This window comes from Clostridium sp. ATCC 25772, from assembly GCF_001573875.1.
Lineage (GTDB): Bacteria > Bacillota > Clostridia > Clostridiales > Clostridiaceae > Clostridium_J > Clostridium_J senegalense.
The window spans coordinates 1-57,671 of record NZ_LFRG01000008.1; the positions used below are offsets into that span (position 1 = coordinate 1).

A 57,671-nucleotide genomic window follows, 5' to 3' on the forward strand; every position below is an offset into this window, starting at 1 on the left:
TATAACAAGGATTTATCATAAATGTTTTTTATTTTATTCAGTTGTAAAATTATTCAAGTATTTTTGCACTATTATAGTAAATAAAATATAAATAAATTTAAGTATTATTTTATAATAATATAAAAATAAAAATACAAATATTAAATAAAATTTTTATTAAAAAGGTCTCAACATTAAAATATCAAATGTCAAAACCTTTTTAATTTTGAGTGTTTATTTAGTTGGTTATAATGTTGCTTCGTAGAGCTTTTTTATTATATCTGAGTAGAGTATTTTTATCATTATTGTAATTTTTAATATACATTTCTGTACTTATTTTTCCAGAGTTAATTAAATTTTGTTTAGTATCGGAGTCTATATGAAAATCTACAGTTGACACATTAAATGAATCTATAAAAATTGTCCTATCTTTGTCTTGTTGAGTTAGATAGGTATTTTCTTGATTTTCCATAAGAGTTGTAATGAGATTCCATGAGAAATTAAAAAATGAATCGATTTTATAATTTTGGGGTATGGCTGTATCTGTAAATATATCTAAATTTTCTTTATTAATTAATCTGAATCCTAAGGTTTCCTTATTATATACATACATAATAGTTTCATTTTGTTTTTTAAATTTTTTATAATAACTTGGAATTAAATAATGTTGTGCATCATGTACATATTTTATGTTATCAAATAGCCTTATTGGATAATTAGATAGAACTCCTCCATCTATATAGTAATAATGGTCTCTTTTAATGGATTTAAAAATTAGAGGGATTGACATGGAAATACGAATAGCATCTTTAATAGGCATATTTTCACAAAATTTATCTTCAGTAGAGAATGTTTCTACTAAATGGGTCGATAGATTTGTTCCTTGAAAAAACATGTCTTTAAATTCAGGATTACTTTTAATATCTTTAAACGTAGAATTTTTATTGTTAGTTTTTTTATAAATTATTCTTTCTATCCATTTAAGAAAAGCATTACCCTTAAACCATCCATAACCGTTGAAAAATAACCTATAGATGTTTCTAATTGCACCTATATCTGCATCCATAAAATCTTTTAAATTTAACCCTTCTAATTCAATTTCAATTTCATTAACGGTATATCCTAAACCCACTAAAAGGGCAATAATAGCTCCAGCAGACGTTCCACCAACTCGCTTAATATTTTTAAGTATCCCTTCACTTTCTAACACTTCTAAGGCACCTACATATGCAATGCCTTTAACACCACCGCCCTCAAAAACAAGATTTTTAAAGTGATAACCCATAACACCACCTCCTTTAAATTAAAATATAATTTGTAAATTTCATCTAGAAATTAAAAAAATACATATATTTTAAGTTTATGGAATAGGAATACAAAATGTTCATGTATTATAATTAAAGTGTATTTGAATAAGTTATAGAAAATAAGTTAGACCTTATAATAAGGGGGAAAATTGGGCTAGTCCAGTTTCTTTTAAATTTATACATCATTATAAAAGTTATTTAATTTATTATGACACTTATGTTAATATAAATATGGTAAATGATACAAGAAAAATTACAAATTTAGTAAAAGTTAAAATTGGAGAATAGTATGAAAAGAAGTAGAGATTTATTGTTAATAAGGTATATAACGATTTTTATATTAATGTTTCAGTTATTTATAAAGGGAGAAAATAGAAGTATTATATGCCTAGTTTTTATTTTAATGTTTATTATAAATAATCATTTAAGAATGTTTTATTTAGAAAAAGAGTTTAGTGTTATTATTTCAATAATAGTAGAATTATTAGTTATACCTGTTGCTCAAATGAAATTTGGAGGAATTATTGCTTTTTATTTGGTTGGAGTATCTATAGATTTATTTACTTTAAAGAATAAAGTATTTAAATACATTTTAGGCACAATAGTTTTATTAATGGAAATTTTGATAAATGATAATAGAAATATTGAACAGATTATCATATATTTTATTTTGTTTAGTACATTTTTGATACTTTTAAATTATATATCAAAAATTTATAGCACAAAAATAGAAGCTCAACATCTTTATGATAAGCTTAGAGTTTCAGAAGAAAAGCTTATAAAAGCTAATAATGAATTAGAAGCATGTGTATATTCTATTGAAGAACTTACTTTATTAAAAGAAAGAAACAGAATATCAAGAGAAATTCATGATAGTGTTGGACATGCATTATCTACAGCTATGATTCAATTATCTGCAATGGAAGCTGTATCTCAAAAAGAAAATAGTAAAGTTAAAGATATGGCAAAGAATTTAAGATTGTTTATTAATGAAAGTTTTAAAGATGTTAAAAGAGCAGTAAATGAGCTTAAGCCAGATGAATATGATGATTATCAAGGTATTTTAAGAATTAAAGAGGTATGCAATAACTTTGAGAAAATGTCAGGTGTTCAAGTTAAAACATTTATATCAAAAGGGGACTGGAATCTGTCTACAAAACAAGCTAATCATTTATATAGGGTAACTCAAGAGGTGTTATCAAATTCATTAAGGCATGGTAAGGCAAAAATGGTGAAAGTCATCATGAATTTTACTAAGGATGAATTTATAATATCATTTAAGGACAATGGAATAGGAACATCAAAGATTGAAGAAAGTGGAGTTGGTCTTAAAAGTATTAGAGAAAGAGCTGAAGAAATAGAAGGAGTTGTAGATATAAAATCAAGTTATGGAAATGGTTTTTTTGTTAAAATTACAGTTTCAAGAGAAGAGGAGAGGTAAAAATGGACAAAATTAAACTTTTAATTGTGGATGATGAAAAATTAATAAGAGAAGGTTTAAAAGTAATGCTTTCTACATTTGATGATATTGAAGTTGTTGGTATGGCTGAAAACGGTTATAAAGCTTTAGAAATTTGTAAAAACACAGATGTAGACGTTGTCCTTATGGATATAAGGATGAAAGAATGTGATGGCGTTATGGGAACAAGACTTATTAAAGAGCAGTTTACAAAAATAAAGATAATAATTCTTACTACATTTAAAGATAAAGAGTATATTCAAGAAGCATTAAAATATGGTGCTTTTGGATATATGCTTAAGGATAGTTCACATGATGTTATTTATAATGGAATAAAGACAGCATATAAGGGTAATATGGTAGTTCATCCTGACGTAGCAATAGAAATGATAGGAATTAATACAGTAATTAAAAAAGATATACATAAATATAATCTTATAGAAAAAGAGATAAAAATAATTAAAGCAATTGCTGGTGGATTAAGTAATAAAGAAATTGCAGAAGAATTATTTTTATCAGAAGGAACAATAAAAAATAATATTACAAACATACTTTCTAAATTAGATCTTAGAGATAGAACTCAAATTGCTATTTTCGCTTTTAAAAATGGAATAGTGACTTAAGTCATGTGTTTTAGTGACTTTAAGTTATAGTTGTCCCCTTAGTAATGCCTTATTATAGGATTAAGGAATTACTTAAGGGGGTTTTTTTATGAGCATTATAAAAGTAAAAAACGTAACAAAAAGATTTAATGATAAATTAGTTTTAGATAATATCAATTATGAAGTAAAAGAAGGAGAGATATTTGGTTTTATCGGTCCAAATGGTGCAGGAAAGTCAACATTAATAAATATAATGACTGGACTATTAACTCCAGATGGTGGAACTATTGAAGTGTGTGGATATGATATTTTAAAGGAGCCAATTAAGGCTAAAAAGTGTATAGGGTATGTTCCGCAAGAATTAGCTCTAATGGAGGAGCTTAATGCTTTAACCAATTTAGAGTTTTTTGGAGCATTATATGGTCTTAAAGGCAAACTTTTAAAAGAAAGAATAGAAGAAGTTCTTAAAATAACAGGTTTAGAAGAAAAGAAAAAACAAAAAGTAAAAAAATATTCAGGTGGTATGAAAAGGAGATTAAATCTAGCAGTGTCTATTTTACACCATCCTAAGGTTTTAATTTTAGATGAACCTACAGTTGGAGTAGATCCACAATCGAGAAATCATATATTTTCTTTTATAAAAAATATATGTAAGGAATGGGGAACAACTGTAATATATACTTCACACTATATGGAAGAGATTGAGGAGCTTTGCAAGAATGTATTCATAATTGATTTAGGAAAAGAAATAGCGTATGGATGTAAGAATGAGATTAAAGCAGCTGTATTTTCTAATAACAAAGTTATGATTGAGGCAGAAAATGTAAGTGGCGAAATAATTATGAAATTAAACAAAGTAGATGGAGTTATAAAGGTATCTGATAAAGATGGAATTATTACTTTAGTTATTAATTTAGATTTTAAACTTGCAAATGTACTTGCATTATTAGAAAAACAAAATATAAATATAAAGAAAATTAGTTATGAAGAAGTAAAGCTTGAAGATGTATTTTTATCATTAACAGGTAAAACATTAAGGGATTAGAGGTGTTAATTAGATGAAGCTATTTTATTATATAAAAACTACACTAAAAAGTATGATTGCAAATGGCAGTGTAACAATATTATATTTTATATTGTTTCCTATTGTTCTTGCAACTTTTATGGGGTTTGTACAAAATACTGACAATGATAATCCGTTAAAGTTAAAACCTGTAGATGCCCAAATAATTGATAAAGATAATAGTGATATGTCAAAAGGGCTTATAGAATTATTAAATAGCAAGGAAATGAAAGATATTGTAAGTATTGTAGAAACAAAACCAGAGGTTGAAATAATAATAGATAAAGGTTATGAAAATAATATTTTATCTTTAAATAAAGGAAGTATAACTATAAATAAAAAAGTAGAAGAAAAAGGTTTAGTTACAAATACGTTAAAATCTATCCTAGATAAATATCATCAAAATTTATATGTAGAATTATCAGGTAAAGACAAGAAAAGTTTAAATAAGATAATAGATGAATCAATAATAGAAAGCATAATAATAGATACACCTAATGAAAACAATTCCTATAAAAAAATGGCAGCATCTATGATTGGATTTGTAATAATTATGCAGACATATACATTAATCCAAAGTGGGTATGCAGATGTAAGTATTAATTTAGGAAAAAGAATAGGTGCAACACCAATAAGTGAGATAGAATATTTTTTTATTGAATATGTAGCGTCATTAGTATATGTATTTATTATACTTATCATATATGTTATGTTCTTTAGAATATTACGTATAAGTTTTTTAGGGAATTTTGCACATCTTATTATATTAATACTAGTTGGAACTATATTATCAGCATCAATATCTAAATGTATATCAACTTTATTTGGTGCCAAATATGGAAAAATAGTAGGAACAGTGATATTTATGTTACCGATAATTGGAGGAGAATTATTTGGAATAAAAGCAAATAAAGCTGGGATTGTTGCACCAACACACTATTTAAACAATGCATTTTCTTTATATAATTTAAATGGAAATTTGCAAGGATGTGGTAAATGGTTAGCAGTTACATTGATAGGTTCAATTATTATGATTTTAATTGCTATAGTAAAGATAATTTTTCATGGGAGGAAAAAGAGATGCAGTTAATAAGATTAGTATTAATTAATATTAAAAGACAACTTAAAAATCCTTTTATGGTAGTAATGACGGCAATAGCTCCTATTTTTATAATTATGTCTATATATGGGATGGTTTTCACAAATACAGATGATAATGAAGTTAGAGGAAACATAGGAGTTATAGATAAAAGTAATTCAGAGTATTCTAGTAATATTATTGCAAAATTAAATGAAAAATATAGTGTTGATATATTAAATGGAGAAGTGTCAGATAATATTAATTTAATTCGTGATAATAAATTAGGTGGAATTTATGTTATAGAAAAAGATTTTAAAGAGATATTAGAAGGTGGTATCGTTCCTAAAATTAAGTTTTATGTTAAAGAAAAAACTAACGGAACAATAATGTCAGAAAATATTATAACTGATTATATAAATAGTATTTTACAAGAAGATATTAGTAAAGGATTAAGTACCAATGCCATTGAAACCATTATTAAAGAAAATGATATAACGGATAAATCAGAATATAGGATGATTATATCAATGCTATGTTATTTTATGATGATTGGTGGTTCTATTATTACAGAAGAAATTATTAACCTTAAAGATCAAAATGTATTAAAAAGAGCAGTATCAACAGGTAATTCAGATAGAATAATACTTGGAAGTTTATTTTTATCAACATTTATAATTCAAGGTCTGTTAAGTAGTATAGCATTTTCAATATTAATATTTTTATTAAGAATTTCAAACTATAATGTAATTCAAGGAATTTTTGTTATATTCTTAGGCAGTTTAATTACAACATCTATAATATTAGCTGTAACAAGGTGGATTAAAAATAAAACTTTAGCAAGCTTATTTTTAGTCGTTTTTGGATTAATATCATTTGGAATAGGAATCGTTAGTTCACAGATGGAATCTTTAGAAAATGTTCCTATAATGTTAACAAGAATAAGTGCATTTTCTCCATTTACATGGTTAATTAAAATATTAGATACAGGTGAAATTATAATACCAAGCTTTATTATAATTTTAATGGCAGTAGTATTTTTTACAGCAGGTAGTTTTAGATTAAGGGAATTTGTTAAAAATTAGTTTTGATTTATGAAATGTTTATACAAAAACTATAGAATATTTTAAAGTATGAATTAAAGAAACTCCTTTTAGGGGTTTCTTTAGTTTTGACAAATTTAATAACAAAATCTATGATATTATAATATTTGTAAATATTTTATATGGTAAATGTTGATATAATGGTAATGTTATAAAATTGATAATTTTATTTAAAAAATAATATTTATTGAGGTGTTAATATGAGTTTTTTTATTGAATTTACATATGAAGATAATTTGATATTTGAAAGAATTTCAAAGTTAATCAATTATGTAAAGAAGAAAAAGGATTTAAATAAATTAGATTGTGATGATCCAACAATATTAGATTTTTATAATAAGGATGAATTAAATTATTTTTGGTGGTCAACGGAACAGGAAATAAAAGATTTTTGGGAATTGTATTACTCAACTGCAGAAGAAAGTAGATATTTACATCTTATTGATAAACCATGGGATTTTGAATCAGTAATTGATGCAATAACAACAGGAGAATATGAGATTATAGGCTGTGAAATTGGTGAAAACGGAATTGGGAGATTGTGTTTTGAGCCATGGTCATATCCTTATGGAGGTACTGAACCTTTAGAACAGCTAATTAAACCTTTTAATATTAAAATTATTAGAGTGTATAAATAAAATGTGTAAAAAATTAAAGAACAAAAAATCGTTCATAAGATATGAGGGAATTTAGTTCACAATCATAGAATTTTAGGTAATGGTGGTCTACTCCATTGGAGCATCTAAACCTGTTATTAAATGTTATATTAAAAGTTAGTGGGAGATTGGGAGTTTATATATATGAAAAGACTAAAGATAAAATAAGGAGAGTATGATATGAGTATTAATTGTAAAAATTGTAAAGCATCTATTAGTGAAGGTTCTAAGTTTTGTTGTAATTGTGGAGTTAAAATAGAGCAAAATGTTATTTAAAAAAATGTACTACTCTAATTTAAGAAAAGTAAAAAAAAGCCTTGGAAATATTGATTTAGAAACTATAGTGGATGAATATGAAGTTTTAGTGGTAAAAGATAGTGTTGATGAATGGGTACAATTTATTAATGAGCGAATGGCAAATGGTTACTATAAAATTAAGAAGTTTTTAAAAGAAAAAGATGGTAAGGTTCATATTGTTATGATAAATAATAAAAATCAATTTTCAAATGAAGAATTAGAGTGCGCAAATAAGTATACAAATGAAATAGATAGCATAGTAAGTTCTATGCAAGATGATGGATACGAAATAATTGATGTGAAATATCAAGTAATAAAAGGTTCATATGGTCTTTCTGAAAATGATTATTACCGAACTTTAATAATGTATAAGTAAAAAAATATAAATAGATTTATCACGTATATGTACCTGATTTAGTAGAAAATTATAATTCAGATGCATTAAGGTACTTTTTCTTAATAAATTCACATAAAAAAATTAAATATTTATATTATTCAGTTGGAAACCATATAGAGAATGGAAATTTTAAAATAGCAGTTGAAGAAATTTTTAGTTTTATAAGAAGTATCAACAAATATTTTGATGAAAAAACACCATGGATTACTATTAATTCTAATTTAGATGAATGTAAAACAACAATATATAATTGATTATATTCAATAATAAGGCATATGAAAAGAAATAAGCGGTCAAAGATTCGAAGCATGTCTGTCATGAGACAAGGAGATGAAATCCAGTCATAGTAGGGCTATGGCTGGATTTTGTCGACGAAGTATTCATGGCAAATAGGCGAGAATACTGGCTTATTATTTATTTGATTATGCCTAAACATAGCTAACTTACTAAATCCATTTTTACCTGAATCATCGCAAAAGATTAAAAAATGGTTAGATGTTGAAGGAGATAAGTGGCAAAGTATTGAACTTATATCAGGTAAAGAAATTAAAGATTTTCACATATTATTTGAAAGACTTGATAAAAAAATAATAGATAAGGAAAAAGAAAAGTTAATGAAATGATAAACATATTATAAAGTGGTTATGTGAGGATGCTATGATTTATGATGAGAATGAAATAAAATTAATGCTTTAATAGATTTTGAACATAGCTATCCTGATAATTACGAAAATGATTTAGCTAATCTTTATTTTAAGTATTTTATTAAAAATAAGGAATATGAAAAATGTTTTATTGATGGGTATAAATCATATATGAATATAAAAGAAGATTTTTATAAGAATATAAAATATTTCTTAATAGCTATGGTTATCGATCATTGCAGTTGGTCATTTGTTAAAGCAAATGACTATTATACAGAAAATATTGAATTTTTAAAAAAGTTACTTTGAATTTATAAAATTTAGGATTAATATAAAGGTAGGAATATGTGAAAATATAATGTTAAGAAATATATTTTCATAGTTTAAAAGTATTTAAGGTATAAAATTTTATAGGAATATAGGGGGAGTTATGAGTAAAAAAATGTTTAATGATAATTGTGAGAAAAGAATTAAGTTGGCAAAAGAAGTAGCAAGCAAGTGTCCAATAAAATACGGAAAAGAAATAGTTATTGTAGGGTCTGTGTCTAGAAACCTTGCTGATGAGGATTCTGATGTTGAGATAGAATTTTTAACTGATGAAAAGGTAGAAGAAGAAACTATAATAAATTGGATTAAAGAACTTGGAGGAACAGAGTTATATCCCTATGGAATGCCACTTTGGGATGGTTCTACATGGATAATATTTAAATATAAAGGATATTGGATTGAAGCTGGGTGGCAGAAGATAGAAAATATGAAAACAAATTTAGAACTTATACTTGATGGAAAAGTAAATAGTCATGAAAAATTATTACTAGTATCAACATTTAAAAATGCAATTTTTATAAGAGATAATAATAATCTGAAATTTTTACAAGAAAAATTAGAAAATTATCCAATTAAACTTGCAAAAGATATTATATTAGAAACTATAAAACCATGGACAGTAGGATTAGCTATAGAATCTAGAAAAATGTTAGCAAAGCGAGATGATAAAATACCATTTTTGCAAAGAATGATACCAGACATTCAAAGAATTCTAAGGGTGCTGTATGCAGTAAACATGCAGTGGGAACCAGATTGGAAGTGGACAAAACATATAGTGGAAGATTTAAAAATTAAACCGGAAAATTTAGAGAAAAAAATAGATTCAATTATATGTATAAATGAAAGTAAAACTAGTTTGGAAAATTGTTTTAATTTAATTAAAGATACATTAAATCTTATACCAAAAGAATATGAATTAGACGGTGTAATTGATGAAATATTAAAATTAATTTATAGGGTTTAAATCATAGTTTTGTTTCCTTATATGAATAGTAGAAAAATATGTATTTAATAGAATAAGATTAGTTAAGATTATATTCAAAGTATTCAGCCGTAACAAGAAGGACAGGTTCATTTAGGATATACAACCATAAAAAATTTGTACTCAATAAAAAGGCTAGATAAAGTAAATTATCAAGCAAAGAACCAGTACTTCAATTAAATAACAGTCTATCTATCAGGTGCTGGTTCTTTGCTTATTTTATTATGAGAATACGATTTTAAATAGTTAGTAATAACCATTTCAACAATATTGGTCAGTTAAAAATTACGTGACATAATTTATTTAACAAATTAAAGATTTGTTTTTGAATTAAATATATTATTTAAAATATAATGTAAGGAATAGATTTTTTAAAATCTTTGAAAGGGGTGAAACTTATTATGATACACAAATTAAGTAAATACTCGGTGCAGTTGATATAATCTGATAGCAGATTGTGCCGAGAGAATAATATATTTGTTATCAGTTAACTGCACTGCTTTTCTAATTAAATTATTATATATGAAAAGGAGTAGTTAAATGAATAGAAAACAATTAAAAAACTATTTTAAAAATGAGGAAAATCAAGTATTTCAAGGATGGGATTTTTCATATATCAATGGTAGATGGGATGGAGAGAATATACCATGGGATTATGAAAAAATTTTATTATCCTATTTAAAAGAAGAATATAAACTTTTAGATATGGGAACAGGAGGAGGAGAATTCCTACTTACTTTAAATCATCCATTTTGCAATACAGCTATAACGGAGTCATACCAACCTAATGTTGCAATTTGCAAGGAAAAATTACAACCACTTGGAATAACAGTTAAACAGGTGGTTGATGATTGTAAATTGCCATTTGAGGATTCTTCTTTCGATATCATAATTAATAGACATGAATCCTTTGATGTTGGTGAAATTAAACGAATATTAAAGGTAGGTGGATATTTTATTACTCAACAAGTGGGGGCAAAAAATGATGTTGATTTATCAGAAAAAGTGATTAATAATTTTAAACCATTATATCCTAATAACAATTTGAAAAATAATATTAAAGCTTTTGAAAATAAAGGATTTGAGATTATTAAATCAGAAGAATCATTTACACCAATACGTTTTTACGATACAGGTGCATTAGTATATTTTGCAAAGATAATAGAATGGGACTTCCCAAATTTTTCTGTTGATAATTGCTTTGAAAACTTATGTAAGATAGATAAAGAAATAAAGGAAGTTGGATATATAGAAGGAACAGAACATAGATTTCTTCTTGTAGCTAAAAAAATATAAGGTTATAGTAAAAAATTGCTAAAGATATATTTACTTTAACTTTAAAATATTAAGATAGGGTTGCAGAATAAAACTGCAACCTTATTTTTGGTTATAATTATTCAATTTTAAATCTATTTATATAATTATTATTAAAAAATTTATTGCTATTTGACAATATTTATGTATAATAAATAGAAATATTCAAAAAACATGGTGGATATGAAAATAATAAAGGGGGAATGGCGATGAAACATACAGGTACTGTTTTACTAGAAACTGATAGACTTATTTTAAGAAAATTTGAATATAGGGATTCAATTGATATGTTCAAAAATTGGGGAAGTGATGATAAGGTAACAAAGTATTTATCTTGGCAAACTCACAGAGATATTAAAGATTCAGAAGAAATTGTTAATTTATGGATACCTAAATATGAAGATATAAGTGATTATAATTGGGTAATAGAACTGAAGGACATTAAGGAAGCAATTGGAAATATATCAATTGTTAAATTAGAAGATGCCAATGAGGCTTGTGAAATTGGTTATTGTATTTCAAGTCAATATTGGAATAAAGGTATTACAACAGAAGCCTTTAAAGCAATAATAAAATATCTATTTGAAGAAGTTGGAATGAATAGAATTTGTGCCAAACATGATATAGATAATGTGGCATCAGGAAAAGTAATGCAAAAATGTGGAATGACTTATGAGGGAACATTAAGAGAAGTTCAAATTAGAAATAATAGATATTCTAGTTTAGCTGTTTATTCGATTTTAAAAAGAGAGTGGAAAAATTAATTAAAAATAAAGCTAAGTTAGTAAAAATACCGTTATAACTTCTAATTATTTAACGGTATTTTTAGTGTTTTTATGGCTTTAAAGTATATAAAAATATTTTTAAAAGGTTATTGAATAATTTTTAAAGGTAGGCTTGTTTACCTATATGTTTAATGATATAATTTTATTTTTATTACTCCTTTTTATGTAAAAGGAGCTTTGTTTTTTTTATAATTATATTATACATAAGATAAAAAGATAATTTAGAAATTAATTTCTATTATCTGAGAGGAGAAAGATAGTTAATGAGCAGATCAACTATTACAGCTATTAGTGTAGGAATATTTTCAGGCTTATGGGCATGGATAAGCGATTCTATGGGGCTAATAGGTTGGATTGGGTTTATAGGATGTACAAGCTATTTTGCATCTGGTGGAAATTTTAATGGATTTAAAAAATCTATTTTTGCAAATCTTAGTGGAGTACTTTGGGCAATGGCAATTATGATATGTTCATCTTATTTTGTTAGTTCATATTGGGGATATTTCTTTACTGGATTCTTTTCTTTTGTAATGTGTATACAAGCAAAATCTAAAAAATTAGAGTTTATACCAGGAGCCTTTTGTGGATGTTGTTGTACTTTTGCTACATCGGGAAATTGGAAGGCTGTAATACCAGCTTTATTATGTGGAGCAGTACTAGGGTATGTTTCAGATATGGTTGGATTTTATATACATAATTTACTAGCAAAACAACAGGGGAATATTTAATACATATAAATTTATATTAATTTTAAAAGTCATAATTTATTTATGGCTTTTTGTTTTGGAAATAATAGAGTAATTAAAAATTAACTATAGGGTTCCAAGTTGACTTTTAAAATTATCCATTCCATAACTTGGATACCCCAAATAGTGAGACATGCTCTGAATCACTTGAAACTCAACACTATATCTTATATAAAAATATTTTAAAGTTATTGAATAAATTTAAATTTGAGCTTGTTTCCCTATAATTATGGATAACATACTTTAAAAATGATATTATTAAATCAGGAAATATTTTACTTAGGAGGCATAAGATGAAATATAAAACAGCGGTTATAATACAATGTATTATTTCTATTTTTTCAATATTAGTAGGAATTGTATATTTTACAAGAGATATTAAAGTACCAGGTCTAATACCAGGATTAATGAGTGTCTTGATGTTAAGTTTAATATATACATCAAAACAACAATTAAATAGTGGAAAAATAAATAAAAAATACTGGATATTAATACTTTGCACATGCTCATTAGCAGCTATATTTAATATTGTAGTATGTATTGAACAAATTATTAATTTTATAAAGTAAGATAATATTAGTATCTAAATGTAGCACCGTAACAAATGGGACAGGCACGACCAATGTAGCTCCATAAAATAAAGATAAACTCTTAAAATTTAGTTGTCATAAGTAAGAGAAAGTTAGCCAGTCCCTAAGATAGTTAATAGTTAACAGTTAAAAACTGAGGAATAAACTGGAAATAAATTTCTTTGAAATAAAGCAGTTTTACTGAGTAGTTGTTCGGGACTGGCTTTGATTTATTAGTTAAAAAATATAAAACTAGGAGAGCATCAAGTATTAGCTAAGAAAATAAACTTATCGTGCCTGTCCCATTTGTAATGGCGACAAATTTTGATTAATTGCTTATTTAGGTGTTTTACTTTTGTAGATTTAAAAATGTTTATATAAATTAAATTTCAAAGTTAAAGACATAAAACCAAATTAAAGTTAAATTCAAAGTTCATAGCCGTAACAAGAAGGACAGGCGTATCGAAGGATATTTTCCGCAAGTTATTTTTTAAGTGAAATTGAAAGATTATCAATAAAATCTAAAGAAATCAAAGCCGGTCCTAAAATAGCAGCTTTGCTGCGTAGGTATTTGGGACCGACTTTGAGTAATATTGGAGAAAAACTAAAATTAACAAAAGCATCTAGACAAAAGTATAGTAAAGTAGATAATTATGTGTCTGTCCCTCTTGTGATGGAGGTAGAATTTTAAATAGTTGCTTGTTTAGAAGTTTTAGATAGTTGAAGGTAACAACTAAAGGTTATTTATAAAATTGGATTAAGTCCAGTTTCTTTAAAATTTAATATGATAAAATCTAAGTTTTTAATATAAAATATTAAACTAATAAACTATCTTAGGAGGTAAAATTATTGGAACAATCATTATACATATTAACAACATTATTCATGACATTGTTCATTATGGGGGTTTTTGATGAAAAGAAAAAGGATAAGAAGAAATAATATCTTTGTATTTTTCTTACTTTAAGTTAAAAGAGTAAACTGGACAAGTAAAGTTGTTTATCCAGCTTTATATTAGACTTAATTAAACATTAGTTTAAAATAGAGCCAACGTTTAAAATCAGGATATAAAGCTAAGTAAACGTATGCCACCGTAACAAATGGGACAGGCACGACCAATGTAGCTCCATAAAATAAAAAGAAGCTCTTAAAAATTGGTTGTCATAAGTAACGCACATTAGCCAGTCCCTCAGATAGTTAATAGTTAACAGTTAAGAGTTGAGGAGGAAATTGGAAATCAGTTTCTTTGAAATAAAGCAGCTTTACTGCGTAGTTGTTCGGGATTGGCTTTGATTTATTAGTTAAAAAATATAAAACTAGGAGAGCATAAAGTATTAGCGAAGAAAATAAATTTATCGTGCCTGTCCCATTTGTAATGGAGTTGGAACTTTAGATAATTGCTTACTTAGATTTTATTAGTAAAACTAGGTTTAAAGATACGTTTAGCATTACTAGGAATGAAGTGAGTAGTAATAACCATAAACTTAGACAGGGGATAATTAAAATGAAAAGTAAAGTTATTAGTGTAATACAATGGATTATTTATATTGTTACAATATTTACAGTTGTAGCTTATTTTTTAAAGAAAGTTATAATACCAGGTTTAATTCCTTTTTTAATAAGTATTTTAATGTTAAGTTTAATATACACATCAAGAAAACGTTTTAATAATGGAGAAATAAGTAAAAACAATTATATAGGTACAATTTCAGTAGAAATAATAGCATTTATTACATATATGATTATTTGTATTTCAGAAATCATTAGTGTTTTAAACTAAAAGTCAAATATTATATTTAGAGAATACAACGGTAAAATAAAGAAGATAACAATATTCTAAGATAAAACATAGAGGTGATAGTATGAAGTTTGTATTAGCTCCAGATTCTTTTAAGGAAAGTATGACAGCAAAAGAAGTATGCATAGCTATGGAAAAGGAATAAAAAAAGTATTTAAAGATGCAGAGTGTATTCATGTTCCTATGGCAGATGGTGGAGAAGGTACATTACAATCTTTAGTAGATTCAACTAAAGGACAAGTATATGTAAAAGAAGTAACAGGCCCTCTTGGAAACAATGTTAATGCAAAGTTTGGTGTTTTAAATGATGGCAAAACAGCAATCATAGAGATTGCAGAGGCTAGTGGATTAACTTTGGTTCCAAGAGAAAAGAGAAATCCATTAATCACAACAACCTTTGGTATAGGAGAGCTTATAAAAGAAGTGTTAGATAAAGGATGCAACAAAATTCTTATAGGGCTAGGCGGAAGTTCTACTAATGATGGTGGAGTAGGAATGCTTCAAGCTTTAGGTGCAAAGTTTTTAGATATAAATAACAATGACATAGGTTTTGGCGGTGGAAATTTAAAAAAATTATCTAGAATAGATTTATCAGAATTTGACAAGAGAATCGCAAATATAAATATAGAAGTTGCCTGTGATGTAAAGAATCCTTTAACTGGTAATAAAGGAGCAAGTTTTGTTTTTGGACCACAAAAAGGTGCAACTAAAAATATGGTTATAGTATTAGATGAAGGTTTAAAGCATTTTTCTAATATTGTAAAGCATCAGTTTAATAAAGAAATTGATAAATTAGAAGGTGCAGGTGCAGCAGGAGGATTAGGTGCAGCACTAATTGGATTTTGCAATGGAAAATTAGTAAGTGGGATAGATTTTGTAATAAACTATTCAAGATTAGAGGATAAGTTGCAAGATGCTGATTTTGTATTTACAGGTGAAGGGAGTATAGATATTCAGACAACTTTTGGTAAAACACTTATTGGGGTTTCTATGTTGGCGAAGAAATATAATATACCTGTAATAGCATTAGGTGGCAGAGTTGATTCTAATATAGAAAAACTATATGATTTAGGGATAAACTCGGTATTTGGAATCTTACCAGGAGTTGAAACATTAGACCAAGCTTTAAAAAATGGAAAAGAAAATGTAGAAAGAACAACAGAAAATATTTGTAGAGTTCTTAAAATAAATAATAAATTTTAAAAGTTTCTGATATCTTTTAAGTCTTGAGAATTCAAGGCTTTTTTTATTACAAAAGTGTAATAAAGTTGAAAGCTTAACAAATGGTTCATAGTCATCTCTTTAAGTAAAATTAGAGTATCAAAAATATTTTATACGTAAGGAGAAATGATTTATATGAGTATATTAAAAGTAAAAGAAATTGAAAAAATTTATGATGGTAAAATAAAATACAAGGCTTTAAATGGTGTAAGTTTTGATATAGATAAAGGAGAGTTCGTTGCAATAATGGGACCTTCAGGGAGTGGAAAAACTACTTTACTTAATTGTATCTCTACAATTGATAATTTTACTGGTGGAGAGATTATAATAAATGATAAAAAACCTCATGAATTAGATGATGATAATCTTTCAAAATTTAGAAGACAAGAGCTAGGTTTTGTTTTTCAGGATTTTAACTTAGTAAATACTTTAACTGTAGAAGAAAATATAATTCTTCCTCTTACATTGGATAATGTTAAAGAATCAATTATGGCAGAAAGATTAAGTCGTGCAGCAAAATTATTAGGTATAGAAGCATTATTAAAAAAGCGTACTTTTGAAATTTCAGGAGGACAAGCTCAAAGGGTAGCTATTGCTAGAGCAATAATTAATGAACCAGCATTACTTTTAGCAGATGAGCCTACTGGTAACTTAGATTCAAAAGCCGTAAAAGATGTAATGGAGCTTTTTGTTTCCATAAATAAAAATTTAAATACAACTATTTTAATGGTTACTCATGATCCATATGTAGCTAGCTTTTGTAGTAGAGTAATTTTTATTAAAGACGGTAATTTATACAATGAAATCCATTCACAAAATAATCAAAATGAGTTTTATGGAAAAATCATGGACACTTTAAGTTTCTTAGGAGGTGGAAGAAATGAATTTAAATAAATTAGCAATTAACAATGTATTAAGAGATAAGCTAACATATTTGGCTTATTTTTTAAGCAGTGTATTTTCAGTTTTTATATTCTTTTCTTTCTCAATTTCTATGTTTCACCCTGATTTAGGTGTTATTTCAGATGGAGCTACACTTTCACTTGTAATGGAAGCAGGAAATATTATAGTATATATTTTCTCATTTATTTTTATTGCATATTCTATTAAATCATTTATGCATTCTAGAAAGAAAACTTTAGGAACTTTTATAATTATGGGTGCATCAAAAAAGCAACTTAATAACATTATATTTAAAGAAAATATGTTTATAGGAATTGCTTCAATAATAACAGCTATTATACTTGGACTAATATGTTCACCATTTTTCTTAATGATTTCTCGAAATATAATGGGTGTTAATGAATTTAAAATATATTTTCCTATTAAAGCAATAGGGTTAACATTTGTTATGTTTTTTATTCTATTTCTAATAATAGCATTTATAACACCAAAATTTATTCGTAAAGATAAAGTTATAAAATTATTAAAATCAGATAAAATTTCTGAAAAAGAAAGTAAAACATCACCATTATTAATGACTATAGGTGTATTTATAGCTTCTATTTTAATTCTTTTAATTGCATTTTATAAGAAATATGAAGGAATAAGAGAATTTGTAAATAGTCAAATAGGAACTACATTAATGTTTGTAGGGGCTTTAGCTGTATTGTATATTTTATATTCTCAAGTGTCTATTTTCTTAATATCAAACTTGAAAAGTAAAAAATTCTATCTTAGAAAGACAAATATGATAACAATATCAGATATTAAATCAAAACTTAATTCTAATACAAAAATGATGTATCTTGTTACAGTTTTATTTATAGGTGCGTTTTTAGCTATTGATATTTTATATGCTTCAAGTGCAGATATAGAAAAGTATACAATAAATGCTCAACCTTATAGTTATACATATATGTCTCTTGGAAATAATGACAATGAGCAAGAACATATAGAGTTAATAGGGAATTCTTTAAAAGATAAAGTTGGGTATAAAAAATTTAAAGCTGAGATACTATATAAAGACAAAGATTTCAGAAATGGATTAATAAGTGAAAGTGATTACAATAATCTTATAGAAGGTGTTGGTGGAGAAAAAGTTTCACTTAAAGATAATGAAGTTTATTTGGCAAAAGTAAGTTCAGAGGTAATTACAGAAGATAATTCGTCTAAAGAAAGTATGTCTCTTTTAGGAGGAAATAATTATACTATAGTAGGTTTGGGAGAAAAAAATATATTTCCAGAGGGCTATTTTAATACAGTTATAGTTGTAAATGATGAAACATTAAATACTCTTAATGAAAGAGAGAATTTTAATATTATCAAAGATTATTCTTATAATATTAATAATTGGCAGAATGAATCAGTACTTTCAAAAGAACTTAAAAGCAAACTAGTAATGGGTGATGTTTATAAATTTGGATTCTTTAGTGCTAATGATATTTTAAATGTAGAAAAGATGGTTAAAAATCTTACACTTTATATAGGATTTTTTATAAGCATAATTTTTGTTATTGCAGCATTAAGTATAATTTATTTTAGACTTATTACAGATATTGAAAGAGAGCGAATTAAGTTTAAAGGTATAATTAAGCTTGGTCTTTCTAAAAAGGAACTTTCTAAAATAATATCCACACAAAATTTCATACTAATGTTTGTACCGTTTATAATTTCAACAATTATAACTTTTATTGTAATGTTAATTTTATCTGCTAATTTTAGTGGATCATATATTAAAGCTGGAGTTGGATGTTCTATAATTTTCTTAGTAATTGAAATTATAGGTTACATCATAGTAAATACAAAATATAAGAACTCAATACTTGAAAAAAACTGTTAAACAAATAAAGTAACCTATTATTAGGTTGCTTTATTTATTTTTACAAACATATTAAAATCATGTAAAATAAGTTAAACAATTATGGTTAATATAAAAAACAGGCTGGCATTTGAATTTATTCAATAATTTTAAAATGTTTTTATGTAAAATGTAGTGTTGAACTTTAAGTAATTTGGAGCATGTCTTACTATTTTGGATATCTAAGTTTAAGAATGGATAATTTTAAAAGTCAGCTTGAAAACTTATAGTTATTAAAGAAGGGAGTTTTATTTATGATAAGAGAGATAAATCATAATGAGATAGATAAAGTTATGAAAATATGGCAGGAAAGTACTATTAAAGCCCATAACTTTATAGAAGAGAGTTATTGGAAAGATAATTATAATAAAGTTAAAGATGTATATATTCCTATGGCAGAAACGTTTGTATATGATGATGGTATAGGTATAAGAGGATTTATTAGTGTAATAGACAATAATTTTATAGGTGCACTGTTTGTTGACACTAATTTTCAGAACTTAGGAATAGGAAGTAAATTGATAGATTTTGCAGTTGAAAGGTATAAACTTTTAAGTTTAGCAGTTTATAAAGAAAACGAAGGTGCAGTGAATTTTTATATAAGTAAAAATTTAAAAATTATAAAAGAGCAAACAAATGAAGATTCAGGGTTTTTAGAATATATAATGTCAAGTTGTAATTAATGTTATGCTGTAGAAAATAAATTTAATATAATAAAACATAAAAATCAAAAGATATCATTATTATAATTAAGTATAAAAAATTAAAGAACTTGAAGAAAAGATAAAAACCTCAAAGAACATTTAGCTGTTCTTTGAGGTAAATCATATAAAAAGTTTAGAAATAATATATTTTAAATTATAAAATTAATAATTATAACTTTTAATTCTATGCAATACCAAATTCAAGTTTAAGTTTTTCATACCTGTTTTTTTCATGTGATTTGATTTCAAACATAGGATTGTATAAACAATGTTGAAAAACATCTGCATCTTTTAAGATTTCATCAAATTGAGAATGTATCATTTCTTTCTCACTATGATTATAAACAGCATCACAAATAATTTTAGTTTCATTATCATTTGTGATACGCAATGTTTGTAATATTTCTCTTGCTAAAATAGAACCTTTATGTGCATGTTCTTTTGCATCCATTTTAGCATAGGAGTAAATATCATGAAGCATGCCTGCCATAGTTGCAAGTTCAGCATTTTCTCCACGCTTTAATGCAATTAATGTACAAGATTGAGCAACCCCATATAAATGCATATAAGCACATCTTCGTTCTTCAACATCTGTCATATTTAAGATTATTTCATCAATATATTTTCTTAAAACTTCAATTCTGTTCATATTTAATCCTCCTCAAAGTGCAAATAATTTACGTAATATTTTATATATGTTATCTAATTATAAAATCAATTTTAATATGATATAAATTATTTATTTTCATAAAAGACTATGATTTTTTCTGCTTTTTCTGTTTTAGAAGCCATTGAAAAAGTTCTGGTTCTTCATATGCTGTAGTGCAGACTTCATGCCCTCTACCTTCATAAACTTTAAAGATGATGTTAGAGTTGTATTTTTTTAAGCAGTCAACAATTCGTTTAGACTCCTCGAAGTTCACAGCAGTGTCATTATCTCCATGTGCAACCCAAATAGGGAGGTTTTTTAAACAAAGAGCTTTTTTAGGTGATATCGCTCCGCCACTTATTGGAACTATTGCAGTAAATCTTTCGGGATTAAGTATGGCAAAGTTCCATGTACCATATCCACCAAGACTATATCCAGTCAAATATATTCTTTCAGCATCAATGTTATAATCATTTTCAATCTTATCCAATAAATCTTTTAAAGCATTAAACTGCATTTCCCATATCTCACCATTAGGACATTGAGGAGAGACTACAATAAAAGGGAAATTATCGTTTAATCTTAATATCTTATGGATACCCCATTTTTTTACATCCTCTATATTCTTTCCACATTCACCTGAACCGTGCAAAGAAAGAATTAATGGCATTTTTACATTTGTGTTATAACTTTGTGGCAAATAAACAAGATAACTCAGTGTTGACTTAATATCTCTTTGAAGTTTAAAACTTTCATAACTCATTTAAAGCACCTCACTTAATTCTGTTAAAATATAATTTTTATAAAATTTCAGGTTGAATTTAAAAATTACTTGTTTTAGAACTTGCATATTTAAAATAGTGAAATATACTGTAAAAAATTTAAAATTATTGAATAAATTTAAATTGAAAATTCTTTACATATATATCCTTATATCTATTTTTTACAAGTTATAGTTATTTGGAAAATAATAAAATAGAACTATGATAATTATAACATTTATACCAATATATATAATAAAATGAATATAGATTTTCTTCTTTCAAATAAGCTATTATATATAAGTATAGGTTGCATTGCCATAATATGAACCTATAGCTTATTAAAAAAATGTATCAAATTTGAACGTTGAGTTAAAATATAGTAAAGAAATAAATTTAGACTTTACAGAAGAAATTTATGGATGTATAATAGGTTTAAATTATTTATAAGTTAAAATAAAATTGAAATACAAACAAGAAAAGTAACAAAAAAAGTAAAATGTTTAGAAAAATAATTTATATTATATATAAAATTTTAGGAGGAAAATTATGAGTACACTTAATAGAAACAAAGTATATTTTATGCATCATCATCACTAGAGACTTGATCTGCTTAATTGTAGATACAAGTCTATTGCCGTAGGCTTGTATCTCTAGGTGATGATAAATTAAGTGTAAACATAATTTATTTAAACCGTGTAGGTATATGCCTACACGGTTTTTTGTCGTATAAGGAATGTGAAAAGAAATAAATTTAAATTAAGGAGAGAATAAAAATGAAAAAAGAAATAATCAAACCGAGTATATTACCAGGATTTATGGAACTATTACCAAATGAGCAAGAAAAATTCAATGACATAGTAAATAAAATTTTAAATGTATATGAAAAGAACGGTTGTTTAGCTATAGACACTCCTATAATAGAAAAAGCTAATGTGCTTCTTGCAAAAACCGGTGGTGAAACGGAAAAGCAAGTTTATAGTTTTACAAAAGGAAAGAATGATTTAACACTAAGATTTGATTTAACAGTGCCTTTTGCTAGATATGTAGCCCAACACTATAATGAATTAACTTTTCCATTTAGAAGATATCAATTAGGAAAAGTGTATAGAGGTGAGAGAAATCAAAAGGGTAGATATAGAGAATTTTACCAATGTGATATAGATGTTATAGGCAAAGATAAATTAGCTATAGAAAATGATGCTTGGGTTATAAGTTTAGCGTCAAAAGCATTTAAGGAAATAAAACTTAAGGATTACAAATTTCAAATTAGTAATAGAAAAATATTAAAAGGAGTCTTAAAGGGTCTAAAAATAGAAAACTCAAATGAAGTTATGATGTTGATAGATAAGTACGACAAAATTGGCAAAGGAAAGTTTATTGAAGAACTTACATTTTTAATAGGAAATGAAAAAACTTTATATTTAAGCGATATTTTAGATATTAAGGGAAGTAATAAAGAGATATTAGACTCTCTTGAAAGACTAAATATTAAAGAAGATTATTTTATAGAAGGAGTAAATGAGCTTAAGAAAGTAAATGAAATTCTAAAAGTTTTAGGTGTTGAGGAGAATGAATTTGAAATTAATTTGAAAATTATTAGGGGGTTAGATTATTATACAGGAACAGTTTTTGAAACTTTACTAATAGGAAATGAAACTTATGGTTCAATATGTTCAGGGGGAAGATATGATAATTTGGCAGAAAATTATACAGATAAGATATTACCAGGTGTAGGAATTTCTATAGGTATGACAAGGTTATTTTTTGTTTTAAAAGAAATAGGATTTATAGAAAACTATAATGTGAAAGGAAAGTTAAATTATTTAATAATACCAATAGGTGATACATTAGAATATTGTGGAACTGTTATGAAAAGTCTAGAGAAAAAGGGTTATGGAGTTACTATATATTTTGAAGAAGATTCTTTAAAAAAGAAAATGAATTATGCCAATAAATTAGGTATAGAAAATGTAATTTTAATTGGTGAAGAAGAGAAAATAAAAAATGAAGTAAAGGTAAAAAACATGATTCTAGGAAAGGAATTTGTAACAGATTATAACAATTTATAGAAAACTAATGTGAAATTTAAGTTTATAAAATAAATTTAAATGAGAGATTGTTTCACTATAAAAATAGATAAGTAGAAACTAAAAATTAATAAGGAAACTGGTATATTCCAGTTTCCTAAAATTAAAGGAGAAGCATATTATGAGTTTATTTAATCCTGTTATCATATCTATTACAGTAATGATAGTTTTATGTCTTTTAAAATTAAATGTAATACTATCATTGTTAATTTCAGCTATAGTTGCTGGAATTACAGCAAATCTAAGTGTGGGACAAACTATGTCCTTATTAATAGACGGAATGGGTGGAAATTCTGAAACAGCCCTTAGTTATTTATTGTTAGGAGCTTTGGCTGTAACAGTAAATAAAACAGGTCTTTCAATTATACTAGCTAAAAAAATATCTAAGGTAGTTAAAGAAAACAAATTTACTTTTATATTAATAATAGCAGTTATAGCTTGTTTTTCTCAAAATCTTATTCCAGTACATATAGCCTTTATACCAATCTTAATTCCAGCACTTATACCTATTATGAATAAATTGAAAATTGATAGGAGAGCTGTTGCCTGCGCCTTAACATTTGGATTGAAGGCTCCATATATAGCTATACCAGTAGGATTTGGACTTATATTTCAAAATATTATAAGAGATCAAATGATAGCTAACAATATAGAAGTTACAAATAACATGGTAAGTAAAGTAATGTGGATACCAGGAGTGGCTATGATTATTGGACTTTTAGTAGCTATATTTTTTAGCTATAGAAAACCTAGAGAGTATAAAAATGTAAATTTAGAAGAGTTTTCAAATGATAATGAAGATATAAAAATGACAAAGATTCACTGGACTGTATTAATGTCTGCTATAGTAGCTTTTGTGGTTCAAATTTTGACAGGGTCGCTACCATTAGGTGGGTTATGTGCAATTATAGTTTTAATTGTAACAAGAACTATTAAATTTAATGAAATTGATAATTTGATGAATGGTGGAATTAAAATCATGGGTTTTATAGCCTTTGTAATGCTTGTAGCTGCTGGATATGGAAATGTATTAAGAGAAACAGGCGCTATAGAATCTTTTGTTAATTCTATAGTTGTATTAGTAGGACAAAGTCAATTTCTTGGAGCATTACTAATGCTTTTAGTAGGACTTCTTATAACTATGGGAATAGGAAGTTCTTTTGGAACTATTCCTATATTAGCAACTATATACTGTCCATTAGGACTTAAATTAGGTTTTAGTCCTTTATCTGTAATTATATTAATTGGAGTTGCAGGAGCATTAGGAGATGCAGGGTCGCCAGCATCAGATAGCACTCTTGGACCAACATCTGGACTTAATATAGATTCCCAACATGACCATATTTGGGATACCTGCGTGCCAACATTCCTGCACTATAACATACCACTATTTATATTTGGATTAGTAGCTGCTTTGATTTTTTAATATAAGAACAGAGGGATAAGTTGAAAATTTAATCCGATTTTATAAATAAGGTTTAACCTTTAACTATCTAAAAATTATAAACAACCAACTATTTAAAGGTCTACATCCATTACAAGAGGGACAGACGCGTTAAGGTCTATTTTACCATACTTTAGGATAGATACTTTTGATGATTCTAGTTTCTCTTCAACACTACTCAAAGTCGGTCCCCGATATCATAGTTTTGTCAAAACTTCTAAACAAGCAAATTACCTAAATTTTTACGCCGTAACAAAAGGTACTCTTCTAGTTAACAGTTAATAGTGAGCAGTTAAAAGTTACGGTTATTACTACTCATTCTATTCCTAGTAATACTGAACGTAGTTTTATCTAAAAATTTAAATAATCAATATTATATAGTTTTTCTTCCATCACAAATGGGACAGGCACGATAAGTTTATTTTCTTCGTTGCGATTTGATGCTCTAATAATTTTACATTACTAACATAATAGTTCAAAGCCAGTCCCTAACAACTACGCTACTTTGTAGCTCAAGTACTGGTTCTTTACTTGATATTTTACTTTATCTAGCCTATTTTATTGAGTATTAAAATTTTTTATGGTTGTACAACTAAATGAACCTGTCCTTCTTGTTATGGCTAAGTATTTTGAATACAATTGTATCTAACTTTATATCCTAAATTTATATTTTACTCTATTAAATTAAAAAGAAACTGGATTTAATCCAGTTTCAAACTCAACTCTTAACTCCCTTAGGGACTGGCTAACGCTTCTTACTTACGGCAGTTAAATTCAAAGAGTTTATCTTTATTTTATGGAACTACATTTGTCGTGCCTGTCCCATTTGTTACGGTGTTATACTTAGGTATTAATCTTTACTTTATGTTTATTACTAACTTAAGTTTTATCTAATTCAACAAACTACTTAAAGATAAAAAAATCATTATTATTTACCGAAAACTATTAAATCATCAATTATTTTAAAATCATTTTTCTCATAAAACTTTTGTGCTGGATAACCTTTTTCTGTGTTTAATATCATTCCGTTCATTCCCTGATTTTTAATATTTTTTTCTATTTCTTTCATGAACCAACTTCCAATACCTTTTCCCTGCATTTCATAACCAACACAAAATTGGTCAATATAATATTCCATACCTTCTATCCATGGCTTTTTCATACCAACACTTAATGCTACAATTTTGTCATCTAACATAGCTACATAACCTAGAAAGTAGTTATTATTAAAGTGATTATTGAAGAAATTAACTACTGGATCTCTTGAGTCGTAAACATCATTCCATGGTTCTTTAGAGAATGTGTTTATAAATAAATCAACACATTGATCAAGCATATGTTTTTTCATTTCTAATATAACTAAATTTTTCATTTTATTCTTACCCTCTGTTTCTTAATAAATATTTAAAATATTATAACATAAGTTTGTAAACGCAACAATTTTTACAAATAAAATAAATTTGAAATTAATATTCTACTGTTAGTTAACAGCTTATTTTAAGTAATATAGGGTTCCAAGTTGACTCTTAAAGTTATTCATTCCAAAACTTGGATACCTAAAATAGTGAGACATGCTCCGAATCACTTAGAATTCAACACTACATCTTGTGTAAAAATATTTTAAGGTTGTTGAATAAATTTAAATTGGAGCTTGTTTCCCTATAGTATTTATATGTTTAAATTAAATGTGAAATAGTGTAATGTATATTTATGTTAATATAAGGAAGTTTAAAGTAATACATTTAATGTTTATATTATTGATAGGAGATTAAAATGAAATTTAAAGAATTTGGAAATAGGGAATTACCTACGATAATATTTTTACACGGTGGAGGATTATCTTGGTGGTCTATGAAAAATTTTTAGCAGTACCAACTTACAAAATGTTTTATGGTTTAATAAGGAAAAAATGGTTTTCAAAATTACAAGCAAAAATACTGAATGTTCCTGAAGAAATGTTTGAACGTTATTATAAGGATAGTTTAAATATAACAAAAGAATCTTTAGTTAATATTACACTAAGTAATGGAAATTATATATTGAAAAACACAATTAAAAATACAAAAGCTAAGGTTCTAATTATTGTAGGAGAAAGAGTTAAAGATTATGAAAAAATCAGCAGAAAAACTGCATAACAGTATTTTAAATAGTCATTTGTATATAGCTAAAAAAATGGGACATGGGGAACTTAGCTTAGTTAATCATGAGGAGTATGTTAGCCTCATTAGAAATTTTTTATGAAACAAATGTAGTATTTTTTTATCGCAATAGCCTCAATTGGAATTGTATATATAAATAAACAAGTATTTACAATATAGTTTTGTAGAGGTATAATGAATTTAACTTAATAGAGATTTACTAGGGGAGCCAATAGTGGCTGAGAGGAATTTTAAGTTTCGACCCTTTGAACCTGATATGGTTAACACCAACGTAGGGAAGTAATTTTGGAAAATATTTAAATTTGAAATAAAATTATAACATATATTTTCATAAGAGCTTACCAGTTGGTAAGCTCTTTTTTATATGCAAAAAACATAGCAAAACCCCATAGTAGCTTTATTAAGATGATTTTAGAGAGGAGGGATAGCATGATTGTAAACGGTAAAAAAAAGAATTATGAAGGCTTTTCAGTTAGTGAAATGATAAAAGACTTAGACCTTGATGCAGATAAAATTGTTGTTGAACTGAATTTAGAAATATTACCTAAGGATGAATACGATAAAACAATATTAAAAGAAGATGACAAAATAGAAATAGTTGCTTTTGTTGGAGGGGGATAAATGCTTATTAAGGTGAATGGAAGAAGCTTTGAAATAAGTGAAAATGTATCTATAAATAATATAAAAGAAAAAATGTATTCTAATTCAGATATGGTAATTATAAACGGGTTTCCAATAAAAGAAGATAAGATTTTAAAAGATAAAGATGAATTGACTTTTATAAAAAAGGGTGAAAAACCAAAAAAAGAAGAACTAGAAACACTAATGGTTTCTAGACATACAAAAGGTGTATTTGAAAAACTAAAGAAGTCAGTAGTAGGTGTTGCGGGTTTAGGTGGACTTGGTTCTAATATAGCAATATTTTTAGCAAGAATAGGAGTCGGAAAGTTAGTATTAGTAGATTTTGATGTAGTAGAGCCAAGTAATTTAAATAGACAACAATATTATATAAGGCATATAGGGATGAAAAAAACTGATGCAATTAAAGAAATTATTAAAGAAATTAATCCCTATATTTTAGTAGAAGTTGTAGATAGATATTTAGATAAAGACAATGCTATCTATACCTTTAAAGAATGTGATGTTGTTATAGAAGCTTTTGATAATGCAAAGTGTAAAGCAGAGCTTGTAAATGCTATTTTACTTGATACAAATAAATATATTATCAGTGGAAATGGAATGGCAGGCAGTTTTTCATCTAATTCTATAATTACTAAAAAGATTAATAGTAGATTTTATGTTTGTGGAGATGGAGAAAATGAGGCAAAAGAAGGTTCAGGTCTTATGGCTCCAAGAGTAAGTATAGCTGCAGGTCATATGGCAAATATGGCAGTGAGAATATTACTAGGTGATGATGAAGTGTAGAGGGGGAAATGTTGTGAATGATAAATTTATAATTGGCGGAAAAGAGTTAAATTCTAGATTGTTTATTGGAACAGGTAAGTATGCATCAAATTCTATTATTCCTGAAATAGTTAAAAGTTCAGAAGCTCAAGTAATTACTATGGCAGTAAGGCGAATAAATTTTGATGATAAAGAAGAAAATGTAATAAACCATATACCTAAAGATATGGTATTGCTACCAAATACATCAGGGGCAAGAAATGCAGAAGAAGCAGTGAGGATTGCTAGACTTGCAAAAGCTATGGGATGTGGAAACTGGATTAAAATAGAAGTAATAAACGATTCAAAGTATCTTTTGCCAGATAATTTAGAAACTTTAAAAGCTACAGAAATATTAGCTAAAGAAGGTTTTGTAGTTTTACCGTATATGAATCCTGACTTAGCAATGGCAAAACGAATGATAGAAGCAGGTGCGGAAGCTGTTATGCCATTAGGGGCGCCTATCGGAACCAATAGAGGCTTAAAAACAAAAGAATTGATAGAAATAATGATAGATGAATTAAATAAACCAGTGATTGTAGATGCAGGTATTGGGTTACCTTCTCATGCTTGTGAAGCAATGGAGTTGGGAGCTAGTGCGGTTCTTTTAAATACTGCAATATCATCAAGTAATAACCCTATTCTTATGGCAAGCGCTTTTAAAAAAGCTGTAGAAGCTGGAAGGGAAGCATATTTGGCTAAAGCTGGAGTTGTATCTAAATTTGGAAACGCATCATCACCTTTAACTGGATTTTTAGAGTAATGTCATTTTTAAAGGTTATAGAAAAATACGAAAAATTTAATTTTGAAGATTATTTTAATAGGGTTACAGAGGAAGATATAAAAAGGTCTATATACAAAAACAAATTAAATGAAGAGGATTTTTTAAATATAATATCGCCCAAAGGTGAAAAATATCTAGAAGAAATGGCTCAAAAAGCTCATGAAATATCTAATAGGTATTTTGGAAAAACCGTTCTTTTATATACACCATTATATATTGCTAATATGTGTGTTAACAGATGTGTTTATTGTTCTTACAATCATGATAACAATATTTTAAGAGCAAAGTTAACTATGGAAGAAATAGAAAAAGAAGCGAAGGCTATAGCTAAAGAAGGGTTTAAACATATAATTCTTTTAACTGGTGAAAGTCCTAAAGATACACCAATAGAATATTTAGTAGATGCAATAAAAGTACTTAAGGATTATTTTCCTTCAATTACATTAGAAGTACAACCATTAAGTGAAGAAGATTATAAAAAAGCTATAGAGGCAGGTGCTGATGGATTAACAGTTTACCAAGAAGTATATGATAGAGAAATATACAAGAAAGTACATTTAGGTGGTCCAAAAAGAAATTATAATTTTAGGCTTGATGCACCAGAAAGAGGTGCAAAAGCGGGTATGAGAAATATAAGTGTAAGTGCACTGTTAGGATTAAATGATTTTAGAAAAGAAGTGTTTTTAACAGCATTACATGGGAAATATATTAAAGATAATTACCCAGGAGTAGATGTAGCTTTTTCGGCACCAAGAATACGTCCTCATGCTGGAACTTTTCATGATATATATCCAGTAAGTGATAAAAACTTAGTTCAGTGTATTTTGGCATTAAGATTATTTCATAATAACTCAGTTATAAATATATCTACAAGAGAATCAGCAAGTTTTAGAGAAAAATTGATTCCACTAGGAGTTAATAAAATGTCAGCTGGTGTATTAACAGAAGTGGGAGGACACTGTAAAGACACAAAGGGCAAAGGGGAATCACAATTTTTAATAAGTGACCAAAGTAGTACAGAAGATGTGAAAAAAATGATAAAGGGATTAGGGTATCAACCAATTTTTAAAGATTGGGAAAGAATTTAGGGGGAATAAAAATGAATTATACAACACAAATGGATGCAGCTAAAAAAGGCATAATTACAAAAGAAATGGAAATAGTAGCAAAAAAAGAACAGATAGATGTACAAGCTCTAAGAGATTTAATTGCTAAAGGACAAGTAGTAATTCCAGCTAATAAAAATCATAAATCTTTAAGTCCTGAGGGTATAGGAAAAGGAATGAAAACAAAAATAAATGTTAATCTGGGAATATCAAAAGATTGTTACTTTATAGAAAAAGAAATGGAAAAGGTAAAAAAAGCAATAGAGATGAAGGCAGAGTCTATAATGGATCTTTCTAACTATGGGAAAACTGCTGAATTTAGAAGAAATCTTGTAGAGTATTCACCAGCTATTATAGGAACAGTGCCAATTTATGATGCTATTGGTTTTTATGATAAGGAATTAGATGAAATAACAGCGAAAGAATTTTTAGATGTTGTTGAGAAACATGCAAAAGATGGTGCAGATTTTGTTACAATCCACGCTGGATTAAATAAAGAAGCAGCTGATACATTTAAAAGAAATAAAAGATTAACTAATATTGTTTCAAGAGGTGGCTCATTATTATTTGCATGGATGGAAGTTAATAATAAAGAAAATCCATTTTATGAATACTATGATAGATTATTAGACATTTGTGAAGAGTATGATGTTACTTTAAGTCTTGGAGATGGATGCCGACCAGGATGTAATGCAGATTCTACTGATGCAGTTCAAATTAAGGAATTAATAACATTAGGAGAACTTACACTAAGAGCATGGGAAAGAAATGTACAAGTTATAATTGAAGGTCCTGGACACATGACATTAGATGAAATTAAAACAAATGTGCTTTTAGAGAAAAAACTTTGTCATGATGCTCCATTTTATGTTTTAGGACCACTAGTAACAGATATAGCACCAGGTTATGACCATATTACTTCAGCAATTGGTGGAGCTATAGCAGCAGCGGCAGGAGCAGATTTTTTATGTTATGTTACACCAGCAGAACATTTAAGATTACCAAATATAGAAGATATGAAAGAAGGTATAATTTCAACTAAAATAGCAGCTCATGCAGGAGATTTAGCTAAGGGTATTAATGGAGCTAGAGAATTGGATGACGCTATGAGCAAGGCAAGAGCAGATTTAGATTGGGATATGATGTTTAAATTAGCTTTAGATAGCGAAAAACCTAAAAGATACAGAGAAGAATCTATGCCTGAACATTCAGATACCTGCACAATGTGTGGTAAAATGTGTGCCGTTAGGAATATGAATAAGGTATTGAAGGAAAAAGAAATTGATATATTTAATAACAAATAGACAGCTTGTACAAAGTGATGAAGAGTATTTTCAAAAGATAGAAGCTGCTGTAAAATATGGCATTTGTAGAATAATATTGCGTGAAAAAAATGTTTCTGATGATGTCTTATTAAAATACGCAAAGACTATTACAAAAATAATAGAAAATACTAACTGTAAATTAATAATAAATTCTAATGAATTTGTATATAAAAAAGTGAAACCTTATGGAATACACTTACCTTTTGAAATGTTTTTAGGGTATGAAAAGAAAAAGGATGAAATAGTAGGAGTGTCAATTCATTCTTCAGAAGAAGCAATAAAAGCAGATAAACTTGGAGCCACATATATTTTAGCATCTAATATATATGAAACAAAATGTAAGGAAGGTTTAAAAGGAAAAGGTGTAAAATTCATAGAAGAGATAAAAAAATATGTCTCTTGCAAAGTAATTGCATTAGGTGGAATAAAACAAGACAACATGAAAGAAGTTTACAACTCAGGAGCTGATGGAGTTGCCATGATGAGTGCTTTTATGAACTAACTTTATTATAAGATTTTGTTTCAAATTTTATAATTATTATAACTAAAGTGGACAAGTTTATCTTTGTCCACTTTACTATTTAATTCCTATAGCATTTCGAGTTAACTCCTATAAAGTTTTCCAATACCTTCTTGTAAGTATTTTTTGTCCATCTATAAGGTTCTGTACTTTATCTTGAAGTACCATATCATTATTTTCCATTATTTTAGCAGAAGCATAATTATCATCATCACAAGTGATTAGAATTCTTGAAATATCCATCTCCTTTGCTTTTTCTAACGCCAGTTTAAGCATAAAAGTTCCATAGCCTTTATTCCATTCAGAATAGCGAATGCCATACCCTATATGACCACCATATTGTAGTAGTGCATCGGTGAGAGTATGCCTAATGCTAATTTCCCCTATAAACAAGTCTTTCTCATCGTCAACAAGCCAAAAATAACTTGCCCCAACCCTATTGGGCTTTAAATTACGCTCATTTTTATAATTATCATATTTCACAAATATATCATAGGATCTTGCATCATTAAACGCATATGTTGCGACATGGTTATCCTCATATTCGTCATATGCTTCAATATATGATTTCAAATACTTTTTATTTGGTTCTATAAGTTTAATCATAAATATCCCTCCTAATTTGTATAATTTAAACTATCTAAATAATTATTTGTGAAATTTAGATTTTAGCTTCATTTCAATAAATGGTATAGGCATAATTAAAGCAACTAATCCTATTCCTACATTTATAAGACTTAAATATTGTGATTCTATAGGAATAATTAATTTTAATAGAACGATAAGTATAAACAATATAATGCCTATTTTAAACCAAAGCTTACCACATAAAGTATTAGCATAGTCCCAAGCCTCTTTTGATTCCATAGAACGGGTTGTTCTATAACCACAAACATTATTAATTTCTTTAGGTGGTTTATTACCAATTATTTTACCTAGAATTATCATTGTAACAGGAAGTAATAAATCTATAAACCAGAAAAAAATCTCCATAATTCCTCCTTAATAATACATTATTTTAAATATATATAAGTATTATATTACATTTTATACCACTGGATAATAAATTCAATACTTAAACTATACACTTATACATTAAAACCAAAGTATTAGGTACTGGTTCTTTGTCTATTAGATGATGGGAATACAGCATTTGTGGAATCTATATTTAAAACAAAGAAACTAGCCCAAAATGAACCTGTCCCTCTTGTTACGGCGCAAAAGTTTAGGTGAGTTGCTTGTTTAGGTGTTTTGACAAAACTATGATATCAGGGACCGACTTTGAGCAATTTAGAAGAGAATGTAAAATCAACAAAAGTATCAAGTCTAAAGTATAGTAAAGTAGCCAATTACGCGTCTGTCCCTCTTGTTATGGATTAAAAATTTTGGTTAATTGCTTGTTTGGGAGTCTTAGATAGCTTTTTAGAAATTAACAAAGGACAAAGGACAATCAATTAGGAATTGACATTTGACAATTATGGAGGAAACTGGACTACCAGTTTCTTTGAATTTAAGGGAGTAAAATTTATATTTGGGATATAAAACAAACTAAAGCTATATTTAGGGTTTATACCCGTAACAAATGGGACAGGCACGAATAGTGTAGTTCCATAAAATAAAAAGCAGCTCTTATAATTTAAGTATGGTAAATAAAAAAGTTAGCCAGTCCCTGAAATAGTTAAAAGTTAATAAGCAATAGTTAAAGGTTGAGGTGGAAACGGAGCTTTAGTTTCTCTAAATTAAAGAGAGTAAAATTTCTGTACTTAATAAAACAGGCTAGATAAAGTAAAATATCGAGCAAAGAACCAGTACTTGAGCTACAAAGTAGCGTATTTGTTAGGGACTGGCTTTGAACTATTATGTTAGTAATGTAAAATTAGGAGAGTATCAAATGGTAGCAAAGAAAATAAAACTTATCGTGCCTGTCCCATTTGTGATGGAAGAAAAACTATAATTTATTGCTTGCTAAAGAGCTTAGATAAAACTATGATAGGGACTGACTTTGAGTGGTGTTTAAGAAAGGTAAAATCAATAGAAGTATCAAGTCTAAAGTTTATAAATAATGTTGAAAAAGATAAAGTTTTGTAGAACAAAAAACATTACTCTACAATATAATATGTAATGATTAGAATTATATATTATATAAAAATAGCTTTAAAAGTTAATTTATTAACAAGTTAATATAATAAATTAAAAACTTCATTATTTTTTATAATAATATCATTATTAAAAAAATATTATAAAAAACTATTGACGTTGACGTTACGTCATGAGTTAATATATAATTGTATAATGTTACTAAATATAAATTATTATCTTGTATTAAAAAGAGAAATTGAAAGGATTTATGCTAAATGAAAGATAATTTAAAAGAACAATTTACTGTAGGTGAGTTTGCTAAAAAAGCAGGTGTAACTTTAAGAACTTTAAGGTATTATGATAAAATTGATCTTTTAAAACCTTCTTCATACAATGAAGCTGGTCATAGATTATATAGCAAAGAAGATTTTCCTAAGTTACAAAAGATATTAACTTTAAAGTTTATTGGATTATCATTAGATGAGATAAAAGATATTATGACAGAAGATTTAAAGGATAATGATTTTAAGAAATCTCTAAAAATACAAAAGAAAATAATTAAAGAAAAGATAAACCACGAGTTTAATGTAATTCAAGCAATTGATGAAACATTAAATATGATAGAAGAAGATAAAAATTTAAATTGGAACAAGTTTATAAACATAATAAGCTTAATAAATAAGGATAATAAGTGGATGAAGCAATATAAAGATGCTTCAAACTTAAAAGCTAGAATAAACATCCATGAAAAATTTAGTATTAACGAAGAAGGTTGGATGGAATGGTTCTTTAAAGAACTACCATTAAAGGAAAACTGTAAGGTTCTAGAACTTGGCTGTGGTGATGGTAGCTTATGGGCTAAAAATTATAATAAAATACCTAAAGGTTGGGAAATTTATATAACGGATTTTTCAGAAGGTATGCTTAAAGATGCTAAGTCCAATTTAAAAGGAAAACTTAAAAGATTTCATTTTAATGTTGAAGATGCTGAGAATATTTCCTATGAAGATAAAACTTTTGATATAGTTATAGCAAACCATATGTTATATCATTTAAATGATATAGAAAAGGCTTTAGGGGAAATAAAAAGAGTTCTTAAAAAAGATGGATATATATTTGCATCTACTGTCGGAAAAAGTCATATGATGGAAATGAGAGATTTTCTATCAAAAGTTGATGAAGAAATATTAGAAGTTGAAAGTTTTAATTTGACTAATAAATTTCAAATTGAAAATGGATATGATATTCTATCAAAGGTTTTTAAAGATGTAGAAAGCAAAAGATATATGGATAATCTTAAGATAACAGAAGAAAAGGCACTAATTGATTATATAATTTCTATGGAAAGTGATATAGTCAAAAGACTTAATGAAAATAAGCTTATAGAATTAGAAAAAATACTTGAAAAAGAAAAAGAAGAAAAAGGATATATTTATATAACTAAAGATACAGGATATTTTAAAGGAAGAAAATAAAGATTTTAAATAGTATTAAAAACTTTTTAAATAGATAAAATAATAAATAAAAGGAGCGATTTTAAAATGAGTAAAAAAATACCATTTTCACCACCAGATATTACAGAAAAAGAAATAGAAAATGTAGTTGAGGTTTTAAAATCAGGATGGATTACATCTGGTCCTAAAGTTTTAGAATTTGAAGAAAAAATGAGAACTTATTGTGAATCTGAAAATGCAGTAGCATTAGGTAGTGCAACTGCTGGTATGGAGCTTATACTAAAAGTTTTTGATATAAAAGAAGGCGATGAAGTAATAACAACTCCATATACTTACACAGCAAGTGCAAGTGTTATTCTACATAGAGGAATAAAACCAAAATTTGTAGATGTTGCAAAAGACAGTTTTATAATGGATTTAGATAAATTAGAAAAAGCTATAACTGAAAAAACAAAGGCGATAATAACTGTAGATTTTGCAGGAGTTCCTGTAGATTATGATAAAGTAAGAGCTATACTTAAAAAATTAAATAGAGAAGATATATTACTTATAGCAGATTCTGCCCATTCTTTTGGTGCTTCATATAAAGGAAAAAAAGTTGGAACACAATATGATTTTCACGTATTTTCATTCCATGCAGTTAAAAATTTAACTACATCTGAAGGTGGTGGAGTAACTTTCAATAACAACCACTTACATGGAAAAGAAGATATATTCCGTGAGTTAAAATATACTTCATTACACGGACAAACAAAAGATGCATTATCTAAAATGAAAGCTGGAGCTTGGAAATATGATATAGTAACTGATGGATTTAAGTGCAATATGTCTGATTTACATGCTGCAATAGGTGTTGTTCAATTAGATAGATATGAAGGCATGTTAGAAAAGAGAAGACAAATATTTGATATTTATAATAAAGCTTTAGAAGGCAAAGACTGGGCTATAATTCCATTTTCTAAAAATGAAGAAATGGAAACATCATATCATTTATATCCTTTAAGATTAAAAGGATTTGAAGAGGATGATAGAAATAAAGTGATAGAAGAGTTAGCTAAAAAAGACATAGCAACTAATGTTCACTTTACACCACTTCCAATGTTTACACTATATAAGCAATTAGGATATAAAATAGAAGATTATCCAAATGCATATAATCAATATAAAAATGAAATAACACTTCCAGTGTATTCAACACTAGATTTGGAAGATGCAAAATATGTAGTAGAAGAACTTATCAAGGCAGTAGAATCAGTAAAATAAAATAAATATTTTTATAAAAAAGGAGAGATATTAGTGAAAGTAGGATTTTATACTTCAAAAAGAGAATATGATGAAAAGATGGAAGAATTTAATGAAGCTATACTAAATTCAATAAGAAACGGAGTTCAAACTCTAGGTGATGATGTAAAAGCTTTTGAAAAAGAAATACAAGAATATACAGCTGCACAGCATGCTATTGGGGTAGCTTCAGGAACAGATGCATTAGTTATGGCATCAGATATATTAAATTATAAAGATGGAAATGAAATAATAACTTCACCATTTACTTTCTTAGCATCAACATCATGCTTAGCAAAACACAAAGGAAAACCAGTATTTGTAGATATAGATGAAGAAACATTTAATATAGATACTACAAAAATTGAAGAAGCAATAACTGATAAAACAGTTGGAATTCTTCCAATTCACTTATTCTGCCAAATGGCTAATATGGATGATATAATGGATATAGCTAAAAAACACAATTTATCTGTATTAGAAGATGCAGCAGAAGCTTTCGGAATGCAATGGAAAGGAAAAGGAGACACTTATAGACATGCAGGAACTATAGGTGATATGGGAATATATTCTTTCTTCCCTACAAAAACATTAGGAGCTTATGGTGATGGTGGATTAATCACTACAAATAATGATGAACTTGCTGATTTAACAAAAATGCTTAGAGTACACGGTGCAAAAGAGAAATATCATTATGAGTATATAGGATATAACTCAAGACTTGATAACATTCAAGCAGCTGTACTACGTATAAAATTAAAATATATCAATGATTCAATTGAAAAGAGAAACAAAATACACGATTTATATGTTGAAAGATTAAAAGATATACCTGAAATAACTTTACCAAAAGTTAAAGGTGATCAAAAACCTGTTTATTATGTATTTAATGTAACATGTGATAAGAGAGATGAATTAAATCAATATTTAAAAGATAATGGAATAGGAACAAGTATATACTATCCAATACCATTACACCTTCAAAACTGCTTTAGCTATTTAGGATACAAAAAAGGAGATTTCCCAGTAGCTGAAAGAGTATCAGAAAGAATACTAGCACTTCCAATCTATCCAGAATTAAAAGAAGAAGAAGTAGAGTATGTTTGTGAAAAAATAAGAGAATTCTATAGAAAATAATAATTTTAAAATTAAGAAATAAAACTGCCTCAAAATAGACTATGAATCTATTTTGGGGCAGTTTTTTATGGGTTTAGACCTTCTGCTTTATTAATGTTAATAAGTAATCATAATTAAGTTATAAATAATTATAGGGAAACAAGCTCCAATTTAAATTTATTCAATAACCTTAAAATATTTTTATACAAGATGCAGTGTTGAATTCTAAGTAATTCGGAGCATGTCTCACTATTTTAGGTATCCAAGTTTTGAAATGGATAATTTTAAGAGTCAACTTGGAACCCTATATTAAGAGTTATTGCTAAATCTAAAAATTATTTTTTCATCTCCATCTGTTGTTTTATTAATGAATTCAGTGTAATTATTGTTAGTATAATCTTTTAATAAATTTCTCCAAAAGTTTTGTGTTGGGATATTATTCTCTGCAGGGCTTGTATGTAATTCCCATTTTCCAATAAACATATCAAAAATGTTTTTTACCGCAGCGTAACCAACCCCTTTCCTTCTAACTGGTTCAACTACAAATAATGCATTAATAAAATAATCACTTTTTTCAAAGGAATTTGGTTTAACTTTCGATACCAAAGCATACCCAACAGGTCTATCAAAGGCATAAATAATAAATGGAAATAACTCATTAGGTTTTTTAGTCCAAGATTCTCTTTTATCACATAATTCTTGTAATGTTTTACAATTATCGTAGGAAAATACACCATATTTATTGGGAAGTTCATTGTATACTTTCGCTACATATTGTCTAAAAAGTGGAATAAAGTTTTTAATTATAAAAAAATCATTTTTATCTGCTAATTTAATAGTAATGTTCATTTTGACACCTTTTAACTTTCTTTTGAAGTATTTAACTATTATTCAATAGTTTGTATTTATATTATACATAACTTTTAAATTAAAATTCTAGAAAAAGTATAAAATAAATCAAACTTCCTTGGTTACTTGTACAATCTATTTTTAAATAAATTATATTTATTAAACTTAGTTTTAAAAGAATATATTGTTGACAAGGAAACAAAAATAATATAATATTATTTCCAAGGAAACAAAAATAAAAATCTTGTTTTAAAAATCAGTAAAGAGGTGATTAAAATGAATGATATAATTATAAATAAATTTAAAGAGATATATGAGAAAGAAGAATTATTAGGTAAGCTAGTTTTTAAAGGAGAATATGAAAACTACGGAATTTCAGAAATACACTGCATAGATTTAATAGGTAAAATAGAAAATCCTAATGTTACTAAAATAGCTAAAGGTATGAATATGACAAGAGGGGCAATAAGCAAGATTAGCAAAAAGCTTATAAATGCTAAGCTGATAGAAACATATAAAAAACCTAATAATGATAAGGAAATATATTTTAAATTAACAGACTTAGGTAAAAAATTATATAAACATCATGAGACAAAGCATAAAGAATGGGAAGAACGAAATGATGTGTTTTTTAAAAATGTATCAGAAAAAGAACAAGAAGTTGTAGCTAATTTCTTAATAAAGTTTAATAACTATTTAGAAGAAATAATAAAATCAAAGGGAGATATATAATATGAATTTACATTTAAAAGAATTTAATATTCCAGATAAAATACTAAAATGGGGTGATTCACAACCAGCACATCAAAGACAGCATATAGGAACACATATAGATTGCTATAATCTAACAAATATAGAATTGCCATCAGAAATAGAGACGCAAATAATAGATGTTAGAAATATAGAAGTTATAGATATTAACGTAATAGATAGTATATCTATTAAAGAAAACTCTTTTATAATTTTCAGAACAGGATATTTAGAAAAGTATGGATACGGAAGTGAAGAATATTTTAATTCCAATACAAGGCCATATTTAACTAATAAGATTGTAGATAAATTATTAGATTATAATGTAAAATTAATAGGAATTGATTTAGGTGGAATACAACATGGAAAGGAACATGTTGTAATAGATAAATATGTTGAAAATAATGGTGCTTATGTTGTTGAAAATATATGTAATTTAGATAAGGTTGGTTTAGAATTTAAAGCAAATTTAAATTGGATTCAACTTGAAGGGGCTACAGCAATACAGGTTGAAATAGAAACTATATAAGCTAATTACTTATAAAATCTATACCTATTTCTGAAGATACTAGTGTTGTTTTATATAGATAGTTAAGTGAAGAAGTTAATAAAATAAAATCTTAAATAAGATTGAATAGTAAAATAGGGGATAAGTATTATTATTATCGGCTATTTAAATTTAAGAATACCTATATCTGTTGGATATAGGTATTTTTAATATGTTTAAAATTCAATTTATATAAAAATAATTTGTCATAGTTAAAGGTATTAAAGTTAGATGATTAATTTAAAAATAGATTATAAAAAAATAAAAATGATTTTAAAACATATTTATTAAAAACTTGATTACAATCACATTTTTATTTTTTTGTTTTATATATAATTTAGTCATAAACACAGAGTAAAAGTTTTGAATTTAGTTTTAAAAGATTCTATAATAAAAATTAAAAATTTTGAAATATAGTGGAGGAAATTAATATGATAAAAAATATAAATGAAAATAAAAAAATAAATAAAAATTTAAGTTTAGGTGAATGTGTTATCATTTATCCAGGAATTGTAGAGAAATTTAATAATATGCAATTAGATTATTGTTGTGGTGGAAATAAAAATTTAGAGGTTGCATTAAATGAAAAAGGAATTGATGTAGATAAGTTTATTAAAAATGTAAATATAGAATTTGATAAATTTGTAGCTAATAATTCTTCATATGTAAACTGGAATGAAAAATCTTCAGAAGAATTAATCAATCATATAATAAATGTTCATCACATTAAAACCTTTGAATTATTAAATGATATTAGTCCTTTATTATTAAAAGTATTTAAAGTTCATTATAATCATTTACCAGAAGTTTTAAAAAGAGTTAATAAACTTTTTGGAACACTAAAATTTGAATTGGAAGAACATTTAATAAAGGAAGAAAAAGAGTTGTTTCCAAAAATAATTGAACTTGGAAAAATAATTAATAAGAATGAAAGAAAGCAGCTAATAGAAGAAATACAAAGTTTTATAGAAGAACATGAAGTAGCTGGAGATATAATCAAAGAACTAGATACTATTACAGATGGTTATGCTGCTCCAGAATGGGCGTGTACAAGTTTTGAATTATTATATTCAAAATTGCATGAACTTGAAAAAGATTTATTTATTCATATTCATAAAGAGAATAATATTTTATTTAAAAGATATAAATAAGGGGTGGTTAAATTGAAAAACAACACAATTATATTAAATATAGGAGCAAGCAAAACTGCTAATGAAGAAAAAATAAAGGAATTGACTATTGTTTTAAAAGAGTTAAATAAATATGGAATAACAGAAGATTTAAAAGAAAAGGGATTAAATTTAGTTAAGTCAATAACACCTCTAGAACTTTCTATAGCAGAACAAAGTTTAATAGAAGAGGGGATGAATCCCAGTGAGTTAAGGCATCTATGCGAAATTCATATGATGGTTTTGAAAGATGAACTTGAAAATTTACAAAGTAATATATCAAAAGGACATGTTTTATATACATTAATAGAAGAGCATGAATTGATTTTAAGTTTTTTAAGAGAACTAGATGAAGTAACAAAAATAATACTAGATATGGGAAATTTTGATGAAAATAGAGTAGAATTTGAAAAGGTAACTAAATTAATTGATAATATATTAGATGCTGAACTACATCATAAAAGAGAGGAAGATGTCTTATTTCCAGAACTTGAAGTAAGAGAAGTTACCGGACCAACTAGAATAATGAGACTTGAACATGAAGAGTTAAGAAAAAAGAAAAAGGAATTAAAAAAGTTAAGTGAATCAGTTTATGATATGGATTTCAATGAATATAAAATGAAGCTGAAAAAACTTTCAAATGATATTTGTTTTGAATTAAAGGACCATATCTTTAAAGAAAATTACATATTATATCCTACAGCTTTAGAAAGTATTAAAAGTGAAACTAAGTGGGATGAAATGAAAATAAAATGTGATAACATAGGATATTGTAGTTTTACTCCTGAGGATTGCAAGTAATAAAATATATTCTATTAGTTTATAATAAAAAGTATTAATATGTTTATAAATATATTAATACTTTTTGTATTTTGAAATATGAATTAAGTGTGCAATTTTTATTAGGAGGTGTTTATTTTGGATTGTGATTTTTGCTGTGAAAAGTGTGCAAGTAAATTATATGCAAAGGAAATACCTATATTTGAATCTCTTTCTAAAGAAGAATTAGATAGAATAATAGATATAAGAAAGCATATGAGCTTAGAAAAAGGAGAAAGCTTATTTTTAGAAGGGGATAAAGTTTCAAAATTATTTATTATAAGTGAAGGAATGGTTAAATTAAGTAAAAATACTGCTTCTGGAAAAGAACAAATATTAAACATATTAAGTGTTGGAGATTTTCTTGGAGAGAGCAATATATTGGGAGAAACTTCTGAAAGTAATGTATCTGCAATTGCTATTAAAAATACTGAATTATGTACAATTTCAAGAAATGACTTAAAAGAAATATTATTTTCAAATCCTTCAATTTGTTTAAAACTTCTTTCTGAACTAAACAAAAGATTAATAGAAGTAGAAAATTTATCAAAAAATCTATCAAATAACAGTCCAGAAGCAAGAATATGCTGTATGCTCTTAGAGTTTTCAGCGAAATATGGAAAGAAAACTAATATGAATATAGAAATAAATTTGCCACTTAATAGAGAGGGAATGGCTAATTACTGTGGAATAGCAAGAGAAACATTGAGCAGAAAATTAGCCTTATTAGAAAATGAAAATATAATAAAGCTTATAGGTACTAAAAAAATAATAATAAATGACTTAGAACTACTGGAAACAAAAATATTTTAGATAAAATAAAGAGTAGTTGTTAGGGACTGGCTTTGAACTATTATGTTAGTAATGTAAAATTAGGGGAGCATCAAAAGGTAGCAAAGAAAATAAAACTTATCGTGCCTGTCCCATTTGTGATGGAAGAAAAACTATATAATATTGATTATTTAGATTTTTAGATAAAATAACCACAACTATTAACTGCTCCCTATTAATTTTTAACTGAAAAAGTTTCATTCATGATGGAGCAATACTGAGAACAATTACCTATTTAGATTATTCACTAAAACCAAAGTATCAGGTACTGGTTCTTTGCTTATTAGGTGATGGGAATACAACATTTGTGGAATCTACAGCTAAAACAAAGAAACTATCCGAAAATGAACCTGTCCCTCTTGTTACGGTGCAAAAATTTAAATAGTTGCTTGATTAGGAGTTTTAGATAGCTTTTTAGAAATTAACAATGGACAAAGGGCAATTAATTAGGAATTGACATTTGACAATGGAGAATTGACAATTATGGAGGAAACTGGACTACCAGTTTCTTTGAATTTAAGGGAGTAAAGTTTCAGTTTAAGATATAAAACTAAACAAAAGCTATATTCAAAGTCTACAGCCGTAACAAGAAGGACAGGCGTACCAAAGCATGTTTTCCATAAGTTATTTTTTTAGTGAAATTGAAAGATTATCAATAAAACCTAAATTAATCAAAGCCAGTCCTAAAATAGCAGCTTTGCTGTGTATATGTTCGGGACCGACTTCGAGTAATATTGGAGAGAAACTAAAATCAACAAAAGTATCAAGCCTAAAGTATAGCAAATTAGCCTTAAACGTGTCTGTCCCTCTTGTTATGGAGGTAGAATTTTAAATAGTTGCTTGCTTAGGAGTTTTAGATAGCTTTTTAGAAATTAACAATGGACAAAGGACAATTAATTAGGAATTGACATTTGACAATGGAGAATTGACAATTATGGAGGAAACTGGACTACCAGTTTCTTTGAATTTAAGGGAGTAAAATTTCAGTTTAAGATATAAAACTAAACAAAAGCTATATTCAAAGTCTACAGCCGTAACAAGAAGGACAGGCGTACCAAAGCATGTTTTCCATAAGTTATTTTTTAGTGAAATCGAAAGATTATCAATAAAACCTAAATTAATCAAAGCCAGTCCTAAAATAGCAGCTTTGCTGTGTAGATGTTCGGGACCGACTTTGAGTAGCATTGAAGAAACCTTAAATTAAAAAGTTATTGACTCTGCCCCATAGGCAGGCTTTATACTTTTATTGGAGGCGGTTTAATGAATACTAACGAAGTCTGTAATTTAATTAATATATCTTCAAAAAGTTTAAGGGTATACGAAGATTATGGAATAGTTATACCTAAGAGAGAAAAAAATAATTATAGAAACTATAGTAAAGATGATTTATTAAAATTAAGAACTGTCAAATTATTAAAAGAGCTTGGATTTTCTTTAAGAGATATAAAAGTTCTTATAGATAATAATAACTGTTCAAGTACACAGTTTATAAGAAGTTTATACCTTCAATCGAAAGCTATTGAAAGAAAAATTTATGAATTAAAAAATATAAAAAGTACATTAACTAAAAGTATTGATAAAATTTTAGTTAGTAAAAAAGATGATATAGAAAATAATTATTTTATAAATGATATAGACACAATATTAAAAGAAAACAAATCAAATAGAAAGCAATGGGTTGATATGTGGGGATTTGATAATAAAGCAGTTAAATTTGATAAAATGGTAAGAGATAGATCAAATGATGAATTAGGTCTTTTTGAAAAGTATGATGATATTTTAATAAAGGTAAGAAATGAAATAATCAAATATGGTGCAAAAAAGGTTATTGATATTGGGTGTGGAACAGGAAATTTATGTGGAGAATTAAGTGGTTCAATAGAAGTATTAGGAATAGATCAAAGCTTAGAAATGATTTTACAGGCTAAAAATAAATATAGTAACATGAATTTAAAATTAGGTAATTTCTTAGATAAACCATTTCAAAAAAATTATTTTGATATTGTAGTAACTACTTATGCTTTCCATAGTTTGAATCATGAAGAAAAGAAAAAAGCAATTAATAATATGCTAGAATACTTGAATGATGATGGAAAAATTATTATTATAGATTTTATGTTTGTAAACAATAAAGAAAAAGATAAATGTAGAGAAAAACTACTTAGCGAAAATAAGAATCAGCTATGGGATGTAATTAATAATAAATACTATACAATTTTAGATGAATTTAAAAATCATATTACAATGTTAGGATATAAAATTAGAACTGACCATATTATAAATTTTACTTGGCTAGTAGAAATAGAAAAATAGTTTAATATTTAATGTACGTAGTCTTATAAAACTTTTAGTATTATAAGACTAATTTTTGATGCTCAAATTAAAAGGTTAAATATATATTTTATGATGATAGGAAATGGAAAATATAAAATTTTAATTAAAAATATTAATAAAATTTAAAAATAAAATAAAAAAATAGTACAATAATCTAAAATAGTTAAAAAATAGTTGCTTATTGTAAAAAAATTTAGTATTATGAAATAGTATTAAAGAAAATTTATAAAAATATGAATTAAATAATATTTAGGGGGACAGTAAATGGGAGTATTTGATGGATTAATAGGTAACGCTTCAGAAGTTAGTATAAATGAAGTGGAAAAGGATTACAGCAACATATTATCAAAAAATGAAAGTGTAGAAAAAGCTTATAAGTTAATTCGTGATATGTTTATTTTTACAGATAAAAGATTGATTTTAGTAGATAAACAAGGTTTAACAGCTAAGAAAATAGAATATCATTCTATTCCGTACAAATCTATAACTCATTTTAGCATAGAAACTGCAGGACATTTTGATTTAGACGCAGAACTTAAAATATGGATTTCTGGAACGAGCTCAGTTATAGAAAAGAAATTTAATAAAAGTTTAAATATATATGAGCTTCAAAGTGTGTTAGCAGAGTATGTTTTAAGATAATAGATAGAAAGATTATTACTTAAATTACATAAAGGCTGTATTATTTCTTATATATAGTTTAAAAAAAAGCATTAAAACATATATACTTAATTTTATTTTAGGTTTTGTTTTAAATCAATGCTTATATATTAATATAATCAAAGTGGATAAGTTAACTTGTCCACTTTGCTATTTAGTTCTTACAAATTTAAGATTATTTATTTAATTTATAGGATGAATTGGAATTCACGTATTTTTTCATTATATAATTCGATAGTTGTACACCATTTCTCTCAACAAATTGTTTTTTTATTACTTTATATCCTCTTTTCTCAAAAAATGGTTTTGCAGTTATAGATGAATGAGTTATGATATGTCTTACAGAGTAGTGATTTTCTAATCTATCGCAAAGGACGGTAGCGACGCCAAGGTTCTGATAATCTTTATGTACATACAACCTATCCAAGTACCCTTCATTATTAATATCACCAAAGCCAATTATCATATTATTTTCTTCTGCAACTACTGTATAGTTATTTAAAAAAGATTTATTCCATTGAACAATATCAATGTTTCCTGTAGCCCATACATTTAATTGCTTTTGTGTATAGTCTTTTGCATTAATCAAATGAACCGTATTATAAAACAGATTTGCGATTTGATCACAATCACTTGATTTATATTCTCGTATATCCATTTTAAATTTTCTCCTAAATTTCTATTTATTTTGCTCGTATTATAGAATCCCAAGTTGATTTTTTAAATTATCTACTTCTAAAATTGTAAATTGTTTTCCTATACAAGTGTTTGTCTTTACGTCTTCTTCCTTAGGTTTATTAGGCATTATAATAAGTGATATTATTAATAATGCAGTAAATCCTAGTATTAAATTTCTCTTCTTTTTATCTTTTTCATATATAACAATTGTAGGAGTAAAAAGATATGTGATGATAGCTCCAAAACTCCCAATTAAATATAAAATGACTGCAAGTGATTCCATAGTTTTTCTCCTTTGTATATGTTTAGTTCTTTTCTTCTTCTGTTTTGAGGTATATAATTTACAAATTAGTTATCAAACTGTAAATATTATTATAGTTTAAAATCATTTCTTAAATCTATTTCCAGTATTTAAATATACTACAGAAAATATAATTGAAACTAATAATAGTGTAAAGCCTAATGCTTTCATTATGAAAGTATCACTTAAAAGCAAAAAAAACATACAAAAAGAAATCATAAACATAAGTTTACCCATAAATTTGCATAATGAGATAACATCATATTTTTGCTGCTGTTCTTTAGGCATTGTATTAAAGCCTGCAATAAGAAAAATACCTTTTCCCATGGATAAAATAATACCTAATATAATAAATGGGATAATGACTAATATTTTAACAATCATAATAATTCTCCAATTCAATATGATTAATTGATATTACAATTATATCATTAAATTGTAAATTATGTATAAATAATAAATTAATATAAATCATGTAATCTAAGATAATTAAGATTTGTATAATTGTAATTTATATTTTTGTTGAAATATAATGAATATATTATGTATAATGAAAATAAAACTAATAAACAATTGTGTTATAATTGTTTATTATACAAATTAGAATTCGAAGTAGAGATTATTTATATAATAGGAGGTATTGACTTGAAAAATAATAAAGATAATGACCATTCCAACTATCTTGTAATTGGAATGATAATTGGCTTGCTTGTAGGTGTTATTTTTTCAATAATTATGCGCGATAACATTTTCTTTGCAATAAGTGGTACAGGTTTTGGTATATCATTTGGTTTGTTAATTGCAGATATTATATGGTGCATAAAAAATCAGCAAAACAAGTATAATAAAATTAAATAATATGTCCACTTTTATTATGCTCATATATTAACATTCATTTAAAAAGGATTCTAAAAGTAAACCTTATACTGACACAAAATTAAAGGATTTTAGAAACATAAAATCAATATATTTCTAATCATGAAATTGTAGTGTATATATCCAAATGCAAACATAAATTTTTTATATAATGAGAAGTTGAAATATGGCAATAAAAAAGTGTATAAAAGAGTAATTTTCGGTCATAGGTAAAAAAGCTTCTACAAAATGATGGCAGGGGTTTTATTCAAAAATTATGGGCTTATGCTAATTCTACAGAAGTGGTATTATTAGCGAAGAAAAATAATAAATCTTAGAGACAGTGTGGGTAGAAGTTTAAGTAGTATAACAAAATTATGAATTTAAATATAGCTAAAAAGTATATTTTCGGGTTTAAACAAATTGTTTTATAAGATAAAAATAAAAGATATTAAAAGTACTCACATATTAAACTAAAGTAAGTTTATATGTGAGTGTTAAGTTATACTAAAGTACTTTCAATTAAAGTAGTAAATGTGAAGTCATCACTATTACTAAATGAATGTGATAACTTACACCTATGGTAGCTTGTCTTATAAATCTAGCAAAACGGTGATTATGCCTTTTATCAAATTCCTTAGCAAGGCTTTATTAACCTTAAAGATTTATGAGGATAGACTAATTTGAATAACAATTATCATATTCATCTTTTTTACAATGGTTGCAGCAGTTAGGTGGTCTATAATAATCAGGATATTTAGGTGGTCTATAATAATCTGGATGACACTTGTTACAACTATTTTTAAAATTATTACATGGACAACTCATGAATATTCCCCCCTAAAATATATATAGTATATGATATGACATTACTCCATATTAGGTATTCAAATTATGGCAGTTAATTAAGATGATTAAAAAAAGAACATTTATTAGCAGTTTTAAAATTTACTTAAAATGTTGTGTATTTAGAGGATTAATCATGAACTTAATATTGTAATCTATCAAATTAAGAAATAATCAAACAGTGTTAATGTAATAGTTAACTTGTAACCCTATAGTACTGAAATGTATTAATATTTTTATATAAAAAACAATTCAGAAATGTTTAGGGTATATAAAAATGCATATTAGGCGAGCTATAATTAATGTAATATAGAAAAATATGATTGAGTTTAAATTTATTTAATAGCTTAAAAATATTTTTATACGAAATAGAGTGTTTAATTTAGCTAATTAGAGGAATAGATTACTATTTTCAGTATTCAAGCTTTAAAATGAATAATTTTAAAGTTCATCTTAAAACTTTAGGGTTAGGAGGAATGGTCATGAATTTACAAAAACAAATTAATGAATTAATTTCTGATAGGGTTAATAAAAATCAATTTTCAGGTGCTGTATTAATAAAGAAAGGAAATGAAGAAATTTTCTCAGGAGCATATGGATATGCAAATAGAACTTGGAGAGTGAATAATAGTTTGCAAACTCGCTTTAGGATTGCATCAATCTCCAAAATGTTTACAGCAGTATCTATTCTTCAACTAATTGAATTGGAGAAGGTATCCTTTAGTACTAAAGTTGTTGAATACTTAAACCTTGAAAATAGTAAAATTTCTAATGATGTAACAATTGAAAGTTTGCTAACACATACTTCTGGTATTGCAGATTATTTTGATGAAGAACAGGATGATGATGAATGGGAAAAACTTTGGTATGATATACCAATTTACAAAATGCGTAGATTGGAAGATTATTTGGAATTATTTATTCATAAAGAACCAGTTAGTAAAATTAATGAGAAATATCATTATAATGGTGCAGGATATATATTATTAGGTCTTATAATAGAAAAAGCATCAGGTTTATCTTATTTTGATTATATTAGACAAAACATTTTTTCGAAAATAAATATGAAAAATTCTGATTTTATTTCACTAGATGATGTTGATGATTTAGTTGCTGAAGGTTATGAAGCTATTTCAGATAGTAATAAAAAAATTATAGGATGGAAAAAAAATATATATACAACAACACCTAATGCTGCTTCCGATGGTGGAGCTACCTCAACTGCAGATGATCTAATAAAATTTATAGAAGCCTTAAGGAATAATAAATTACTTAGTGAAAAAATGTCAATGGAAATGTTTATACCAAAGGTTCTTGAATATGATGATACGTCAAGAAATTATATATGGATGTATGGATACGCAAATGAATTTATACTAGATGAAGAAAGTAAAGAGATAGTTAGGTGTGGACACACCGGGGAAGAGTATGGAGTTAGCTGTAGATTATATTACTATCCTAGTACTAATGTAATTGTAGTGATATTAGCTAATCAGGGATGGTGTGCAGGTTCATTAGGTTGGGATATACATGATGTATTAATGAATGTAAATTCTTAGTTATTTATGTGGAATTTGGTATAAAAATATTTTTAAAAATAATAAATCAATAGATGAATCATTAATGAAATATATCTTGTATGTAATTGATAAATGTTAATGGTAACACTAATATATATAATAAATATAATGATATCAGAAATAATTGTTATATTAAGGAAGGTTGAATATGTTATCTAATAATGAATTTATACGACAGTCCCTAGAGTTACATCTTTTTTTTGCAAGAATTATGAAAGAACATTCATTTTTTCTAGAAATAGGTTTTACGCAAAAAGACTTAGGTTTCGCACGTAAAGCAGATTCTCTTAGAATGCAATTTGATAAGCTTTTAGCAGATGTTATATCTATTTCTAATGGTGTTGTAAGTAATAATATATTACAATCTGGTGAAGTGTTCACACCATATACGTTAAAAGCTGAAATGGCTTCATCATATTTTACAGGAGTAGAAATTCCAATTAATTTGACAAAAGCAGAGTCAGGGCTTATGGGGTACGATTCTATGGGAAGTAGTGCACTACTTCAAGAAAGGGTATCAATAATTAATAATAGAGCAATGGAATTGGTTCTAAAATTGGTGCAATTTAAGTCAGATATATTATCAGGAGTTATACATTGTAATATGTTTACCAATAATTATCCTTTACTTATAGACCATATTTTAAGAGAAGCAACATTTTATTATCGATTAATTGAAAGGCTTCAAGATAATGAAGACATTAACTTAGAGAAAGAGGCTTATGATCAAGAAGCTTTCTGGAATAGAATTATGGCTGAACACTCCAAATTTATTCGTGGGCTTTTGGATCCAACAGAAAATGAGCTTATAGATACAGCCAATAACTTTGGAAATGAATTTGATAAACTTACTGAAGAGGCAATAAAAGCCATGAATATGACACTGCCAATTTCAGAAATTACAGATGACAGTCTAAAAGCAACTATAAAAATTAAAGAATTTAAAAAACAAGGTACACAGGGATTATTAGATTGTAAAATTAAATCTATAATAATACCATTATTAGGTGACCACACTTTACGTGAGGCAAATCACTATTTACGATTATTAAAAGTATTTAAAACAGTAGAAGTACAATAAGTATTGATAAGGATTATTTCAATAAAAGGTCATAAGTTTAAGTAGTATAACAAAACTAAGAATTTAAATATAGCTAAAAAGTATATTTTTAGGTTTAAACAAGTTGTTTTATAAGATAAAAATATACATTAAATAAATGATATTAAAAACACTCACATATAAAACTAAAATAGTTTTATATGTGAGTGTTGTATATTAAGACTTATAACTATACTATATAACTTTAAATTAAGGTAGAAAATATAAAATTATATTTGTTATTGTTTGAAAAACTGTAGTGTTTATCACTAAAATATATTGTTACAATCGTCTCTATCATGTCTATTATCTGTACAAATAGCCCTACAAACAGCTCTACAAAAATCTCTATTACATCCAGAGTTTCTACAAATCTCTCTACAGAAATCCCTACAAATATTTCTATCATCTCTATCATTATTACAATTATTTCTACGATTATTACATGACATAAATATACCTCCTAAATATAAACAAATATAATGGATATATATAAATATATCTATATATTATAATATGGATATATGCAATGATTGATATTCAGATTATGGTAACTAATTAAATTATAGATAGAAAAAATGAATAAATTTGTAGGTTCCTTATATAATAATTATTATATAAAATATATTATTATTTTTATAAAAAATATGCATATGAAGTTATTTATATTATGTAGATATAATATACAATATAAAAAGTTTACAGTATAGAAACTAAATTGAATTACATTTAAGAGATCTAGTGAATAAAAACTTTAAAATTATATAGTGAATTTATATAATTATCGAATAAAAAATATTAAAAGTACTCATATAATTAAACTAAAATAAGTTTATATATGAGTACTTGATTTTTATAATAAAATATTATCGATTAAAGTAATAAACAATAAGTCATGTCTATTATTAAATAAACATGATAACTTCCGCCTATGATAGCTTGTCTTATAAATCTAGCAAAACGGTGATTATGCCTTTTATCAAATTCCTTAGCAAGGCTTTATTAACCTTAAAGATTTATGAAGATAGGCTAATTTGAATAACAATTATCATATTCATCTTTTTTACAATGGTTGCAGCAGTTAGGTGGTCTATAATAATCAGGATATTTAGGTGGTTTATAATAATCTGGATGACACTTGTTACAACTATTTTTAAAATCATTACATGGACAACTCATAAATATTCCCCCTAAAATATATATAGTATATAATATGATATTATTCCATATTAGGTATTCAAATTATGGCAATTAATTAAGGCGATTAGGAAAGAATATATATTAATAGTTTTAAAATTTACTTAAAGTGTTATGTATTTAGATGATTAATCATGAACTTAATATTGTAATCTATTAAATTAAGAAATAATCAAACAGTGTTAATGTAATTAATATAAATAAAACTATAACATTTAATATGAAAAAAAGTGTATTTAAAAGTAGTAATATTTTTTTTGCTTTATTTAAATTGTTAATTTTTAGCAATATAGGAAACAATATAAATTTACTATTATAAGAAATATATTTACTGCAAATACTATAATAGTAGCCTTATAATTATGGATATAAATCACCTCCTCTACAGAATTCTTAATATGCATTGTAAACATTTACAAAATACTTCAAATCTTAAAAAAGTACATTTATAATAATACAGTAAAATAATTCTTAATTCAATTAACTTGCAACCCTATAGTACTGAAATGTATTAATATTTTTTATATAAAAAACAATTCAGAAGTGTTTAGGGTATATAAAAGCGTAAATTATATAAGTTATAATTAATTAAAGAGATAATTTCAAAATAGAAGAAATTAAATTATTTAAGAAAGAATAGTTAGTAGGATAGGTGAAAAGCCATTCTATTTTTAACGTTTAGCAAATTATATAAGTTCATTACCTTTAATAGGTTAGATAGGCCTAAGTAGACTATCCACTTTTGTTATAATAATTGTAGGACAAAAGAAAGCTTAAAAAGTCGGGATATCAATCTTTGATGATGATAAGATTAGATTAACGAATTGTGATGGGGGTAAAAATTATGGAATGGATTGAAAGTATTAGAGAAGCTATTTCTTATATTGAAGATAATATTACCAATGATTTATCCATAAAAGAAATTGCAGATAGGGTAAATATTTCTCCTTTTTATTTTCAAAAAGGATTTGGAATGTTATGTGGATATTCCTTAAGTGAGTATATTAAGGGAAGAAGACTTGCACTTGCCGGCAGTGAGGTTTTATCTACTAATGGAAAAATAATAGATATTGCAATAAAGTATGGATATGATTCTCCAGACAGCTTTACTAAAGCTTTTACAAGATTTCATGGAGTTACACCGTCTGCGGTTCGTAAAGAGGGTGCAATGATAAAGTCCTTTGTTGCCCTTAAAATTAAGTTTTCATTGGAAGGTGGTTATATTATGGATTATAAAATAATAGATAAGGATGAATTTAAGGTTGTAGGAGCCTATAAGAAATTTAAATATGATTCAGCGTTTATGGAGGTGCCTTCATTCTGGAATGAGCATATTTCACAAGGAAAGTTAAAGGATATATGCGGAATGTATGGTATTAACATTGATGAAGAAATGGGTGGTAATGAATTTGAATACCTTATTGCAGAGGACTATTCCAAAGAGAAAGACGGTATGGAGGGATATATAGTTAAAACAATTCCTAAGTTTACTTGGGCTGTTTTTCCTTGTTATGGACCAGGTCCAGCATCAATTCAAGAAACTAATAAGAAAATATTTTCAGAGTGGTTACCAAACTGTAGAGATTATGAAATTGCTGCAGGTTATAATATAGAAATGTATAGTGATCCAAATGAGTATGAAAAGGGGATTTTAGATAAAAATTACTATAGCGAAATTTGGATTCCAGTAAAGAAAAAATAGGGAGTAATTAAGATATTAGGATATGGAAACTCTTTCTGGATAGGACGAAAGAGGATGGAGGCAATATTTCAATATCATTTAGTTAACTAAATGATATTGGGTTTAGCCTAAAAAATAAAATATGAGGATACTGAAAAAGTTTAAGTTTTCAGTACCCTCGTTTTAAACAGTTTTTTCAACAAACTGTTATTTAAAAAAATATATATAATTAAAAGTTGAGATTAAAATATTATTAATTATATTGTATATTTGGAAAACTAGATTTTTTCATTTACGGTGCAGTGAACCATATCACAAATAAATGAGGTTTTTAGTCTTAGACAAGTAGTATCAAAGTCTAAGACTATTTTTATAGTTAAAAATGCCGTATCATAAGTAATAGTATATTAGCAAAATGTGTTGTAAGGAAATTACAATTGATTATTAGTAAAAAACATAAGGAAAATGTATAGTTATCCAAAATAATGTAAATATGTTATAATAATATAAAAATAATATGGGGGTTACATATGGAGGATATTGAATTTCTTAAACTTGGACTTGGAGATGAAGAGAGTGAAATATTACATTCTAATGTTATAGGTTATAAAAAGGAAATTAATAAAGTTCTGTCAGAAGCACGTAAAGCTTCTAAATCAGAAAAATGTATTTATTGTGGTGAAGAAACAACTAGTTTTTGTAACTCACATTCTATTCCAGCATTTTGTTTGAGGAATATAGCAACAAATGGTGAATTACTACATTCTAATAAATTAGTAAACTTTCCTTTAATGGATTTTGAAAAAGGTATTAATAAAGCTGGAACATTTCAAGTTATATGCAGAGAATGTGATAGCAAAATTTTTCAGGAATATGAAGAACCTAATAATTATCAAAATGAAGTAACGCCAAAAATGATTGCTCAAATTGCAATGAAGAATTATCTAAAAGCTATTAGTAAAAGGGTAAATGAGCATGCTATATTTGATATATTAAAAGAGGGAGCTTCTGAATTCACAGAATTTACAGATTATATGCAATGTATTCAAGATGTAGATTTAAATGAATATAAACAAGGATTTGAAAAGGCAAAAAGACTTAGTAAAAAAAATTGGCCTGGAGAATATCATGTATTTTATTATGAAAAATTAAATTATGTTGTGCCAATAGCTTTTCAAAGCACTCTATCTCTTGTTGTAGATTTAGATGGACAAATAGTTAATGATATATATTATGAGAATCCTAAATATAAATTAGAAGATTTTCATATTTGTATATTTCCTTTAAAAGATATTAGTGTAGTTATGATGTTTGTAGATTCATCATATAAAAGATATCGTAATTTTTATAAAAAATTTAAAAAATTATCACACGAAGAAAAGTTATCTATAGTTAATTATATTATTTTTCTATATTCTGAAGATATATTTTTCTCTAAAGAAATACCAAGTGATATTTTACAAAATAAAGACTTAGTAGATGTTTCTAAGCAATCTTCGATGGCAATATCAAGTAATCCTTTTACAAAAACAATTGAAGAGGCAAAAGATATATATGATTTAAGTAAACATAATAATATACCTAATTTATTAAGTGAAAAGTATAAATTAAGATAATACCCATATAAATACATCATTCAAAGAGTTATCTAAAAAGGAAATTGTAATGATAAATAGCAGCTACGATATATTTGTAGCTGTTATTTATACTATTTATCAATTTTTTTAGTTAAATTTATGTTATAAGTGGAATCTCTATTTCCAGTAAGTAATTTTTTTCGTTTGATGCTACTTTCCAAATACCATCTTTATGTGAACCGCTCCCATCTCCACTACCAATATCATAAGATATAAATTTTCTTTTATGTTTACCAGAATTAATTTTAAAAATAGCTTGCTTACTTCTTGGATTCATTTTAGTACAGTTAGAAAATAGATAATCAGCTAGAGTTTTTTGTTCTTGAGTATTTAAAAGATGCCCTTTAGCCCAATATTTTTCGAGTTGAAGAATTACTTAATTTCTACCAGTTTCTAATTCTGATTTTTTTAGGTTTAATTGTTTTATATTCATAAACTTGTATCTCCTTTGTGAATTTGATACAAATCCATTACCTTTAGAAATTTTCTATTTACACATTTTCTAAAGAAATCTTCTTGCATCAAAATATTTATTTAGAAAGGTGATAAAAAATGCTGAAATTTTTAAGTTGTAAATAGATTGTTAAGTATAAAAAACCACCAATAAAATGTAAGCCATTTTTATTAGTGGTTTTCATAAATACTACAAGATATAATTTTTTATAAGAAACCTCACTTTCAATGGTTACGGTGAAGCGTACCACAAGTAAGGGAGGTTTATAGCCTTAGATATTAAGTTTACTTTGTAACTGCAATTACTTTCGGTAACCTTTATATATTTTGAGTATTTGTGCACACATTTTAGTGAGTTTTTCATTAGAAGGTGTGCATTTTTATGCAAAATAGTTTTGAAATTATTTATGTTAGAGTATAATTGTAGTGTGTAAAGTCAGAAGATAAATTGTAGATTCATATGACTAAGATTGTTTAGACAAAGAAATTAGAAAGGTTGGATTAATTATGATAAGACCAGTTGTAAAGGATATATTATTCTTAAGACAAAAATCAGAGCCTGCAACTAAAGATGATGTAGCAGTTATAGATGATTTAGTAGATACATTAAGAGCAAATTTAGAGTATTGTGTTGGCATGGCAGCTAATATGATAGGGGTTAAAAAACGCATACTAGTATTTAGTGTAGGTGATATTATAGTTCCTATGGTAAACCCAATTATATTAAAGAAAAAAGACAGTTATGAGGCAGAGGAAAGCTGTTTATCATTAACTGGTTTTAGAAAAACAATGAGATATGAAACTATTGATGTAGAATATTTTGATAGAAACTTTAAAAAGCATAAACAAACATTTACTGGATTTACTGCACAGATTATTCAGCATGAAGTTGATCATTTTGAAGGCATCATAATTTAGGGTAGCTTCAAAAAATAAATAAGTTAGAATTCTCGTCTATTTTGTGGTATACTGCGTAAACAGAACCCTTAGATAGGCTACTATCTGCGGAACCTGTTTCCTTATCTAACTCAAAATATACTTCCCATATTTGACTTATTATTTAGTTGAAAAATATGCTTAAAAAAGGAGATATTATGGCTAAATTACGAAAAATGCTTGGAAAAGCAGATTCACCATATATTGTTTCTCTTATGAGTTTAATAGAAACACAAAGTAAAAATACAATTGTAAAATGGTGTAATGAATAAGCAAGAGAGTACATCCTACCTATTTATGAAAAAGATTATCCTAAGGATTTTCGTTTACGAAACGCATTAAATGCATCTAATGAATGGCTAGAAGGAAATATGAAGTTAATAGATGCAAAGAAAATTATTAAGGAA

General features: G+C 26.4%; 58 protein-coding genes and 1 riboswitch (1 of these 59 running past the window's edge). Of the genes, 44 read left to right on the plus strand and 14 right to left on the minus strand.

Translation table 11 applies throughout. The annotated features are described in order from the left end of the window. Nucleotides 1–217 precede the first annotated feature (217 nt). Complete coding sequence (locus AZI32_RS03740) at nt 218–1,264, minus strand: patatin-like phospholipase family protein (RefSeq protein ID WP_061994564.1); 1,047 nt, start codon at nt 1,262–1,264, stop codon at nt 218–220. Nucleotides 1,265–1,575: 311 nt separating this feature from the next. Between AZI32_RS03740 and AZI32_RS03745 the strand changes: the two genes are divergently transcribed. From AZI32_RS03745 to AZI32_RS03825, 17 genes are all read left to right on the plus strand, one after another. Continuing rightward, on the plus strand, nt 1,576–2,727 hold the full coding sequence (locus AZI32_RS03745) for a sensor histidine kinase (protein ID WP_061994565.1): 1,152 nt from the start codon (nt 1,576–1,578) through the stop codon (nt 2,725–2,727). Nucleotides 2,728–2,729: 2 nt separating this feature from the next. Beyond that, nucleotides 2,730–3,368, plus strand: coding sequence for a response regulator transcription factor (locus AZI32_RS03750; protein WP_061994566.1), 639 nt, complete (start codon nt 2,730–2,732; stop codon nt 3,366–3,368). Nucleotides 3,369–3,456: 88 nt separating this feature from the next. Then, on the plus strand, nt 3,457–4,392 hold the full coding sequence (locus AZI32_RS03755) for an ABC transporter ATP-binding protein (protein ID WP_061994567.1): 936 nt from the start codon (nt 3,457–3,459) through the stop codon (nt 4,390–4,392). Between the two features lie 13 nt (nt 4,393–4,405). Beyond that, nucleotides 4,406–5,500: an ABC transporter permease gene (locus tag AZI32_RS03760; RefSeq protein WP_061994568.1), complete on the plus strand. Its 1,095-nt coding sequence runs from the start codon at nt 4,406–4,408 to the stop codon at nt 5,498–5,500. Continuing rightward, nucleotides 5,491–6,573 carry an ABC transporter permease gene (locus AZI32_RS03765; RefSeq protein ID WP_061994569.1) on the plus strand — a complete coding sequence of 361 codons (1,083 nt, stop codon included), beginning with the start codon at nt 5,491–5,493 and terminating at the stop codon, nt 6,571–6,573. The genes AZI32_RS03760 and AZI32_RS03765 overlap by 10 nt, the downstream gene beginning before the upstream one ends. Before the next feature lie 218 nt (nt 6,574–6,791). After that, nucleotides 6,792–7,229: a hypothetical protein gene (locus AZI32_RS18805; RefSeq protein WP_206406624.1), complete on the plus strand. Its 438-nt coding sequence runs from the start codon at nt 6,792–6,794 to the stop codon at nt 7,227–7,229. Between the two features lie 283 nt (nt 7,230–7,512). After that, nucleotides 7,513–7,920 carry a hypothetical protein gene (locus AZI32_RS03775; protein WP_061994570.1) on the plus strand — a complete coding sequence of 136 codons (408 nt, stop codon included), beginning with the start codon at nt 7,513–7,515 and terminating at the stop codon, nt 7,918–7,920. Between the two features lie 1,095 nt (nt 7,921–9,015). Beyond that, on the plus strand, nt 9,016–9,876 hold the full coding sequence (locus tag AZI32_RS03780) for a nucleotidyltransferase domain-containing protein (protein WP_061994571.1): 861 nt from the start codon (nt 9,016–9,018) through the stop codon (nt 9,874–9,876). A gap of 558 nt (nt 9,877–10,434) precedes the next feature. Continuing rightward, nucleotides 10,435–11,190, plus strand: a complete 756-nt coding sequence (locus tag AZI32_RS03785; RefSeq protein ID WP_061994572.1) for a class I SAM-dependent methyltransferase — start codon at nt 10,435–10,437, stop codon at nt 11,188–11,190. A gap of 227 nt (nt 11,191–11,417) precedes the next feature. Beyond that, nucleotides 11,418–11,972 carry a GNAT family protein gene (locus AZI32_RS03790; protein ID WP_061994573.1) on the plus strand — a complete coding sequence of 185 codons (555 nt, stop codon included), beginning with the start codon at nt 11,418–11,420 and terminating at the stop codon, nt 11,970–11,972. A gap of 284 nt (nt 11,973–12,256) precedes the next feature. Further along, entirely contained in the window at nt 12,257–12,721 is a 465-nt protein-coding gene (locus tag AZI32_RS03795) for a DUF1097 domain-containing protein (protein ID WP_061994574.1), read from the plus strand. A 311-nt stretch (nt 12,722–13,032) separates the two neighbouring features. Beyond that, entirely contained in the window at nt 13,033–13,308 is a 276-nt protein-coding gene (locus AZI32_RS03800) for a hypothetical protein (protein WP_061994575.1), read from the plus strand. 1,504 nt (nt 13,309–14,812) lie between these two features. Then, on the plus strand, nt 14,813–15,088 hold the full coding sequence (locus AZI32_RS03805; protein WP_061994576.1) for a hypothetical protein: 276 nt from the start codon (nt 14,813–14,815) through the stop codon (nt 15,086–15,088). 138 nt (nt 15,089–15,226) lie between these two features. Beyond that, nucleotides 15,227–16,309: a glycerate kinase gene (locus tag AZI32_RS03810; RefSeq protein WP_345968951.1), complete on the plus strand. Its 1,083-nt coding sequence runs from the start codon at nt 15,227–15,229 to the stop codon at nt 16,307–16,309. 153 nt (nt 16,310–16,462) lie between these two features. Continuing rightward, on the plus strand, nt 16,463–17,221 hold the full coding sequence (locus tag AZI32_RS03815) for an ABC transporter ATP-binding protein (RefSeq protein WP_061994577.1): 759 nt from the start codon (nt 16,463–16,465) through the stop codon (nt 17,219–17,221). Further along, entirely contained in the window at nt 17,208–19,109 is a 1,902-nt protein-coding gene (locus AZI32_RS03820) for an ABC transporter permease (protein WP_061994578.1), read from the plus strand. Before AZI32_RS03815 ends, AZI32_RS03820 begins: the two co-directional genes overlap by 14 nt. Nucleotides 19,110–19,381: 272 nt before the next feature. Further along, nucleotides 19,382–19,810 (plus strand): N-acetyltransferase, encoded by a 429-nt coding sequence (locus AZI32_RS03825; protein WP_061994579.1) that lies wholly within the window; start codon nt 19,382–19,384, stop codon nt 19,808–19,810. A 205-nt stretch (nt 19,811–20,015) separates the two neighbouring features. Here AZI32_RS03825 and AZI32_RS03830 read toward each other — a convergent pair whose 3' ends face one another. Both AZI32_RS03830 and AZI32_RS03835 read right to left on the minus strand, forming a co-directional pair. Beyond that, entirely contained in the window at nt 20,016–20,480 is a 465-nt protein-coding gene (locus AZI32_RS03830; RefSeq protein WP_061994580.1) for an HD domain-containing protein, read from the minus strand. 106 nt (nt 20,481–20,586) lie between these two features. After that, nucleotides 20,587–21,243 carry a dienelactone hydrolase family protein gene (locus AZI32_RS03835; RefSeq protein WP_061994581.1) on the minus strand — a complete coding sequence of 219 codons (657 nt, stop codon included), beginning with the start codon at nt 21,241–21,243 and terminating at the stop codon, nt 20,587–20,589. A gap of 774 nt (nt 21,244–22,017) precedes the next feature. Between AZI32_RS03835 and hisS the strand changes: the two genes are divergently transcribed. Together hisS and AZI32_RS03845 are read left to right on the plus strand one after the other, a co-directional pair. After that, nucleotides 22,018–23,313: a histidine--tRNA ligase gene (hisS, locus tag AZI32_RS03840; RefSeq protein WP_061994582.1), complete on the plus strand. Its 1,296-nt coding sequence runs from the start codon at nt 22,018–22,020 to the stop codon at nt 23,311–23,313. A 139-nt stretch (nt 23,314–23,452) separates the two neighbouring features. Then, a complete protein-coding gene (locus AZI32_RS03845; protein WP_061994583.1) occupies nt 23,453–24,757 on the plus strand; it encodes a Na+/H+ antiporter family protein in 1,305 nt (434 codons plus the stop codon). A gap of 946 nt (nt 24,758–25,703) precedes the next feature. Here AZI32_RS03845 and AZI32_RS03850 read toward each other — a convergent pair. Continuing rightward, nucleotides 25,704–26,147, minus strand: a complete 444-nt coding sequence (locus AZI32_RS03850) for a GNAT family N-acetyltransferase (protein WP_061994584.1) — start codon at nt 26,145–26,147, stop codon at nt 25,704–25,706. A 472-nt stretch (nt 26,148–26,619) separates the two neighbouring features. On the opposite strand from AZI32_RS03850, the gene AZI32_RS19095 reads away from it, so the two are divergent. From AZI32_RS19095 to AZI32_RS03885, 7 genes are all read left to right on the plus strand, one after another. After that, nucleotides 26,620–26,910 carry a hypothetical protein gene (locus AZI32_RS19095; protein ID WP_061994585.1) on the plus strand — a complete coding sequence of 97 codons (291 nt, stop codon included), beginning with the start codon at nt 26,620–26,622 and terminating at the stop codon, nt 26,908–26,910. A 215-nt stretch (nt 26,911–27,125) separates the two neighbouring features. Beyond that, nucleotides 27,126–27,229, plus strand: a riboswitch (TPP riboswitch). A gap of 134 nt (nt 27,230–27,363) precedes the next feature. Beyond that, nucleotides 27,364–27,555, plus strand: coding sequence for a sulfur carrier protein ThiS (gene thiS, locus AZI32_RS03860; RefSeq protein WP_061994586.1), 192 nt, complete (start codon nt 27,364–27,366; stop codon nt 27,553–27,555). Next, complete coding sequence (gene thiF / locus AZI32_RS03865; protein ID WP_061994587.1) at nt 27,556–28,359, plus strand: sulfur carrier protein ThiS adenylyltransferase ThiF; 804 nt, start codon at nt 27,556–27,558, stop codon at nt 28,357–28,359. Beyond that, nucleotides 28,349–29,140: a thiazole synthase gene (locus tag AZI32_RS03870; RefSeq protein ID WP_061994588.1), complete on the plus strand. Its 792-nt coding sequence runs from the start codon at nt 28,349–28,351 to the stop codon at nt 29,138–29,140. The genes thiF and AZI32_RS03870 overlap by 11 nt, the downstream gene beginning before the upstream one ends. Continuing rightward, complete coding sequence (thiH, locus tag AZI32_RS03875; protein ID WP_061994589.1) at nt 29,140–30,249, plus strand: 2-iminoacetate synthase ThiH; 1,110 nt, start codon at nt 29,140–29,142, stop codon at nt 30,247–30,249. The genes AZI32_RS03870 and thiH overlap by 1 nt, the downstream gene beginning before the upstream one ends. A gap of 11 nt (nt 30,250–30,260) precedes the next feature. Further along, nucleotides 30,261–31,571: a phosphomethylpyrimidine synthase ThiC gene (gene thiC / locus AZI32_RS03880; RefSeq protein ID WP_061994590.1), complete on the plus strand. Its 1,311-nt coding sequence runs from the start codon at nt 30,261–30,263 to the stop codon at nt 31,569–31,571. Then, nucleotides 31,549–32,094 carry a thiamine phosphate synthase gene (locus tag AZI32_RS03885; RefSeq protein ID WP_061994591.1) on the plus strand — a complete coding sequence of 182 codons (546 nt, stop codon included), beginning with the start codon at nt 31,549–31,551 and terminating at the stop codon, nt 32,092–32,094. The genes thiC and AZI32_RS03885 overlap by 23 nt, the downstream gene beginning before the upstream one ends. Nucleotides 32,095–32,202: 108 nt before the next feature. Here AZI32_RS03885 and AZI32_RS03890 read toward each other — a convergent pair whose 3' ends face one another. Next, nucleotides 32,203–32,718 carry a GNAT family N-acetyltransferase gene (locus tag AZI32_RS03890; RefSeq protein ID WP_061994592.1) on the minus strand — a complete coding sequence of 172 codons (516 nt, stop codon included), beginning with the start codon at nt 32,716–32,718 and terminating at the stop codon, nt 32,203–32,205. Nucleotides 32,719–32,760: 42 nt separating this feature from the next. Then, on the minus strand, nt 32,761–33,105 hold the full coding sequence (locus AZI32_RS03895) for an SdpI family protein (protein ID WP_061994593.1): 345 nt from the start codon (nt 33,103–33,105) through the stop codon (nt 32,761–32,763). Between the two features lie 1,361 nt (nt 33,106–34,466). Between AZI32_RS03895 and AZI32_RS03900 the strand changes: the two genes are divergently transcribed. The 3 genes from AZI32_RS03900 (at nt 34,467) to AZI32_RS03910 (ending at nt 38,063) form a co-directional block, all read left to right on the plus strand. After that, a complete protein-coding gene (locus AZI32_RS03900; protein WP_061994594.1) occupies nt 34,467–35,666 on the plus strand; it encodes a MerR family transcriptional regulator in 1,200 nt (399 codons plus the stop codon). A gap of 66 nt (nt 35,667–35,732) precedes the next feature. Further along, complete coding sequence (locus tag AZI32_RS03905) at nt 35,733–36,908, plus strand: DegT/DnrJ/EryC1/StrS aminotransferase family protein (protein ID WP_061994595.1); 1,176 nt, start codon at nt 35,733–35,735, stop codon at nt 36,906–36,908. Nucleotides 36,909–36,941: 33 nt separating this feature from the next. Further along, nucleotides 36,942–38,063 carry a DegT/DnrJ/EryC1/StrS family aminotransferase gene (locus tag AZI32_RS03910; protein WP_061994596.1) on the plus strand — a complete coding sequence of 374 codons (1,122 nt, stop codon included), beginning with the start codon at nt 36,942–36,944 and terminating at the stop codon, nt 38,061–38,063. Between the two features lie 288 nt (nt 38,064–38,351). On the opposite strand, the gene AZI32_RS03915 is transcribed toward AZI32_RS03910, so the two are convergent. Beyond that, on the minus strand, nt 38,352–38,891 hold the full coding sequence (locus AZI32_RS03915) for a GNAT family N-acetyltransferase (protein ID WP_061994597.1): 540 nt from the start codon (nt 38,889–38,891) through the stop codon (nt 38,352–38,354). Between the two features lie 276 nt (nt 38,892–39,167). On the opposite strand from AZI32_RS03915, the gene AZI32_RS03920 reads away from it, so the two are divergent. The 8 genes from AZI32_RS03920 to AZI32_RS03960 all read left to right on the plus strand — a co-directional run bounded on the left by AZI32_RS03920 (nt 39,168) and on the right by AZI32_RS03960 (nt 45,983). Then, nucleotides 39,168–39,623: a MarR family transcriptional regulator gene (locus tag AZI32_RS03920; protein WP_010296659.1), complete on the plus strand. Its 456-nt coding sequence runs from the start codon at nt 39,168–39,170 to the stop codon at nt 39,621–39,623. Between the two features lies 1 nt (nt 39,624). Beyond that, the gene (locus AZI32_RS03925) at nt 39,625–40,170 is read left to right on the plus strand and encodes a cyclase family protein (RefSeq protein ID WP_061994598.1); all 546 of its coding nucleotides are present in this window, start codon (nt 39,625–39,627) and stop codon (nt 40,168–40,170) included. A gap of 449 nt (nt 40,171–40,619) precedes the next feature. Next, nucleotides 40,620–41,339 carry an iron-sulfur cluster repair di-iron protein gene (gene ric / locus AZI32_RS03930; protein WP_061994599.1) on the plus strand — a complete coding sequence of 240 codons (720 nt, stop codon included), beginning with the start codon at nt 40,620–40,622 and terminating at the stop codon, nt 41,337–41,339. 12 nt (nt 41,340–41,351) lie between these two features. Next, nucleotides 41,352–42,158, plus strand: a complete 807-nt coding sequence (locus AZI32_RS03935; RefSeq protein WP_061994600.1) for a DUF438 domain-containing protein — start codon at nt 41,352–41,354, stop codon at nt 42,156–42,158. A gap of 117 nt (nt 42,159–42,275) precedes the next feature. After that, on the plus strand, nt 42,276–42,989 hold the full coding sequence (locus tag AZI32_RS03940) for a Crp/Fnr family transcriptional regulator (protein ID WP_061994601.1): 714 nt from the start codon (nt 42,276–42,278) through the stop codon (nt 42,987–42,989). 32 nt (nt 42,990–43,021) lie between these two features. After that, a complete protein-coding gene (locus AZI32_RS19005) occupies nt 43,022–43,150 on the plus strand; it encodes a hypothetical protein (protein WP_275934970.1) in 129 nt (42 codons plus the stop codon). A gap of 1,117 nt (nt 43,151–44,267) precedes the next feature. Further along, entirely contained in the window at nt 44,268–45,320 is a 1,053-nt protein-coding gene (locus tag AZI32_RS03955; RefSeq protein ID WP_061994604.1) for a MerR family transcriptional regulator, read from the plus strand. A gap of 285 nt (nt 45,321–45,605) precedes the next feature. Beyond that, complete coding sequence (locus AZI32_RS03960; protein WP_010296672.1) at nt 45,606–45,983, plus strand: PH domain-containing protein; 378 nt, start codon at nt 45,606–45,608, stop codon at nt 45,981–45,983. A gap of 193 nt (nt 45,984–46,176) precedes the next feature. Here AZI32_RS03960 and AZI32_RS03965 read toward each other — a convergent pair whose 3' ends face one another. From AZI32_RS03965 to AZI32_RS03975, 3 genes are all read right to left on the minus strand, one after another. After that, the gene (locus AZI32_RS03965; protein ID WP_061994605.1) at nt 46,177–46,659 is read right to left on the minus strand and encodes a GNAT family N-acetyltransferase; all 483 of its coding nucleotides are present in this window, start codon (nt 46,657–46,659) and stop codon (nt 46,177–46,179) included. Nucleotides 46,660–46,698: 39 nt separating this feature from the next. Beyond that, nucleotides 46,699–46,962, minus strand: coding sequence for a hypothetical protein (locus AZI32_RS03970; protein ID WP_061994606.1), 264 nt, complete (start codon nt 46,960–46,962; stop codon nt 46,699–46,701). Between the two features lie 102 nt (nt 46,963–47,064). Then, on the minus strand, nt 47,065–47,364 hold the full coding sequence (locus tag AZI32_RS03975) for a DUF3784 domain-containing protein (protein ID WP_061994607.1): 300 nt from the start codon (nt 47,362–47,364) through the stop codon (nt 47,065–47,067). Nucleotides 47,365–47,625: 261 nt separating this feature from the next. Here AZI32_RS03975 and AZI32_RS03980 point away from each other — a divergent pair, with 261 nt between their 5' ends. Continuing rightward, nucleotides 47,626–47,838 (plus strand): hypothetical protein, encoded by a 213-nt coding sequence (locus AZI32_RS03980; protein WP_061994608.1) that lies wholly within the window; start codon nt 47,626–47,628, stop codon nt 47,836–47,838. Nucleotides 47,839–48,513: 675 nt separating this feature from the next. On the opposite strand, the gene AZI32_RS18280 is transcribed toward AZI32_RS03980, so the two are convergent. Continuing rightward, nucleotides 48,514–48,663, minus strand: coding sequence for a hypothetical protein (locus AZI32_RS18280; RefSeq protein ID WP_157450837.1), 150 nt, complete (start codon nt 48,661–48,663; stop codon nt 48,514–48,516). 500 nt (nt 48,664–49,163) lie between these two features. Here AZI32_RS18280 and AZI32_RS03985 point away from each other — a divergent pair, with 500 nt between their 5' ends. Together AZI32_RS03985 and AZI32_RS03990 are read left to right on the plus strand one after the other, a co-directional pair. After that, nucleotides 49,164–50,240 carry a serine hydrolase domain-containing protein gene (locus AZI32_RS03985; protein WP_061994609.1) on the plus strand — a complete coding sequence of 359 codons (1,077 nt, stop codon included), beginning with the start codon at nt 49,164–49,166 and terminating at the stop codon, nt 50,238–50,240. A gap of 169 nt (nt 50,241–50,409) precedes the next feature. Then, nucleotides 50,410–51,342, plus strand: a complete 933-nt coding sequence (locus tag AZI32_RS03990; RefSeq protein ID WP_061994610.1) for a DUF2935 domain-containing protein — start codon at nt 50,410–50,412, stop codon at nt 51,340–51,342. Nucleotides 51,343–51,629: 287 nt separating this feature from the next. Here AZI32_RS03990 and AZI32_RS03995 read toward each other — a convergent pair whose 3' ends face one another. Both AZI32_RS03995 and AZI32_RS18285 read right to left on the minus strand, forming a co-directional pair. Then, nucleotides 51,630–51,812 (minus strand): hypothetical protein, encoded by a 183-nt coding sequence (locus tag AZI32_RS03995; RefSeq protein ID WP_061994611.1) that lies wholly within the window; start codon nt 51,810–51,812, stop codon nt 51,630–51,632. Between the two features lie 577 nt (nt 51,813–52,389). Continuing rightward, entirely contained in the window at nt 52,390–52,539 is a 150-nt protein-coding gene (locus tag AZI32_RS18285; protein ID WP_157450838.1) for a hypothetical protein, read from the minus strand. Nucleotides 52,540–53,401: 862 nt separating this feature from the next. Here AZI32_RS18285 and AZI32_RS04000 point away from each other — a divergent pair. Both AZI32_RS04000 and AZI32_RS04005 read left to right on the plus strand, forming a co-directional pair. Beyond that, nucleotides 53,402–54,259, plus strand: coding sequence for an AraC family transcriptional regulator (locus AZI32_RS04000; protein WP_061994612.1), 858 nt, complete (start codon nt 53,402–53,404; stop codon nt 54,257–54,259). 509 nt (nt 54,260–54,768) lie between these two features. Then, nucleotides 54,769–55,854: a hypothetical protein gene (locus AZI32_RS04005; protein ID WP_061994613.1), complete on the plus strand. Its 1,086-nt coding sequence runs from the start codon at nt 54,769–54,771 to the stop codon at nt 55,852–55,854. 118 nt (nt 55,855–55,972) lie between these two features. Here AZI32_RS04005 and AZI32_RS04010 read toward each other — a convergent pair whose 3' ends face one another. Then, nucleotides 55,973–56,152: a hypothetical protein gene (locus AZI32_RS04010; RefSeq protein WP_061994614.1), complete on the minus strand. Its 180-nt coding sequence runs from the start codon at nt 56,150–56,152 to the stop codon at nt 55,973–55,975. 683 nt (nt 56,153–56,835) lie between these two features. On the opposite strand from AZI32_RS04010, the gene AZI32_RS04015 reads away from it, so the two are divergent. Continuing rightward, nucleotides 56,836–57,246 carry a peptide deformylase gene (locus tag AZI32_RS04015; protein ID WP_061994615.1) on the plus strand — a complete coding sequence of 137 codons (411 nt, stop codon included), beginning with the start codon at nt 56,836–56,838 and terminating at the stop codon, nt 57,244–57,246. Between the two features lie 302 nt (nt 57,247–57,548). After that, a protein-coding gene (locus AZI32_RS04020) for a putative immunity protein (protein WP_345968953.1) crosses the window boundary here: on the plus strand, nt 57,549–57,671 show its 5' end (the start). It continues 279 nt past the right edge of the window; the window shows 123 of its 402 coding nt (coding positions 1–123); the start codon lies at nt 57,549–57,551; the stop codon falls past the right edge of the window.

Bases quoted from the DNA above. Each gene is read 5' to 3' on its own strand.
- AZI32_RS03740 (WP_061994564.1), bottom strand. From the start codon at position 1,264: ATGGGTTATCACTTTAAAAATCTTGTTTTTGAGGGCGGTGGTGTTAAA.
- AZI32_RS03745 (WP_061994565.1), top strand. From the start codon at position 1,576: ATGAAAAGAAGTAGAGATTTATTGTTAATAAGGTATATAACGATTTTT.
- AZI32_RS03750 (WP_061994566.1), top strand. From the start codon at position 2,730: ATGGACAAAATTAAACTTTTAATTGTGGATGATGAAAAATTAATAAGA.
- AZI32_RS03755 (WP_061994567.1), top strand. From the start codon at position 3,457: ATGAGCATTATAAAAGTAAAAAACGTAACAAAAAGATTTAATGATAAA.
- AZI32_RS03760 (WP_061994568.1), top strand. From the start codon at position 4,406: ATGAAGCTATTTTATTATATAAAAACTACACTAAAAAGTATGATTGCA.
- AZI32_RS03765 (WP_061994569.1), top strand. From the start codon at position 5,491: ATGCAGTTAATAAGATTAGTATTAATTAATATTAAAAGACAACTTAAA.
- AZI32_RS18805 (WP_206406624.1), top strand. From the start codon at position 6,792: ATGAGTTTTTTTATTGAATTTACATATGAAGATAATTTGATATTTGAA.
- AZI32_RS03775 (WP_061994570.1), top strand. From the start codon at position 7,513: ATGTTATTTAAAAAAATGTACTACTCTAATTTAAGAAAAGTAAAAAAA.
- AZI32_RS03780 (WP_061994571.1), top strand. From the start codon at position 9,016: ATGAGTAAAAAAATGTTTAATGATAATTGTGAGAAAAGAATTAAGTTG.
- AZI32_RS03785 (WP_061994572.1), top strand. From the start codon at position 10,435: ATGAATAGAAAACAATTAAAAAACTATTTTAAAAATGAGGAAAATCAA.
- AZI32_RS03790 (WP_061994573.1), top strand. From the start codon at position 11,418: ATGAAACATACAGGTACTGTTTTACTAGAAACTGATAGACTTATTTTA.
- AZI32_RS03795 (WP_061994574.1), top strand. From the start codon at position 12,257: ATGAGCAGATCAACTATTACAGCTATTAGTGTAGGAATATTTTCAGGC.
- AZI32_RS03800 (WP_061994575.1), top strand. From the start codon at position 13,033: ATGAAATATAAAACAGCGGTTATAATACAATGTATTATTTCTATTTTT.
- AZI32_RS03805 (WP_061994576.1), top strand. From the start codon at position 14,813: ATGAAAAGTAAAGTTATTAGTGTAATACAATGGATTATTTATATTGTT.
- AZI32_RS03810 (WP_345968951.1), top strand. From the start codon at position 15,227: ATGCATAGCTATGGAAAAGGAATAAAAAAAGTATTTAAAGATGCAGAG.
- AZI32_RS03815 (WP_061994577.1), top strand. From the start codon at position 16,463: ATGAGTATATTAAAAGTAAAAGAAATTGAAAAAATTTATGATGGTAAA.
- AZI32_RS03820 (WP_061994578.1), top strand. From the start codon at position 17,208: ATGAATTTAAATAAATTAGCAATTAACAATGTATTAAGAGATAAGCTA.
- AZI32_RS03825 (WP_061994579.1), top strand. From the start codon at position 19,382: ATGATAAGAGAGATAAATCATAATGAGATAGATAAAGTTATGAAAATA.
- AZI32_RS03830 (WP_061994580.1), bottom strand. From the start codon at position 20,480: ATGAACAGAATTGAAGTTTTAAGAAAATATATTGATGAAATAATCTTA.
- AZI32_RS03835 (WP_061994581.1), bottom strand. From the start codon at position 21,243: ATGAGTTATGAAAGTTTTAAACTTCAAAGAGATATTAAGTCAACACTG.
- hisS (WP_061994582.1), top strand. From the start codon at position 22,018: ATGAAAAAAGAAATAATCAAACCGAGTATATTACCAGGATTTATGGAA.
- AZI32_RS03845 (WP_061994583.1), top strand. From the start codon at position 23,453: ATGAGTTTATTTAATCCTGTTATCATATCTATTACAGTAATGATAGTT.
- AZI32_RS03850 (WP_061994584.1), bottom strand. From the start codon at position 26,147: ATGAAAAATTTAGTTATATTAGAAATGAAAAAACATATGCTTGATCAA.
- thiS (WP_061994586.1), top strand. From the start codon at position 27,364: ATGATTGTAAACGGTAAAAAAAAGAATTATGAAGGCTTTTCAGTTAGT.
- thiF (WP_061994587.1), top strand. From the start codon at position 27,556: ATGCTTATTAAGGTGAATGGAAGAAGCTTTGAAATAAGTGAAAATGTA.
- AZI32_RS03870 (WP_061994588.1), top strand. From the start codon at position 28,349: ATGAAGTGTAGAGGGGGAAATGTTGTGAATGATAAATTTATAATTGGC.
- thiH (WP_061994589.1), top strand. From the start codon at position 29,140: ATGTCATTTTTAAAGGTTATAGAAAAATACGAAAAATTTAATTTTGAA.
- thiC (WP_061994590.1), top strand. From the start codon at position 30,261: ATGAATTATACAACACAAATGGATGCAGCTAAAAAAGGCATAATTACA.
- AZI32_RS03890 (WP_061994592.1), bottom strand. From the start codon at position 32,718: ATGATTAAACTTATAGAACCAAATAAAAAGTATTTGAAATCATATATT.
- AZI32_RS03895 (WP_061994593.1), bottom strand. From the start codon at position 33,105: ATGGAGATTTTTTTCTGGTTTATAGATTTATTACTTCCTGTTACAATG.
- AZI32_RS03900 (WP_061994594.1), top strand. From the start codon at position 34,467: ATGAAAGATAATTTAAAAGAACAATTTACTGTAGGTGAGTTTGCTAAA.
- AZI32_RS03905 (WP_061994595.1), top strand. From the start codon at position 35,733: ATGAGTAAAAAAATACCATTTTCACCACCAGATATTACAGAAAAAGAA.
- AZI32_RS03915 (WP_061994597.1), bottom strand. From the start codon at position 38,891: ATGAACATTACTATTAAATTAGCAGATAAAAATGATTTTTTTATAATT.
- AZI32_RS03920 (WP_010296659.1), top strand. From the start codon at position 39,168: ATGAATGATATAATTATAAATAAATTTAAAGAGATATATGAGAAAGAA.
- AZI32_RS03925 (WP_061994598.1), top strand. From the start codon at position 39,625: ATGAATTTACATTTAAAAGAATTTAATATTCCAGATAAAATACTAAAA.
- ric (WP_061994599.1), top strand. From the start codon at position 40,620: ATGATAAAAAATATAAATGAAAATAAAAAAATAAATAAAAATTTAAGT.
- AZI32_RS03955 (WP_061994604.1), top strand. From the start codon at position 44,268: ATGAATACTAACGAAGTCTGTAATTTAATTAATATATCTTCAAAAAGT.
- AZI32_RS03960 (WP_010296672.1), top strand. From the start codon at position 45,606: ATGGGAGTATTTGATGGATTAATAGGTAACGCTTCAGAAGTTAGTATA.
- AZI32_RS03965 (WP_061994605.1), bottom strand. From the start codon at position 46,659: ATGGATATACGAGAATATAAATCAAGTGATTGTGATCAAATCGCAAAT.
- AZI32_RS03970 (WP_061994606.1), bottom strand. From the start codon at position 46,962: ATGGAATCACTTGCAGTCATTTTATATTTAATTGGGAGTTTTGGAGCT.
- AZI32_RS03975 (WP_061994607.1), bottom strand. From the start codon at position 47,364: ATGATTGTTAAAATATTAGTCATTATCCCATTTATTATATTAGGTATT.
- AZI32_RS18280 (WP_157450837.1), bottom strand. From the start codon at position 48,663: ATGAGTTGTCCATGTAATAATTTTAAAAATAGTTGTAACAAGTGTCAT.
- AZI32_RS03985 (WP_061994609.1), top strand. From the start codon at position 49,164: ATGAATTTACAAAAACAAATTAATGAATTAATTTCTGATAGGGTTAAT.
- AZI32_RS03990 (WP_061994610.1), top strand. From the start codon at position 50,410: ATGTTATCTAATAATGAATTTATACGACAGTCCCTAGAGTTACATCTT.
- AZI32_RS03995 (WP_061994611.1), bottom strand. From the start codon at position 51,812: ATGTCATGTAATAATCGTAGAAATAATTGTAATAATGATAGAGATGAT.
- AZI32_RS18285 (WP_157450838.1), bottom strand. From the start codon at position 52,539: ATGAGTTGTCCATGTAATGATTTTAAAAATAGTTGTAACAAGTGTCAT.
- AZI32_RS04000 (WP_061994612.1), top strand. From the start codon at position 53,402: ATGGAATGGATTGAAAGTATTAGAGAAGCTATTTCTTATATTGAAGAT.
- AZI32_RS04005 (WP_061994613.1), top strand. From the start codon at position 54,769: ATGGAGGATATTGAATTTCTTAAACTTGGACTTGGAGATGAAGAGAGT.
- AZI32_RS04010 (WP_061994614.1), bottom strand. From the start codon at position 56,152: ATGAATCCAAGAAGTAAGCAAGCTATTTTTAAAATTAATTCTGGTAAA.
- AZI32_RS04015 (WP_061994615.1), top strand. From the start codon at position 56,836: ATGATAAGACCAGTTGTAAAGGATATATTATTCTTAAGACAAAAATCA.